This is a genomic window from Nostoc sp., from assembly GCF_036917515.1.
In the GTDB taxonomy this organism is placed as follows: Bacteria; Cyanobacteriota; Cyanobacteriia; order Cyanobacteriales; family Nostocaceae; genus Nostoc.
Window position 1 is genome coordinate 1 of sequence record NZ_JBALDE010000225.1, and the last position, 57,671, is coordinate 57,671.

Annotated in this window: 47 protein-coding genes (1 of these 47 running past the window's edge); 21 read left to right on the forward strand and 26 right to left on the reverse strand. The window is 40.8% G+C overall.

The genetic code is table 11. From position 1 onward, the window contains the following. Positions 1-535: 535 nt before the first annotated feature. The gene (locus tag V7K89_RS29395; protein ID WP_335193598.1) at positions 536-1,225 is read right to left on the reverse strand and encodes a class I SAM-dependent methyltransferase; all 690 of its coding nucleotides are present in this window, start codon (positions 1,223-1,225) and stop codon (positions 536-538) included. A 428-nt stretch (positions 1,226-1,653) separates the two neighbouring features. On the opposite strand from V7K89_RS29395, the gene V7K89_RS29400 reads away from it, so the two are divergent. Next, on the forward strand, positions 1,654-2,175 hold the full coding sequence (locus tag V7K89_RS29400) for an outer membrane beta-barrel protein (RefSeq protein ID WP_335193600.1): 522 nt from the start codon (positions 1,654-1,656) through the stop codon (positions 2,173-2,175). 225 nt (positions 2,176-2,400) lie between these two features. Here the strand turns inward: V7K89_RS29400 and V7K89_RS29405 are convergent, their stop codons facing one another. The 7 genes from V7K89_RS29405 to V7K89_RS29435 form a co-directional block, all read right to left on the reverse strand. After that, the gene (locus tag V7K89_RS29405) at positions 2,401-2,724 is read right to left on the reverse strand and encodes a hypothetical protein (protein WP_335193602.1); all 324 of its coding nucleotides are present in this window, start codon (positions 2,722-2,724) and stop codon (positions 2,401-2,403) included. A 495-nt stretch (positions 2,725-3,219) separates the two neighbouring features. Beyond that, positions 3,220-3,675: a hypothetical protein gene (locus tag V7K89_RS29410; protein ID WP_335193604.1), complete on the reverse strand. Its 456-nt coding sequence runs from the start codon at positions 3,673-3,675 to the stop codon at positions 3,220-3,222. A gap of 188 nt (positions 3,676-3,863) precedes the next feature. After that, positions 3,864-4,133, reverse strand: a complete 270-nt coding sequence (locus V7K89_RS29415; RefSeq protein WP_335193606.1) for a hypothetical protein — start codon at positions 4,131-4,133, stop codon at positions 3,864-3,866. Between the two features lie 398 nt (positions 4,134-4,531). Further along, complete coding sequence (locus tag V7K89_RS29420) at positions 4,532-7,441, reverse strand: DUF3769 domain-containing protein (RefSeq protein WP_335193607.1); 2,910 nt, start codon at positions 7,439-7,441, stop codon at positions 4,532-4,534. 197 nt (positions 7,442-7,638) lie between these two features. Beyond that, the gene (locus tag V7K89_RS29425; protein WP_041566417.1) at positions 7,639-7,755 is read right to left on the reverse strand and encodes a photosystem II reaction center protein I; all 117 of its coding nucleotides are present in this window, start codon (positions 7,753-7,755) and stop codon (positions 7,639-7,641) included. A 485-nt stretch (positions 7,756-8,240) separates the two neighbouring features. Further along, positions 8,241-8,945 (reverse strand): acyltransferase, encoded by a 705-nt coding sequence (locus tag V7K89_RS29430; RefSeq protein WP_335193609.1) that lies wholly within the window; start codon positions 8,943-8,945, stop codon positions 8,241-8,243. Positions 8,946-9,603: 658 nt separating this feature from the next. After that, entirely contained in the window at positions 9,604-9,741 is a 138-nt protein-coding gene (locus tag V7K89_RS29435; protein ID WP_174707946.1) for a hypothetical protein, read from the reverse strand. A 615-nt stretch (positions 9,742-10,356) separates the two neighbouring features. Here V7K89_RS29435 and V7K89_RS29440 point away from each other — a divergent pair. After that, complete coding sequence (locus V7K89_RS29440; protein ID WP_335193611.1) at positions 10,357-10,680, forward strand: hypothetical protein; 324 nt, start codon at positions 10,357-10,359, stop codon at positions 10,678-10,680. A gap of 132 nt (positions 10,681-10,812) precedes the next feature. Here V7K89_RS29440 and V7K89_RS29445 read toward each other — a convergent pair whose 3' ends face one another. Beyond that, positions 10,813-11,004: a hypothetical protein gene (locus tag V7K89_RS29445; protein ID WP_335193613.1), complete on the reverse strand. Its 192-nt coding sequence runs from the start codon at positions 11,002-11,004 to the stop codon at positions 10,813-10,815. 393 nt (positions 11,005-11,397) lie between these two features. Between V7K89_RS29445 and glgP the strand changes: the two genes are divergently transcribed. Then, a complete protein-coding gene (glgP, locus tag V7K89_RS29450; protein ID WP_335193615.1) occupies positions 11,398-13,968 on the forward strand; it encodes an alpha-glucan family phosphorylase in 2,571 nt (856 codons plus the stop codon). Positions 13,969-14,152: 184 nt separating this feature from the next. Continuing rightward, positions 14,153-14,680, forward strand: a complete 528-nt coding sequence (locus V7K89_RS29455; RefSeq protein WP_335193617.1) for a hypothetical protein — start codon at positions 14,153-14,155, stop codon at positions 14,678-14,680. A 121-nt stretch (positions 14,681-14,801) separates the two neighbouring features. On the opposite strand, the gene V7K89_RS29460 is transcribed toward V7K89_RS29455, so the two are convergent. Then, positions 14,802-15,527 (reverse strand): DUF429 domain-containing protein, encoded by a 726-nt coding sequence (locus V7K89_RS29460; RefSeq protein WP_335193721.1) that lies wholly within the window; start codon positions 15,525-15,527, stop codon positions 14,802-14,804. A 151-nt stretch (positions 15,528-15,678) separates the two neighbouring features. Between V7K89_RS29460 and V7K89_RS29465 the strand changes: the two genes are divergently transcribed. Together V7K89_RS29465 and V7K89_RS29470 are read left to right on the forward strand one after the other, a co-directional pair. Further along, a complete protein-coding gene (locus tag V7K89_RS29465; protein WP_335193619.1) occupies positions 15,679-16,938 on the forward strand; it encodes a glycosyltransferase family 4 protein in 1,260 nt (419 codons plus the stop codon). Positions 16,939-17,095: 157 nt separating this feature from the next. Then, positions 17,096-17,962 (forward strand): calcium-binding protein, encoded by an 867-nt coding sequence (locus tag V7K89_RS29470; protein ID WP_335193621.1) that lies wholly within the window; start codon positions 17,096-17,098, stop codon positions 17,960-17,962. Positions 17,963-18,093: 131 nt separating this feature from the next. Here V7K89_RS29470 and V7K89_RS29475 read toward each other — a convergent pair whose 3' ends face one another. From V7K89_RS29475 to V7K89_RS29500, 6 genes are all read right to left on the reverse strand, one after another. Continuing rightward, positions 18,094-18,996 carry an XDD3 family exosortase-dependent surface protein gene (locus tag V7K89_RS29475; RefSeq protein ID WP_335193623.1) on the reverse strand — a complete coding sequence of 301 codons (903 nt, stop codon included), beginning with the start codon at positions 18,994-18,996 and terminating at the stop codon, positions 18,094-18,096. Positions 18,997-19,429: 433 nt separating this feature from the next. Continuing rightward, on the reverse strand, positions 19,430-20,575 hold the full coding sequence (locus V7K89_RS29480) for a PepSY-associated TM helix domain-containing protein (RefSeq protein WP_335193625.1): 1,146 nt from the start codon (positions 20,573-20,575) through the stop codon (positions 19,430-19,432). Positions 20,576-20,629: 54 nt separating this feature from the next. Further along, positions 20,630-23,230: a TonB-dependent siderophore receptor gene (locus V7K89_RS29485; RefSeq protein ID WP_335193627.1), complete on the reverse strand. Its 2,601-nt coding sequence runs from the start codon at positions 23,228-23,230 to the stop codon at positions 20,630-20,632. A gap of 353 nt (positions 23,231-23,583) precedes the next feature. Further along, entirely contained in the window at positions 23,584-26,142 is a 2,559-nt protein-coding gene (locus V7K89_RS29490) for a TonB-dependent siderophore receptor (RefSeq protein ID WP_335193629.1), read from the reverse strand. Positions 26,143-26,334: 192 nt separating this feature from the next. Then, on the reverse strand, positions 26,335-27,360 hold the full coding sequence (locus tag V7K89_RS29495; RefSeq protein ID WP_335193631.1) for a helix-turn-helix transcriptional regulator: 1,026 nt from the start codon (positions 27,358-27,360) through the stop codon (positions 26,335-26,337). A 194-nt stretch (positions 27,361-27,554) separates the two neighbouring features. Continuing rightward, complete coding sequence (locus V7K89_RS29500; protein WP_335193632.1) at positions 27,555-28,544, reverse strand: AraC family transcriptional regulator; 990 nt, start codon at positions 28,542-28,544, stop codon at positions 27,555-27,557. A gap of 657 nt (positions 28,545-29,201) precedes the next feature. On the opposite strand from V7K89_RS29500, the gene trpS reads away from it, so the two are divergent. The 3 genes from trpS to V7K89_RS29515 all read left to right on the forward strand — a co-directional run bounded on the left by trpS (position 29,202) and on the right by V7K89_RS29515 (position 32,536). Beyond that, complete coding sequence (gene trpS / locus V7K89_RS29505) at positions 29,202-30,212, forward strand: tryptophan--tRNA ligase (protein WP_335193634.1); 1,011 nt, start codon at positions 29,202-29,204, stop codon at positions 30,210-30,212. Between the two features lie 58 nt (positions 30,213-30,270). Continuing rightward, positions 30,271-31,200 carry a methylenetetrahydrofolate reductase gene (locus V7K89_RS29510; protein WP_335193636.1) on the forward strand — a complete coding sequence of 310 codons (930 nt, stop codon included), beginning with the start codon at positions 30,271-30,273 and terminating at the stop codon, positions 31,198-31,200. Positions 31,201-31,543: 343 nt separating this feature from the next. Next, complete coding sequence (locus V7K89_RS29515; RefSeq protein ID WP_335193638.1) at positions 31,544-32,536, forward strand: cyclase family protein; 993 nt, start codon at positions 31,544-31,546, stop codon at positions 32,534-32,536. Positions 32,537-32,714: 178 nt separating this feature from the next. On the opposite strand, the gene V7K89_RS29520 is transcribed toward V7K89_RS29515, so the two are convergent. The 3 genes from V7K89_RS29520 to V7K89_RS29530 form a co-directional block, all read right to left on the reverse strand. Further along, positions 32,715-32,960 carry a hypothetical protein gene (locus tag V7K89_RS29520; protein ID WP_335193640.1) on the reverse strand — a complete coding sequence of 82 codons (246 nt, stop codon included), beginning with the start codon at positions 32,958-32,960 and terminating at the stop codon, positions 32,715-32,717. Between the two features lie 242 nt (positions 32,961-33,202). Further along, the gene (locus V7K89_RS29525; RefSeq protein ID WP_335193642.1) at positions 33,203-33,751 is read right to left on the reverse strand and encodes a phosphate-starvation-inducible PsiE family protein; all 549 of its coding nucleotides are present in this window, start codon (positions 33,749-33,751) and stop codon (positions 33,203-33,205) included. A gap of 87 nt (positions 33,752-33,838) precedes the next feature. Then, on the reverse strand, positions 33,839-34,762 hold the full coding sequence (locus tag V7K89_RS29530) for a tetratricopeptide repeat protein (RefSeq protein ID WP_335193644.1): 924 nt from the start codon (positions 34,760-34,762) through the stop codon (positions 33,839-33,841). Positions 34,763-35,029: 267 nt separating this feature from the next. On the opposite strand from V7K89_RS29530, the gene V7K89_RS29535 reads away from it, so the two are divergent. Continuing rightward, positions 35,030-37,078: an elongation factor G gene (locus tag V7K89_RS29535; RefSeq protein ID WP_335193646.1), complete on the forward strand. Its 2,049-nt coding sequence runs from the start codon at positions 35,030-35,032 to the stop codon at positions 37,076-37,078. A 54-nt stretch (positions 37,079-37,132) separates the two neighbouring features. Here V7K89_RS29535 and V7K89_RS29540 read toward each other — a convergent pair whose 3' ends face one another. The 3 genes from V7K89_RS29540 to V7K89_RS29550 all read right to left on the reverse strand — a co-directional run bounded on the left by V7K89_RS29540 (position 37,133) and on the right by V7K89_RS29550 (position 41,059). Then, a complete protein-coding gene (locus tag V7K89_RS29540) occupies positions 37,133-37,603 on the reverse strand; it encodes a hypothetical protein (RefSeq protein ID WP_335193648.1) in 471 nt (156 codons plus the stop codon). 144 nt (positions 37,604-37,747) lie between these two features. Then, positions 37,748-39,166, reverse strand: a complete 1,419-nt coding sequence (locus tag V7K89_RS29545) for an IctB family putative bicarbonate transporter (RefSeq protein WP_335193651.1) — start codon at positions 39,164-39,166, stop codon at positions 37,748-37,750. Between the two features lie 339 nt (positions 39,167-39,505). Beyond that, positions 39,506-41,059 (reverse strand): GAF domain-containing sensor histidine kinase, encoded by a 1,554-nt coding sequence (locus tag V7K89_RS29550; protein WP_335193723.1) that lies wholly within the window; start codon positions 41,057-41,059, stop codon positions 39,506-39,508. Positions 41,060-41,800: 741 nt separating this feature from the next. Here V7K89_RS29550 and V7K89_RS29555 point away from each other — a divergent pair. From V7K89_RS29555 to V7K89_RS29575, 5 genes are all read left to right on the forward strand, one after another. Beyond that, on the forward strand, positions 41,801-42,994 hold the full coding sequence (locus V7K89_RS29555) for a DegT/DnrJ/EryC1/StrS family aminotransferase (RefSeq protein ID WP_335193654.1): 1,194 nt from the start codon (positions 41,801-41,803) through the stop codon (positions 42,992-42,994). Positions 42,995-43,104: 110 nt separating this feature from the next. Then, positions 43,105-43,998 (forward strand): cyanoexosortase B, encoded by an 894-nt coding sequence (crtB, locus tag V7K89_RS29560; RefSeq protein WP_335193656.1) that lies wholly within the window; start codon positions 43,105-43,107, stop codon positions 43,996-43,998. A 256-nt stretch (positions 43,999-44,254) separates the two neighbouring features. Further along, positions 44,255-44,977, forward strand: coding sequence for a cyanoexosortase B system-associated protein (locus tag V7K89_RS29565; RefSeq protein WP_335193658.1), 723 nt, complete (start codon positions 44,255-44,257; stop codon positions 44,975-44,977). 245 nt (positions 44,978-45,222) lie between these two features. Continuing rightward, on the forward strand, positions 45,223-46,584 hold the full coding sequence (locus tag V7K89_RS29570) for a polysaccharide biosynthesis/export family protein (RefSeq protein ID WP_335193660.1): 1,362 nt from the start codon (positions 45,223-45,225) through the stop codon (positions 46,582-46,584). A gap of 216 nt (positions 46,585-46,800) precedes the next feature. Then, entirely contained in the window at positions 46,801-48,975 is a 2,175-nt protein-coding gene (locus V7K89_RS29575) for a GumC family protein (RefSeq protein WP_335193662.1), read from the forward strand. Here the strand turns inward: V7K89_RS29575 and V7K89_RS29580 are convergent. Beyond that, the gene (locus V7K89_RS29580) at positions 48,962-49,186 is read right to left on the reverse strand and encodes a hypothetical protein (RefSeq protein WP_335193664.1); all 225 of its coding nucleotides are present in this window, start codon (positions 49,184-49,186) and stop codon (positions 48,962-48,964) included. The two genes, V7K89_RS29575 and V7K89_RS29580, sit on opposite strands and share 14 nt — an antisense overlap. Positions 49,187-49,291: 105 nt before the next feature. On the opposite strand from V7K89_RS29580, the gene V7K89_RS29585 reads away from it, so the two are divergent. From V7K89_RS29585 to V7K89_RS29605, 5 genes are all read left to right on the forward strand, one after another. Beyond that, on the forward strand, positions 49,292-50,461 hold the full coding sequence (locus V7K89_RS29585) for a phosphotransferase family protein (RefSeq protein ID WP_335193666.1): 1,170 nt from the start codon (positions 49,292-49,294) through the stop codon (positions 50,459-50,461). A 22-nt stretch (positions 50,462-50,483) separates the two neighbouring features. Beyond that, a complete protein-coding gene (locus tag V7K89_RS29590) occupies positions 50,484-51,611 on the forward strand; it encodes a T3SS effector HopA1 family protein (RefSeq protein ID WP_335193668.1) in 1,128 nt (375 codons plus the stop codon). Positions 51,612-51,707: 96 nt separating this feature from the next. Beyond that, positions 51,708-51,929 (forward strand): SapB/AmfS family lanthipeptide, encoded by a 222-nt coding sequence (locus tag V7K89_RS29595; RefSeq protein ID WP_335193670.1) that lies wholly within the window; start codon positions 51,708-51,710, stop codon positions 51,927-51,929. Positions 51,930-52,051: 122 nt separating this feature from the next. After that, complete coding sequence (locus V7K89_RS29600) at positions 52,052-53,200, forward strand: hypothetical protein (RefSeq protein ID WP_335193672.1); 1,149 nt, start codon at positions 52,052-52,054, stop codon at positions 53,198-53,200. 363 nt (positions 53,201-53,563) lie between these two features. Beyond that, positions 53,564-54,658 (forward strand): T3SS effector HopA1 family protein, encoded by a 1,095-nt coding sequence (locus V7K89_RS29605; RefSeq protein WP_335193674.1) that lies wholly within the window; start codon positions 53,564-53,566, stop codon positions 54,656-54,658. Positions 54,659-54,790: 132 nt separating this feature from the next. Here the strand turns inward: V7K89_RS29605 and V7K89_RS29610 are convergent, their stop codons facing one another. From V7K89_RS29610 to V7K89_RS29620, 3 genes are all read right to left on the reverse strand, one after another. Then, positions 54,791-55,462, reverse strand: coding sequence for a rhomboid family intramembrane serine protease (locus V7K89_RS29610; protein ID WP_335193676.1), 672 nt, complete (start codon positions 55,460-55,462; stop codon positions 54,791-54,793). 125 nt (positions 55,463-55,587) lie between these two features. After that, positions 55,588-56,307, reverse strand: coding sequence for a rhomboid family intramembrane serine protease (locus V7K89_RS29615; protein ID WP_335193678.1), 720 nt, complete (start codon positions 56,305-56,307; stop codon positions 55,588-55,590). Between the two features lie 268 nt (positions 56,308-56,575). After that, a complete protein-coding gene (locus V7K89_RS29620) occupies positions 56,576-57,052 on the reverse strand; it encodes an MEKHLA domain-containing protein (RefSeq protein ID WP_335193680.1) in 477 nt (158 codons plus the stop codon). A 174-nt stretch (positions 57,053-57,226) separates the two neighbouring features. On the opposite strand from V7K89_RS29620, the gene V7K89_RS29625 reads away from it, so the two are divergent. After that, positions 57,227-57,671, forward strand: partial view of a tetratricopeptide repeat protein gene (locus tag V7K89_RS29625; RefSeq protein WP_335193682.1) — the 5' portion only. 176 nt of this gene lie beyond the right edge of the window; only the first 445 of its 621 coding nucleotides appear in the window; it begins with the start codon at positions 57,227-57,229; its stop codon lies off the right edge, out of view.

The following is a 57,671-nucleotide window of genomic DNA, read 5'->3' on the forward strand; positions in this document are numbered from 1 at the left end:
CAAATGCTCTGAATGCGGTAACTAAAAAAGACATTATTGGATGGTTCACCCACTGCTGTTACTATATTGCACCCAACTGAGAACCGCTATAGATAGCGTCGGCGCTGTCCGTCGTAGACATCACCTGTTACTACAGAGTTAGGAATAGAAATATTTTGGGTGGCTGTATAACTACTGATATCATGTCCGCCTAATTAGTTATAATTCGCGTATCTGTGCAAAAACCTGGAAATCCTCTTTCCCCCTGCTCCCTGCCCCCTGCGGTCTTAATGATAAGTCTTTAACCGGACATGATATGACAGGTGCTAGAGGCGTATTCTCTTTTGTTGGGATGAAGGTGAGATTAGTATCGCTGTAGTCGTAGAACTGGTCATCAGAAATATAAACAGAGTTATACCAACCAGATAAAGCAGAAACTGTACCTTGGTTTTTGACGAGCTATAGTCGTTAAAAAAATAAAAATGATTAAGATTTGATTCTTAACCATCGTTACCTAAGCAACCATTAGATGAGTGTTCAGCATTACAAATTAATTCTAAAACTTCGTATTATTAGCATAAATAAAATAATGGTCTGTCACTTTTACATCGGCTTGAAAACCAACTTGTATCAGATGTTTTTGCAGTTCATCTTGTTGATAAAAAACTTTCACTATTTGAAATTCTTGCCCATCATTTAACTTCCGGCTTTCATAGATACTGCCATCATTATTCAGAAGATGGTTATTAGCTGTAGATGTCGGTTCAAAGCGCGAGTCAATAATAAATACTTGTCCACCAACACGCACAGATTTATAAACTTTTAGCAAAAACGATTTCAGTAATTCTGGCGGCACATGAGATAACCAGAAAGAGAAAAATACTAAATCATATTCAGCGTGTGGTTCCCAGGCAAATAAATCAATTTGGTGATATTCTACTTTTTGTGAATTTAATTTGCTGCGATTAATTTCAATTACTTCTTTGGAGGCATCAATTGCAGTAATTTTCTGTCCAATTTTTAAAAGCTCTTGTGTCCAAATTCCGGTTCCACAGGCTAATTCTAAGATTTCCTCAACTTGGACAATTTTTTGTAAATTCTGTTTGACAATATCAACTTCTTTAAACCAACGCTGGTTTAGTTCCTCACCGCGATCGTAACGACCAAGGCGATAAAACCACTGATCGTATTCGTTGGCTCTAGCACGATAGTAGGCAATTTGTTGTTGCAGAATTTGATTGGTCATTGCCAGCTTATCATCTACTCTAGATAAATTTTACAGTTAAAAGTTCTGCTGACTCAATAGCAGCAGATGAAGTATTATCCCAAGGGCGGTGGCTCAATCAATATTAAGCGGGAAATTTATCTACAGTATCTCCAGCATCTGAGTTCAAGAGAGCGATCCTGTCAGTCAATCAGTCTAGTTCCATTCTGTTGGAGATGCTTAAGTAGGTCGGCGTAAATAATTATCCTTGGGATAAGGCAGGGGTAAAAGCGCGATCGCACTCACTACTTGATTTAAAGAATTTTGAATTTTTCAGTTGGTATACCCAAGTGGGTGAGAAATAATTCAACCACTTGGGTGAACCAGGTGTGTGAGGTTACATTTTGTAAAAAAAGAGATTCTAGTACTAGAGAATATTGATTTTACCTAACTCTAGTGAGAATAATTCTATGAAACTTACAAAATTAGCTACCTCTTTCCTTGCTGTTGCTTCCATTGTCCTCTCAGCCGGCATTGCATCTGCTCAAACAGCAGGTACTAACGGTACTAACGGTAATTACATCGGTGCTGGTATTGCTGTTGGTGCAACCAGTGGCGGACAAGGAAACGATGAAGCCCAAATTGGTGGTAATATTCAAGGACGATACGCTGTTCCCAATGCCCCTGTTTCACTGCGGGGTTCTGTGCTGTATGGTGGTGATGCTGCTGCAATTATGCCCATAGTGACTTATGATGCGCCCATCGCCAAAAATACTAACGTTTACTTCGGTGGTGGTTATTCCTTTGTAACTGACGAAGGTCAAAAAACTCCATTGGGCAATCGGAATTCACCTGTAGTCACCCTTGGTGTTGAATCAGAAGTTAGCAAAAATGTGATTGCCTACGGCGATACTAAATGGGGTATTGACGCCTACAGAAATAGTGATGCTGATGCTGTCAGCTTCCAAGCCGGATTAGGCTATCGCTTCTAGTAATTACGAGCTAGAAAACAGTATATTCACAAGCTAAAGCAATGCTGTTTACTAGCCGTAATAATAATTCATTCTTTCATACCTGAGTATTCTATTCAGGTATGAATCATTTTTATTGATGATTTTGATAAAAAATGATATTAGCTAGTATTGATACTTTCTTTTAAAGTGAAATGAGTAATTGGAAATGCACGTATAAGATATTACTCATGAAAAAGATTAATCCTATTCCAGAAATAGTTGGTGAAACCACTGACGTGGAATCTTGGCTGATGCGAGCAGGGCTAAAATTTTCCGACTTAGGTAATGATGCTGCAAGTATTGCAATCCGTAAACAATGGCGAGAATACCAAGCCGCAGTTCACAGATGTTGTGTAATGCTACACCAACCACCATCACGCGTTCAACTAAGCGGCGATTATGCCAGCTTGAGAATACCTGGTGGGGCATCAACCAATTGTGCAATCGCCTGTCGAGTTGTCCCAAATCCTTAGATAAACGCAATCCATGACCTAGTGGTAGGGGTAAAACCATGGCCGCAGAAGTCATCGTCAATGATGAGTAATTATTTAGCGATTGCTGTATGTCGTCTGTATGAAGCAGTGATAATGATTGTTCTAGGTTGATATTTTAGATAATACAAAACTTTGCACTAATGCAGAAAACTACATTAATACAACTTGAGGTGTATAAAAATTGCACTCAAAGCTCGTCTTGATATTACTACGACTTGTGAACATGGCACTGATATAAAAGCTAGAAATTGATGCAAATAATCTCTCTTCCAGATGGTTGAGGGATTTGATGGCTATTCGCAATTTGGTAATAAACGAAACAAACCAAATAAAAGTATTCATTGAATTGAATTTATTGCTGAGGAAATGGCGAATGGCAAGGATGGTATTGAGGTCAGCTTCTAAAAAGAGATGTTGAAAAGCGGCATGGCTTGGTTTCTAGTGATGACCGCCATAATTAAATCCAGCGAACTCCGAATTTTCTTTTGCAATGCCTTAGCTTGAATCCGACATCACCATTAGAAAATTACTAACATTTATAAACACTACCATTATAAATATCTCTCTCAGATTGGAAAATATTTTCAAAAACATAAGCATTGAAAGTTGTATGATGTTCTCGATACTGATGATTATCTCCACAACCTACCTGAATATTATCAATAGACCAGTCGGACAAAACCATTCCAATATTATTATTTATACCTATGCGTATTCCTGGCATTTCGGTTGTTCCTGTTCTCCAGCCTTTTGAAGAAATGTAATAGGATAAGGTGGCTTGAAATTGATTATTATTGGACTTGACTATGAGCAATTTCATATTATCCAAAATAAAATGTTCTTGTCTCCTATCAAGTATATTGCTCAAAAACCATCTCTGATTCCATTTATTAACTTTACTGGATGAGTCTGGCTTTTCTATAGGTTGAGAAGGTTCTAACCTCTCATAACAAGAAGTTGTGGCTTGTTCTTGAGTAGTAGTCATATTGATTTGATATCGATTTGCTAAAAGTGTTAATATCAACGATTGTCATTCCACCAAAATCAAGTGTTTTATTGATAATATTCTTAATCATTTTTTACAGATTTAATCCATTTTTTGAGCCATTTATTATTGGAATAAATTGCTCAAAAAATAAATACAATTGCACCTCCTACTCTCCCCCGACAAACTTAGTGTCCATCCGCTGGATCAGGGTTTGGGGTTTCAACTTTCAAGTTGTCTCCCTGCTTGCTCACTGAAAAGTCAGACTCACTTTTGGTACTTTGAGCAAGACCAGCAGCACCTGCGATTGCTGTTCCTGCAAGTCCAAGCCCCGCAGAGAATTGGGCTGGATTGGTTGCACTTGGCGAGACTATAACAGCAACAGCAATGACTGCTCCAATAGTTGCTATAAACATTGGGGTTATAGCTCGAATTACTTCTGGGGTAAGAGATTTCATAGAGGTAAGTTATGGAATTGATCTTGTTCATGGAGTAAATACACGGTATCAAATTCCAATTCCAGAATCTTTCACCAATATTTTCCTAGAAATTATGAGTATTTTTTGTGGTATATAATCTAAGACCAATCACTGAAACCGCCTTTCGCTTCTGCTCGTACTAAATAGGCAATGACATCAGGGCGGCTGCATCATATCAATAAGCAAAGTATATTCTCAATAGGGGTTAAATTAATATCATTACCTTTTGCTTATTGCGAAATTTTTAGGCGTTGGCGTAGCTCGCCGCAGGCATCGCTTTGGTGCTGAAAAAATAATCAAACGCGAAATCCTGATTTTTTCCTTGGTTCTGCCTTTAAAGAATCAAGTGTCAGATAAAGCAACTGATAACTGTTTGACTAATAATTTTGTTCCACACCGTTCACTACTGGCTTAATTTCCGAAAATGGATCGGTGCCGCCACCCCAATTAAAATCACTAATTCGGATGGTGAAGCCGCCTAACTCCAACACTGGATTGTAACGTAAGGTGATGCCATAGGTGCGACGGCTATATTCCAAAATGTAGTCGGTGCTAGTTTCTCTACCAGTATCCAAGTTAACAGATGTTTGAAAGCCTAAGCGAATAGGGCCGTAGATTTGCTGTGATATTCCAGCGGTCAGTACTGTGTTATCAACGGAGCGATCAAACAAAAAGGGTGATAATCCGTTATTAAAACCTTGAGAATAACTGATATTAAAGGCGGTATAGTCGAAAAAAGGTCGAGAAAAATGACCAATTTGCCCTTGTAAGCCAATTGTACCAATTAGAGTGCTTTGGTTATCACCATTGCTGTAAAAACTAGTAGTACCTGTGACGGCAGCGATCGCTTGCAAGTAAGGAACTACAGGGGTAGCAGTGTATCGTAATCCCTCAGTGGCAGTGGGTGGTAATGGTTTTCCCCGCCACAGCAACAGCCCTCTACTGAGGGTAGCACTGGCTTGAAAACGACCAAGTGAAATGCGATCGTTTTCCCGCACTGGTTCTAGCAAGTCTGGGCGATCGGTATTGGCATCAATATACTGAGCACTTCCCTGGTAGTTGAGGTTGATGCCACTTTTTCCTAAAGGAATCACCGGAGAAGTAATAATGCCGCCTAAACTGCTCTGGACAGTTTGAAAACCCAGAGTACCGTTGTAGAGACGATCGCGGTAGTTATATTGCACATTCAATGTGTGAGGAAGGGAAGTGCCTATTGTCTGGCGCAATCCTAAATTCACCCGCAAATTGTCTTCCACATTGTTTAAGTTAAAACTAGTTAACTCCGCAGTTCCCTGAATTATCGACCGTGGACTCAAAACAGAATTTATCCTGGTCTTCACACCAAACAGTGCGCCTAAGTCACCCACGCCTTCTTGCACACCTCTCTGTAATAATAACTGGGGCGTAATTGTCCAGCGTGTCCGCTCTGTATCGATTAATGGAAAACCACGCTCAACATACAAACCACCCCGATCTTCTCCATCGTAGCCGGGAGAAACTATTGCAGGTGTAGCGTCCCGCTCTCGGCGGTCAATAGTACGCTCATTTATCGGAATTGGTAAGGAGACTTTTTGATCGAATACTAAACGCTGTCGCTGTGTCCTGATGCGGTCTACCAAGGGTGATTCTCGCGTCAAAGTTACTTTATCTGCGCGTAATTCTAATTCAGGGGGCGAAAAAGGATCGTTGGTGATCCGGACATTACTTGCTTGCCAGCCTTGCGGATAAAAGTCAATTTGTTCAGCTTCAAACCTGAGCCGATTGACTCTACCCCCTGTTTGTGGTGGCGGGATGTTGCTAGCATCTGCTTGACCACCAAATGTCACATCAATTCCTCCAGGACTACTCACACCGGAAACAGGTTGATTGGCTCTAATGCGATCGCTAGGCGGACGTCTTGAAACTCCACTAGCATTTACATCTGTAGGTGAAAAAGCAAAATCTGTTTGTGCTGAGGGTACGTAAATTTCTCCTCCACCATTTTCCAGTTCCCCACTATCTTGCACAAAGTTATAGGTGAAGCGTTGTCCACGTAGTATCTGATCGCCCCGTGTTAAGATTACGTTGCCTTCACCCGCAGCGATCAAGTTGTCCAAATTAACTTGCAAGCGATCAGCATCCACCACCGCCCCATCAAATCGCACAACTACATTACCTACAGCTGTAATAATTCGCTGTTTCTCGTCATACTCTTGCCGATCTGAAGTGACTTCTACAATTCTTTGTCTGGCTGGCGGTGTGGTAACTGGTGTAGTTGTAACAAATGGTTGAGCTTGTGGCTGAGTGGTATTTACTTGTGGTGTAGGTGTTGGTACTTGGCTTTGTTGCTGGACTTGAGACTGAAATTCTACAGTGATGGGCGCTGAGAGTTGGTTTGTGGGCTGACGAGATTTGAATGTGATAAAATTTTGTACTGATTGAGAACTCGGTGCAAGATCCGCAGCAGATACGGAGATATTGTCTTTTTTTAGAGACTCTTGTGTAGTAATCTCGCGTTGCTGTTTTTGTTGGGTTAACTTCTCAGCTAAAATTTCTGCCTTGGACTTGACTAACTTGTTGCTGTTTGTAACAGTTGAGGCAATTTCAAGAGGGCGCAAAGATTGGGTGATAAAGGGACTTGGAGAAACTCTATAGCGAAAGCTAGAAGAGTCCAAAAAGGTTGGTTTTTCTTTGCTACTAGAGTTTGGATTTAGCGTAGACGCAAAGCGGCTTGTCGTCAGACATCGCTGACTGAGTTTTTGAGAAGGTTCACCTTTTGCGTCTTGGTCACAAGCCTCCACTCCAACTTTTCTTGGCAATGCAGCGGCTTCTCTTTGCATCTCTCGTTTACGCAACGCCGACATCAGAAGAAGTTCCGAGCGTCGAGCCCCACCATTCGGACTTGTCTTTGTGTCTTCTTTTTCTTGGCGATTAGAGATTGTAACCTTTTGTGTGGGATAACTAACGACTAATGGTTGCCCCAAAAGCCCAGCAGTCGCAGAACCGATGATTGGGGAATTTTCTGGTGGAAAGGTTTCTGGTGAATGAGGTACAGAGGAAGTTTCAGGAACTATCAAGCGATCTTGAGTTGAGTCAATCGGAGTTGACAATAAAGGATCGCTTTTGGTGTTACCCGAAATTGCCAATTGAGCCAAATTCTTGGGCTGCTTGGATTTGTCTGTTTTTTCGTGTATTCCAGTATCTACACCTGAAAGAAACTTTGTATGACTAGCAGATGAGGCGGGATTTACAGGTTGTAAAGATTTAACGATAGGAAGCGGATCGGGTGGCAGAACTGGATGAAGCATAAACGAGCAAAATCGGGCTAACAAACAGCCAAATGACAAAGGGAAGGATAAAACATACATTTTGCCTTCCGACTGTCGCCTTCTGCTACCTACAGCAAGCTACTTGGAGGAAGAAACTTACTAAATTTTCGCTTAGTAAGTTTCCGTGGCGTTTAGTATTTTCCGCCTTCCAAAGTCGCGGATGATTTATCGCCCTTTTACTCTAAGTCCCGACGGCCGGGGTTACGAGCTGGATCGTTCGACAAAAATCCGAAGATGAAGATAGTTACGAAGAAGGCAACAACAATATAAACAGCGATTTTTAAAGTCAGCATAGAAATATCTCCAACGGGTAAAACAAAGAAAGCTTTTCTTTTAGTATCTGCAATGCAGAAAAGATAGCTACTTTATATTACCCAAATCTCGTCCCTTTTTTAGAAGACTCTGGCGACTTAGAACTAGCAATGTCTATCCTACGGTTATTGATAATGTACAAGATGTTAGTTGTCTGACTTATAGATGCCCTTAAGAAAGATAACTCACAGACGTTTACCCTTGTGACGTTGACTGATGGCAAAGGTTTCCCAAAAAAGGCAATAGGTTACAGGCAATAGTTACTACTCCCCATGCCTTTCAACAGTACTGAGTTGTGTTAGCAGTAGCTGGGCGTTGAGCCAGTGCTGAGTGGGGAATGGGCAGGGGAGATAAGGGAGCAGGGGGAGATGAGGGGGACAAGGGGGAAAAGGGGAAATTATTGAACAACTCTCTTCCTTGTCTACCTTGTCTCTTCTCCATGCCCCTTTGCCCCATGCCCAATGCCCTATTTCTCAACTTGAAGCTTTGCTATTATATCTTTGCCAATTCGATTTTTAATTACTCGTGCAGGTATGCCAACAGCAACGGAAAAAGCAGGAATATCTCTATTAACAACTGCTCCCGCACCAATAACACTACCTTTGCCGATAGTAACGCCATCTAATACTGTTACTCCATGTCCTAGCCAACAATCATCCTCAATCACAATTCCCTTACGAGTAACACCTTGGTATTTAATTAGCTCCATCGGATCGGCAAAATTATGATTATTGGCATATATTCCTGAATGAGCAGCAATCAAGCAGTGTTTACCAATTTTAATGTCTCCAGGCCCCTCAATACACACGTTGGGAGCAATGAAGGTGTCTTCATCAATATGTATATAGGTATCTTCCAAAGACCCTATATCAACGTTACGCTCAATTGCAACTCTATCTCCTAGATGAATTCTATTATTTTTGTGTCCTCTTGCATTCATCCGCACACCTTTGAAAATATAGACTTCTGCGCCGATCTCAATACAAGAAGTATTGTTAAATTCAACACCATTTTGAATATACACTGGGCTGCCTATCTGGGCAAAAATACTACGGTATCCTAAATTACGCAACTTTGGGCCGAGAAGAAGTGTTGGAATATCTCCTAACACTGTAGTTACTAAAAGTTCTTGCACGCGCTGCAATTTGGAAAAATATTGCTCGTTCTGCATGGCTACATATCTCTTTAATCAATTGTTGTTGACAGTGTTTAAAGTTATTTTGGCTGTATTCTAATTTCTGCCAATACCAATAGGCTCTGTGTGTATTAATACATGAGCTAAGGTAGCATAATCATCAAAGTTTCCAAGATTTTTAGATAGTTTTCCAACATTTGAAAAACCAGAGTCTGGCTTTGACTATACGAGCAATTCTTGAGGTTGGGTGTGTAGAATTACTCAAGTGATATGCAGAATTGCGTTAAGTCACTAGCAGATTTTGTACTATATGTACGTAAAATTTTGGCTTATTTTTTACAAAATCAATTAACAAAACAATTCAGTGCATTGTGGTTTAAAACTTAGACTCTTAAATTGTCTGATGGAAAATTTGCTGGTTTAGATAAGCTACTGTTTTGGTTCTCTGGCAAATTTAAAAAGCTTGCTACCGCTAACAGCACTCTTAAAGCAAATAGGGATACTGTTATTTGTCTTGAGGCTATTTCTCTCAAGCGGTTTTAGTCTTTTGAAACCATTCAGTTTCACAAGCTATTTTGCAACAAAAAATACATTTAACTAGACTATATTCAAAGTTTAGATAAAATTTCTGCCTAGCATGACAATGTAATTATTGTTGGATTTTTCCGGGTATTTTTGCCCAAATAAAATCCAATTAGGGTGGATTATCTCCCACATCAGCCATCACATTGAAGTTAACCATCGGTGCAAACAAGTAAGCGCTTCCCCGACTGCTATGACGGCTTTCTTGCAACGAATTTCTAGAGTATGCTGCTCCAATCATGTTGCACACAGATGATTTACAGACTAGCCAATTCACGTTTGTAATGACATGAACGGTTTTTTATAACAATTGTTTTTAACGATAACACATTTTATTTTTAGTGGAACACCTCATGAAATAAGTTTATTTCCAAGTTTATTGTTGATGAGAATGGTGTAAATAAGTTAACTTTTTTACTAGAGCGATGCCTGCGGTGAGCAAAGCCTACGCTACTTGCAAATATTTTTATACACTTAGATAGAATCCAGTGAGGAGGGAGATTTAAAAAATACTATTAGCGGTTATTTGCATTTTGGCTTATCTATATTTATCTCGTTACTGGTGCAAGTAATTTTATGATTGGGTGTTCAACTTAGAATGATATCTACTATACTTGTGACACCCTCTTCGTTAAAAAGCCAAATTAGCTCAAAATATTGCTTTTGTCCACATATTTATTATCTAAAATATAGTAAATCACCCATTCGGGTGAGCCAAGAGGGTGATGTATGCTTGGTACTACTCGTTATAAATTTTATTTAAAGAAAGCGAAAACGTAGCTTAGTTTCGAGGATAAATCTACAAAAAAACATCTAATTTTCCAAATTGAGGTATCGGTTTTAACTCACACACTTGGTTCAAATTATGGCTTTAATTAAAGAAATTGTGCAACAAGCTCTAAATACTGGCTATTTGAGTGTTGTAGCCGAAGAGCAACTGCGATCGCAACTTCAAAGTAATTATGACTCAGAAGACCTAGATGCCTGGATCATTTTACAGCGAGCTATTGCAGCAGGTGATGTCAAACAAGAGTCGCGTCGAAAAAAAGCTTCCCCCTCTCCTAAAGTCAAGGACACTTCATCAAGTATCAAACTTGCTTATCAAATGGCAGCGGAGATTGCCTATGCAGCAGCTGTAGCTCTAACAATGACAAAAAATAGTAAAGATCAGCCTTCACTAGGTGCATAAAATAACACCTTTGTAAGTTACTTTCCTGATTTAGTGCAAATATTTCATACCAAGTAGTTAGCGCAGGCATAGCCCGTACTTCTCTACGAGACGCTCTTGCTAGTTTGCTTAAGAGCAGGGGTACGACAAAGCTCAGTGACCACCGCAGGCATCGCTTTTCTTGATTAATTGCTTGGTAGGGCTTTCATCTGATTCTTTATGGGATTTCCCTTCTGCCTCCTGACTTGAAAGTGCTGTTAGCGGATAGCTAAGGTTGAGCCAGTGCTGAGTAAAAATCCCAGTCTTGAGAAGATTTTCATGCAAGGCTTTTGAAACTCGTTTCATCGGGACTGCCTTCTTTGACAGCGCAATTTTATAAAAAAATAATTAAAAGTTTAACTTTCCTGGACACAGCTATGAGGAATTTTCACCCTCAGCCAAGACTCTCGATTGATCCCCGGAAGCAATACTAAAAAAAATATAAATTATTTATTCAAAACTAAATTTTTTTAAGTGATATATACCAGTCAGTGATTAAATTTTAATATACCAAGTACATGGCTCAGAGTAAGGCATAGAATTAGAAACACCTGGTGTAAACTTTAGCAAGAAAGTTAAAAATAATTCTCAATGCTTAACAAAGTCATCGCTTTTTCACAAACTACAGTATAAAGAATTGGCAACATTGGTAAAGAGAGTAAACAATAACCATAGCTAAACTTGGAGTTTTGCCAACCTATGCAGCCAATTCGCACATTTAACGTATCCCCTTCACTACCGCCGCGACTCGAACCACTACGGCGGCTGGCATATAACTTGCACTGGGATTGGAACGTTGATACTAAAGATTTATTCCGTCGCTTAGACTCTGACCTGTGGGAGTCTAGTCATCATAACCCAGTGTTAATGTTGGGTACAATCTCTCAATCGCGGCTTCTGGAAGTTGTCGAAGATGAAGGCTTCCTAGCGCAAATGGATCGAGCTGACCGTCAGTTAGACGATTATTTGCAAGAGCGCACCTGGTATCAGAAGCAACGAGAGCAGAAACCCAAAGAATGCTACGCCTATTTTTCGGCGGAATTTGGACTTGTAGATTGTTTACCCGTCTATTCTGGAGGCTTAGGTGTTCTGGCGGGGGATCACCTCAAATCTGCCAGTGACTTGGGGCTACCGCTTGTGGGTGTAGGTTTGCTGTATCAGCAGGGCTACTTTGCCCAGTATCTCAATGCCGATGGCTGGCAGCAAGAACGCTACTTGCTCAACGATTTCTATAATATGCCCTTGCATCTGGAGCGCAATGCCGATGGTTCAGAACTGCGGATTGCCGTAGATTATCCAGAACGCAAGGTATATGCCAGAGTTTGGCGCGTACAGATAGGAACAGTTCCTTTGTATCTACTGGACACCAACATTGAACCGAACAACACTTATGACCACGACATCACAGATCAGCTGTATGGTGGCGACATTGATATGCGTATCCACCAGGAAATTATGCTGGGGATCGGTGGTGTGCAAATGCTCAAAGCTTTGGGGCTGAAAGTTACTGCCTACCACATGAATGAAGGTCACGCTGCCTTCTCTGCTTTAGAACGCATCCGTTTGCTGATTCAGGAAGAGGGACTGAATTATGCTCAAGCTAAACAAGTGGTGGCTTCCAGCAATATTTTTACCACCCACACACCAGTACCAGCAGGAATTGACTTGTTCGCTCCCGAAAAAATGTTGTACTACTTGGGGTACTATGCAGAGATATTTGGGTTGCCCAAAGAGCAATTTTTAGGACTGGGGCGCGAGAATACAGGCGATTTATCAGGGCCTTTCAGTATGGCGGTGCTGGCGCTGAAAATGGCAACATTTTCTAACGGTGTCGCACAACTGCATGGTGTGGTATCGCGGCAAATGTTCCAAGGCTTGTGGAAGAATGTGCCAGTGGAAGAAGTACCGATCGCCGCAATTACTAATGGTGTCCATGCTCGGAGTTGTGTGGCGAAATCGACTCAAGAATTGTACGATCGCTACCTCGGCCCAAATTGGTCATCAGCACCACCAGATAGCCCATTGTGGGAACGGATGGACGCCATACCCGATGAAGAATTGTGGCGCAATCACGAACGCTGCCGCTTAGATATGATTTTGTATGTGCGCGAGCATTTGGTCAAGCATTTGCGCGATCGCGGTGCTTCCGCTTCCGAAATTACCCAAGCCCAAGAAGTTTTAGATCCTTACGCTTTCACCATTGGCTTTGCCCGTCGTTTTGCCACATACAAACGCGCTACCCTGTGGATGCGTGATGTGGAACGCATTAAGCAGCTTTTACTAGCTAACAAAAACCGGAAAGTGCAATTCGTGATTGCTGGTAAGGCACATCCCAAGGATATTCCTGGTAAAGAACTCATCCGCGAGATTAATCACTTTATCCGCGAACAAGATTTAGAAAAACAGGTAGTGTTTGTTCCCAATTACGATATTTACATCTCCCGGTTGATGGTTGCAGGTTGTGATATCTGGTTAAATACACCACGTCGTCCACGGGAAGCCTCTGGTACTAGTGGCATGAAAGCGGCAATGAATGGATTGCCAAATTTAAGTGTGCTAGATGGTTGGTGGGATGAAGCTGATTACGCCCGCACAGGCTGGGCCATTGGACATGGAGAGAATTATGACGATCCTAACTACCAAGATGAAGTAGAAGCAAATGCTCTCTACGAGTTGTTAGAGAAGGAAGTTGTACCGTTATTTTATGAACATCGAGATACTGATGGCTTACCTCGTCCGTGGGTTGCCAAAATGAAGGATGCAATTCGGTTGAATTGTCCCTTCTTTAATACAGCGCGGATGGTAGGAGATTATGCCCAAAGGGCTTATTTCCCAGCTAGCGATCGCTATCATACCCTGACTGTTGATAACTATGCCCCAGCCAAAGAACTAGCCGCTTGGAAGGAAAAACTGGGCGAACACTGGTTCAACATTAAAATCAAAGATGTTGACGTATCAGCAGCTTTAGACATTGAGGTTAATCAAACCGTTGCTGTCAAAGCCAAGGTTGACTTGGCAACTTTGACCAATAATGATGTGCAGGTGGAGTTATATCAAGGTGCGATCGATGCCAATGGTGAGATTGTCAACGCTGTGCCAGTAGTGATGGACTACCAAGGCGAGGATGGACAGCAATTAAGTATTTACACTGGTAATATCATCTATACCACCTCTGGTTTACAAGGCTTGTCTTTGCGTGTATTGCCGAAAAATAAAAATCTGGCTAATCCTTATGAACCAAGGTTAATTGCTTGGGCAGAATCAGAGTAGTGAGTAGTTCTTAAATACTCAATATTAGGCGTTGCTGATTTAAGTTTAGCAACGCCTTTTATTATGCTACGCAGTCACGCCCAAAAAATAACTACTGCTAGAATTATTCCAGTCTCAGCTTTTTTTTGCTCCTTTTTCAACCCCTCGAGCTCACGTCCTCTTAGGGATTTCAAAAGCTTTTTTTATGTCTCGTTCAAGTTTTCTAGTTACCCAAAACACACCACAGATTCAGCAAGGCATCCTCGACTTCTACCTGAAAAAGGCTGACAGGTTTCGGGCGTACTTTCCAGGAGGGGAGGAGTTAAGTGGCAGCAGACCAGATTTTTTAGCGCTTGAGGAAGTGTCTGTACAACCTTGGTCAGGAATGGTGGGCTGTATAGTTGTTGAAGGCACTTTAACGTCAGCAGCAACGCTCATCAGAGAACGCGGAAAATTTCAGGAAGATGGCTGCTATCATCCTTTGCAACTATGGAGCTATGAGTTAATCAATGACACTGAGGTGTTACTGCGGATCACAGACTTTTCGGTTTGGATGGTCTTCGCTACGCTAGATGAGCTACAGAGCTTGGAGAAACAAAAGATTCCCGTCAGTGAATGGCAAGAAATTTCTTTTGAACCTGAGGAAGGAGTGACGCCACTGCCGATGGATGAAACTGACCTAGAGCAAATCACCCAGGCAATTAAGGAAACGTTTTTTCCCAAACACAATTAACTACAAATCTACAATACCCCCGTTGATTAGTCTAGTTTACTAAAGATAAGATAATTGCGATCGCGTCGCAATATCTAAATCAGAAGCAAGGACTCTAAAGCAACATACGCAAAGCCTTTGCTCAAATTCTTTGAGGGATGACAATGTAGCCTGTGGTGCGATCGCCTAATACCAAATTACGTTCTTCTCCCCAATACCACCAATAAGCAGCAACATAAGCGCAAATTAAGCTATCTAGTTTATCTTCAGTTGCTTTAAGAGCTACACCTGCGATCGGAATTTCCACAAAAAACGAATCATACAGAAGCACGGGAGGAGAAAGAGAGGGGAGAATATTGAGAAGATAATTTTGGAGTTTAATTAGTTCTAGACGGCGCTCATTTAAGCGTCCTTTTTTGTATTTGAGGATGCGTTCTAAGTTGAATAGATTAACAATTGCTGGGTGGGGAAAGACTTCTATTTGATATCTGCTGAGTTTTTGCGGTTCAATAATGGGGGCGTGTGCAAAACCACGTGATTCCAATTCTAAACCAAAGTTGATGGTGCGTTCTGCGAAGGGTAGGTTTTGATTAGCTGGGTAGCATCCTGCATGATACTTACCAAAGTATTTGTGGCTGAGTTTATCGGGGAGCCGACTCCCAGTAGCGTTGGGTATGAGGGTAGGTGCATCTACGGCAATAATGGCTGGTTCGTCTGCTTGTATAGTTTGATCGATCCAGATAAGGATGTCTGCAATGGCATCTTTGCGGTCTAGATCGAGCAATTGTAGTTGTCCATCTATCCATTCTAAGCAGCACAGTCCACTTGGTTGCGATCGCCAGCCTAAATCAATGCCAATAAACTTCATGGTCATAACACGAATTTGCGAATATTTTCGCATTTTTGGACAACCATTTACCTAAATTTACTTACCAAAAATTTTGATAAATAATCTTATAATCTTAAGCAGCTTGTCTTAATTTATATTATCTGACAATAAGTTAATCAAGATTATTCCAATGAAAATTTTATTTTTACATCCCAATTTTCCCTCACAATTTCGCAATCTAGCGATAGTTTTAGGTAAAGATCCTAATTGCCAAGTCGTCTTTGGGACAAATCGTCAGGAAGGCGAAATACCTGGCGTTTTTAAAGCTATTTATACTCCTTCTCGTGAAGCAGCTCCCCAAACTCACCACTACGTTCGTAATTTAGAAAATGCGGTTCTCACCGCTCAAGCTGTCTATCGCGTTGCAGAAAAATTAAAATCCGAGGGTTTTTTTCCAGATATAGTTTATGGTCATTCTGGTTGGGGACCGACTTTATTTATGAAAGATGTTTTTCCCAAAGCAGAATTATTGTGTTATTTCGAGTGGTTTTATCACGCTCATGGTTCCGATGCAGATTTCGATCCCAATGAACCATTGAATGCTGATGATGAATGCCGCATTCGCGTGAAAAATGCGCCAATTTTAACTGATTTATATAGCTGCGATCGCGGTCTTTCTCCCACTAATTGGCAGCGGCAGCAGTTTCCCAAAGAATATCATAGCAAACTCACCGTAATTCATGATGGGGTTGATACCAAATATTTTGTTCCTAAACCAGGCGCAAAGTTAGTTTTACCAAGAATAAATCTGGATCTTTCTCATGTGGAAGAGTTGGTAACTTATGTGGGACGGGGGATGGAACCTTATAGAGGTTTTCCGCAGTTTATGGAAACAGTGGCGCTACTTCAGCAGCGACGACCTAAGTGTCACGTGGTAGTTGTTGGAGAAAATCGCGTTGCTTATGGAAAGAGTCTCCCGGATGGTCAGACTTATAAACAATTAATGCTAGAAAAATTATCTTTAGATTTATCGAGGTTGCACTTTACAGATAGGCTTCCTTACAATGAGTACCTTCAAGTTTTACAAGCTTCTTCTGCCCATATTTATTTAACCCGTCCTTTTGTATTATCCTGGTCAATGTTAGAAGTAATGGCAGCAGGATGTTTACTAATAGCTTCTAAAACTGCCCCAGTATTGGAAGTTGTACAGGATGGGGTGAATGGACTGCTAGTAGATTTCTTTTCTCCCCAGAATATTGCTAATCGGGTTGAAGAAGCGCTGAATCATCCTCAGGAGATGAATGCAATTCGTGCAAATGCGCGAGAGACAATTTTGAAGCGTTATGATTTGGCAAAACTGTTACCACAGCATTTACAATGGATGTTCGCTGGTAAAACTTCTAATAGTTTGAAAAAGCGTCCAACTTCTAAAGGATTTGGCAGAAATTAGATGACATTGATCATTAGTCATTTGTCATCAGCCTTTTTCATAAATATTTTTTCACGCTAAATTGTAAAGAAAAACTTGAAAATAACGAATTTTGCAATAACTATATTAATCATTAGTTGTTGAAAAATGACAAATAAATATAAAAGCGATATTGAAAATGCGAATTATTCTGACTATTGCTCATTTTTTTAAACCTAGTAATGAGGGTCGTCATGCTTCCCAACGCAAAGACCCACAACCACGTTTGGAGGCGTTAACTAAAAGTATTACCTCTTTACACCAATTATTTGGCAAATCTCAAAGTATTATTAATATTGCTCAACGACTCGCTTTTCCTGCTAATCAGCCGCAGTCTCATGAACTAGATATTGTTATTTGTACAACTCAACATAATCATCTTCTCAATCAGCTTCCCTTACCATCACATTTATATAAGCATCATTCTAGCAATGTAGAACCTCTACTTTTAGGGTTTGAGTGTCAAGCCGTTCTGCAAAATTGTCTCGGTCAATATGATTACTACTGCTTTCTTGAAGATGACTTAATTATTCACGATCCTTGGTTTTTTATAAAATTAAACTGGTTTACCCAACAAGCGGGTGATTTAAATTTGCTCCAGCCAAATCGTTATGAAGTCTCTTCCCACAGTTTGGTTCACAAAGCTTATATTGATGGGGATTTGGCTTTACGAGTAACTGCTCCTTTTCAAAATGTCCAGAACCAACAGGAACTTAAAGGTACAATTTTAAATACACCAATTACTTTTTGTCGTGCCCTCAATCCTCATGCAGGCTGCTACTTTTTAAATGCAAATCAGATGGCTCATTGGGCTAATACAAATTATTTTCTCGACCGGGATATTAGCTTTGTTGGACCACTAGAAAGTGCTGCTACTTTAGGAATTATGAAGACATTCAAAATTTATAAAACCTCACCTGCTCAAGCAAGCTTTTTGGAGATTCAGCACTTTGGAACTGGATTTCTGGGGCTAATTGGAGGACAGGTGGGTTTAGCAGAAAGGTAAATCAAATTTAATATTTTGACTATTTTTATAAGTAAAAATTTAAATATTTTTTTGCTTGTTGTTTGATAGTTTTATATGAAAATAATAGAGTGAGCATTGCAAGCCCATTCTACTAATAGCAACAAATTTATTTAAGTGTGTTGTTTTTTCTTACGAAGCTGTGGAAGTTGGCTGGCCATAAAACTCAAACCTGTTAAGAGTAAACCAATTGTCCCGGCAGATTCTGGTACGGACTTGAGATCGCCCTTGAGAGCTATTCCATCATTACCGCACTCCAAGTATATATTACTAACATAATTACCTTCGCCCATTAAAGCCTTATCAAAGGAAAAGCCAATGGTGTATTGCCCACTGGCAGAAAAGTTAGCAAAATTTAGTCCAGCAGTATTGAGTTGCTGATCGTTAAGCATGGAGATATTTCCAACTTTTGTACCTGATCCAATGGCGTTGAGAATCGGTGTATTATTCCAAGTAGGATTCTGAGCAACATCAGATTTGTAGTAGTAATTGTAAACGTCTTGTTGGGTCGCTAAGTCTGTACCTTGGGTATTATTCTGACCCCAGCCCCAGTCATAATACCATTTCAAGTTGCTGTAGCCTCCATGTTGTGTAGTGGTACTCTTTGCTTGGACTCCTTGGTAAACTCCTGTTGCCAAGCTATTGTTATAGTCGGCAAACCTTACACCAAATAGCTGACCATTTTGACTAGCTGTTTGGAAGTCATGACCTGAGAAGTTGAAGAATAAATCGCTCCAACCAATATCAACTGAATGACCCGGATTCCAGTAGTCATTGGAATCAATTGTGCCACCTAGAGGCATTCCACCTGTAAGAGCAACATAGATTTTGTCACCTGAGTCTTTGACCGCCATACCTTTAATATCAAAAACGGAACCTCCAGAACCATCTTGGAAGGAATCAATACTATAGTTCCAGCCATCTACAAGTTGTCTGGCATTTGCCTGTTGATTAGATAGACTAACGAGGCTGATGCTGATGGCTGTAGTGGCAAGAAGAACTTTTAAAGTTTTCATATTTATGAGAATATCTCCGATTAGGCAATGATTTTTTATCTATGAAAAGCCTAACCAAACTTATGTAAATTCTCTAGTATTCAAGATTACTTATTTTTAAAAAATCTCGTAAATTTTCTTGCTTATTTATCTATAAAAACTCAGTATTATACTTAGTTATTCCTATTGTTTGATAATTACTTATTTTCTATCTAAGATAATTTAATATGTGGTTAATAGCATGGAAACAAGTAAGTCATGGCGCAAAATATATATTTAATGAAGCATTAATTATTTTATTGTTATATTCCTGATTTAACTTTTTTAAGTACATATTACTAAATATAGTAATTTAAGTTACTACGTATAACTGATTACTGTTCCTAAGGGTAGGACGCAGGGCGATTCCTTTGACAACCCCTGCGGTGTATGTACTAGCAATCTCAGCTATCAGTTAATTGCGGTGTAAATGTGACAGTTCTATTGAGCGATCGCTTTTTTTAGTTTTAGCTTGATAACGATACCACCACATCACAAAGCCAGTAATAAACAAAATTAATGGTGCAAGCCCGACAAATACATAGACTATACGGGATGGAAGTCCCCAAAATGTACCGTAGTGCAAGGGTACAAAAGAATTAAGGACGCGATCGCCCAATGGTAACTTTAAAGCATTATCAACTCGTAAAACCTTACCGCTGTACTGGTCAAGATAAACATTACTATTACCATAATCTGAACTTTCCTGCGGCAATTTCATGCGAATTTGTAGAGCTTCTTCTAGTTTACTAGGAAAATAAATGCTTTTGGTAACAGCACTAGGTAAGGCAGCATCGGCAATTTTCAGTTGTTGGGTTAGATTTAAAATCGATTTCCCAGGAATTAGCTTAGATACTGGCTCAGATGCTTTTGGGGTGAATGTAACAGCGTAAATAATTGGCTTAGTGAAACTGCCAAAGTTCCAGCAAAAACCTGTAAAGCCAGTAAAGAATAAAAAAACTACAGCGATAATGCCAACGACTTTATGAATGTCAAAGTTCGCACGTTTAGGATGGGCATTAAGCTTGATTTTGAAGCCGGCAATTAGCTTACGCCAACCAGGCCAAAGAACTAAACCTGTGATGGTGAGCATACACATGAAAAAGGCAGTAATGCCAACAATTATAGTTCCGGTTTCGCCTGCCATCAGGCTGTAGTGCAGACTAAGGATTATACCTATTAAGGTGTTATCTGATATCCGTTCACCAATAATTTTGCCTGTATAAGGATTGAGAAAAACTTCTGTCCTTTGATTCTTAGTTGAGGATAACTGCCCTATATAGGGAGAAGCAGGAGTATTTGGTAAATAAATCCGAAAAAGATGGAGATCGCTTTGTGCAGCATACTTCGTCTTAATTGTATTCATCACAGACTCTGGGGATACCTGTACCTGTTGGGGAGTAATCTGTCCATACTGTTGAGCGATCGCAAAGCGGTCAAAATCTTGCTCAAACACTAACAAGCTACCTGTCAAGCCCACTATAATTAACACTAGTCCTACTGTTAAACCAAGGTAGCGGTGCAGAGTAAATGCTAAATCGCGTATTTTTTTAGAGTTCATGGTATAAGCTCTGTGATACTATACAGGACTTAATGAGTTAAGAAATTGCAGGAATCAAAACTCAATTGAAACTGTTCCTAGTACAGTCAAAGGCGCACCAGGACGCAGATAGTAACCTTGAGAATCGTAATATGTAGTATCAAAAAGATTCTTAAAGTTCAGCCCAACCCTCCAGTTATCGCGTTTGTAGAAAATTGAGGCATCAGCGCGCACATAAGAGGGAATTTTGAACGTGTTGGGAAGTGTGGCTTCGCGATCGCCAGTATAAAATACCCCTGCACCAAACCCTAATCCTTTCATACCACCGCTTTGAATTTCATAGCTCGTCCACAGACTACCCCCAACACTAGGAGCATTTACTAGGGAGTCGCCTACTGGTAGAGTATTATCTTTACTCACAAAAGCATCATTGTGGAATAAGGATGCAATTACATTCCAACCTGATAAAATCTGTCCAGAAATGTCAAATTCTAAACCGCGACTTTTCACTTCTCCAGCGGCAATTGAATAGTCAGAGTTATTGGGATTGGTTGTAGCGACATTTTCCTTGGTGATATCATAGGCAGCAACGGTGGCAGATAATCTGTCTTTAATCAGTTCGGCTTTGACTCCTACTTCATACTGAGTGCCGCGCTCTGGTGGCAGTTGAGTTCCATCTACCGTCCGCGAAAAGCTAGGATTAAACGAGCGGGTGTAGCTGGCGTAAACTGAAATCGGTTCAATCGGCTGATAAACAATGCCAAAGCGGGGTGAAAAAGCCTCATCATACAACCGATCAACCGTAGCATTATCAATTGGATCTCTACCCAAAGAATCCAGCAGTTGCACGGTATCTTTGCGGTGAATAAAATCATACCTACCACCCACCAATAGCTTCAGATTTGGCAGTAATGCCACTTGATCTTGTAAATAAATGGCAATGGTATTGCGGTCATAACGATCGCGTTCTGCTGCTTCATCAAACTCTGGTGGCTCTGAAGCGCCATACACAGGATTGAATAAATCAATACTGGGAGTCAGTGAAACAGAACCTCGTAGATAATCGAAGCCATAAATATATTTATTCCACTCCAACCCCACAAGAACTTGATGTTGGATGGAACCCGTACTGAAATTACCGATCAGATCGTTTTGCAGAGAGTAGTTTTGGTTATAATTAGGACCAGCACCAAACCTTCGCCGCACGGTACGACCATCTACAATGCTACTTGGTCGAAACTCTGATTCCTCAGAATCAACAAGCGTAGTAGAAAAGCCACTACGGAACTGGATGTTTTTACTGAAGCGGTGATTGACGTTAAGAAATACAGAGTGTGTCTCTTGGGAAAAACGATCACCTGGTTCTCCCAAAAAACGACTGATTGGAGCTTCAAAAACGATTGGATCGGGTAAAAAACCATCATAATAGGTGCGATCAATTTTGAGGTATTCATACTCCAGTGTCAATGTTGTCGCATCACCAATTTTATAGGTTAATGCTGGTGCGATCGCGAATACTTTCTGATTGAGAAAATCGATAAAACTACCAGAGTTTTCGTATGTAGTATTTAAACGGTACAGCAACGTTTTGTCTGAATTAAGCGGCCCAGAAATATCAATGGAGGGACGATAAGTGCTAAAACTTCCGGCTGTAAATTCAGCAGAGTAGTAAGGATAACTGAGTGGTTGTTTGGTAATGTAATTCACCACACCTCCTGGCTCAAATTGTCCATATAGCACTGAAGCTGGGCCTTTGAGAACTTCGATCCGCTCAATGTTAGTCGGATTTACAAAGTTATCCTGAGCGTAAAAACCGTTTCTCAAGTTGTCATAAGTTGTGAATCCCCGAATGTTGTAATTATCTGTAGCCCCAGCATACCCCCCTTGTAGAGTCACACCACTAACATTACGCAAAGCATCACTAATCCGCGTAATTTGCTGATCCTTAATGATTTGTTGAGGAATGACCTGAATTGACTGGGGAATATCACGTTGAGGAGTATCAGTTCTTGTCGCAGTTGTGCTATCTGGTACGCGATATCCATCTTGTTCACCCGTGACTACCAACTCAATCGGTTCATCACCTTGTGTTGATGGTTCTGGCTGTGTTTGACTTTCAGGCGGCTGTTGTTCGGGAGTTGGTTGGATTTGAGGTTGTTGTGCTGTGGATGCAGCAGTTGCCACACTAAAAATTAAACCCTCGTCTGGACTGTCAAATAATTCGACAGTTGGTATACCTACCTCACCGGTCGCTGTCACCCGGATAGTATTGGCATCAAAGTTAGTAACTGTAATCTCACTAACACCCGCTATTGGCTTTTCTGAGCGGAATGTGAATGCTTCACCCGATGGTAAGCGCAATTGAGCATTAGGAATATCAGTGATGAAATTGCTACCAGTACTGTGATTGACTGGTTGCAACTGTTGTCCTTTTGAGGTTTGTAAAATTACCTCTACACCTTTATTGGTGGGATTTGCCTTTACTGAGGTAACTTGTACAACTTCTATTTGTGACGTTTGTTGTTGTTCTATCTGAGCCAGCCATTCTTTCACTGTTCTTGCAAAGTGATTTGGCTCTTGGATAGGAGAAATTTTAGTTACTTCTTTTGCTTGCCCAGGTTTTATAACCACAGCAACCAGAAAACAGGAAATAAAAAATGATCGCGACAGTTTCATAACCCCACACACCTAACCAGATTTATAAAAACAGAGCTAGCTACTTGCAAGTTACTGTTAATTAACTCTATTCAGGAGAATACGAAAAATTGGGCGATCGCATATATCTGAAACCGGATTTTTTTTATCGGAATCCGGATCTACCTTTTGCTATCAGCCTTTGCACCGATGATAGTCTATTTATAGTGGTTCTTCTTGCCAGCGATGCAGTTGAAACGCGATCGTCCGAATGATTTTGCGGTTCATAAGCTAATCGGCATTTAAGTTGCATAAAAGCAGGGCTGAAGCCCTTACTACAAGCGAATCATTCTGGAAAAATGAATGACGATTAGCTTAGTAATGGAAGTTGCCAATTAAAACTCGATAGAGATAGACCCTAAAACGTTGAGTGGCGGCTGAGGAACGACTAGGAATCCACCGTAGCTGTTGTAGTATTGTGTATTTCCCAAGTTGTTGATGTTAACCTGCACCTTCCAGTTGTTTCGGCGGTAAAAAATAGAAGCATCTGCCCGGAGATAACTTGCTAACTCAACATCCGTGTTTGGTAGGGATGCTTTGCGATCGTCTACATAAAATAGTCCCAAACCAAACCCAAGCCCTGTTAAACTTCCGGCTTGAATTTCATAGCTTGTCCACAGTCCAAGCTGGTTGGCTGGAACCCCTGCAAGCTTGTCTCCAACAGGAATTGTGACATCTTTATTCACAAATGCGTCAGTATAGGCGTAACCCACTGCAATATTCCAACCTTTAACTGGGCTACCAGTCAGACTGAATTCAACACCTCGGCTTTTCTGCTCACCTGTTTGAATGCTAAATCGGGAATCTTCAGGATCGGTGACTAGTACATTCTGCTTTGTCAAATCATAAAATGCTAAGGTTGTAGATAGTTTGTCAGGAATCAGGTCTGCTTTTAGTCCCACTTCTAGCTGTTCGCCTTTTTCAGGTTCAAATCTAGCCCCCGTCCTGCTAGTGCCATAAATAACAGGATTAAATGATTTGGAATAGCTGAAATAGAGAGAAATGGGTTCAATTGGTTGATAAACAATGCCAACACGGGGGGTAAAAGCGGTATCGGTCTTATCTACGAACCTTTCACCCAGGAAATTTTCTTCGATACTGCGGACTAAATCAAACCGACCACCAGCTAGCAGTTTGAGGTTTCTCAGTAGGGTGATTTGGTCTTGAAAATAGAGACTTACACCATCATTACCATATTCGTCTCCGTTATCAGGGATTAGTTCACTGGGTTTTGCACCATAGACCGGATTGAAGATGTCAATGGAATCAATCGAGCCACTGAAAAACTGATATTTAAACCGCTGTCGAAAGAGTTCAGTACCAAGTAACACGCTATGCTCAACGGAACCTGTATTAAACTTGCCTAGTAACTCATTTTGAATTGTATAATTGCTTGAGAATTCTTCGCTACGGCTGGCACTACGATTGAGGGTGCGGCGATTGTCTTGCAAGCCATCTGGGTAGGTCGTTTTGGGATCGTCACTATTTAAGACAGCAGCAAAAGCATGGCGTAGTTTCCAGCGATCGCTAAATTGGTGTTCCAGAATGTAACTAGCACGTCCAGAGTTAACTGTTGCATTGTTAAAATCCGGTTCTCCTAAAAAGCGGCTAATCGGTATTTGGAAAAATTCTCGTTCAGGTAGAAACGCCCGATCAAAGCCATATTGATAGTTTTGATATTCAAAGAGAAAAGTAATATTGGTGTTCTTGCTAATCTGCCAGGAAAAAGCAGGAGCGACAAAAATACTTTCTGATTCATTAAAATCCCGGAAACTTCCAGCATTTTCGTAAGCTAGGTTCAGTCGATAAGCAGCTGTTTTCTCGGAATTGAGGGGACTCGAAAAATCCAGGGTTGAGCGATAAAAATTGTAGCTGCCAGCAGTAAAGGAAGCCTCGTAGCGCGGCTGTTGCAGCGGTCGCTTGCTGACAATATTGACAATTCCACCTGGATCGTTTTGTCCATATAAAACGGATGCAGGACCTTTGAGAACCTCAAGTCTGTCAATATTGGCAACGTCACTTATATTTTGCGCCGAGCCAAAATCCCGAAACCCATCCCGGTAAAGGGTAGAACCTGTAAAGCCCCGGATGAAGAAGTTGGCGCTGGAACTTCCTCCATAACCACCAGCAGACTGCACCCCTGCTACAGTTTCTGTTGCTTGCTCAGTGCGTGTGACTTGACGATCTTGGATAAGTTGGCGGGGGACGACATCAATAGAAACGGGAATATCGCGCAGGGGGGTATCGGTTTTGGTTGCTGTCGTAGCATCTGGCACTCGATATCCGTCCTGCTCACCCGTCACTACCAATTCAATCGGTTCGTCATCCTGGGCTGTAGATTGTTCTGGCTCGGTTTCATTCCCTGGCTGTTGTGGGGGAGTCGGTTGAGTTTGTGCTTGAGCAGATGAGGCTGGTGTAAAATCAAACACTAAACCTTCTGGGTCGTCAAATAATTCAACCTTTGGACTACTTGCTTCTCCTGTCACTGTCACTCGAATACTGTTAACATCAAGCGCTGTTACAGTTACACTAACAATACCTTTGGTAGGATTGAGAGAGCGAAACTCTTTACCATCTGGTAATTGCAAAACAGTATTCGGGATATCTGCAATCAAGCTATTACCCTCAGTTTTCGCAACAGGTTTGAGTGCTTCTCCAACAGATGTTTGTAAAATTAATTCAATGCCCGTATTTGTGCTGTTGAGCTTAACACCCGTAACTTTCACAACTTGGCTGACAGGTTGCTGTACTAGGAGTGGAGCCAGATTCTTGACAAATTGATGGTTATCTAGTTGCTTTGAGACTTCGCTTCCAGTTGCAGGTTGTATGAATACTGCAATTAAACTAAATGCAAAACTAACTGAACCTCTCACATTCAACCGTCTAGGTTTCATCTAATTTTCTTCCCACAAACCGCTGTAGACAAACTTTGCTAATTAGCTAATTAAAAGAATCTACGTAATTTACCAGGCATAAATCAACTCAGTCACGGAGACTTCGATCCATTGCGGGAGAGTCAGCTTTTAATTTTGAGTCTATAACGTCCACTGCAAAGCAGTTTTGGGTATATTGAAAAAAAGTTAAAATTACTCGAATATTTTTTTTCCTGCTTTACATTCAGAGGGGCTAACACCAAATTTACGTTTAAATGCAGCAGCAAAATGACCAGGATTGGCATATCCCACTGCATTCGCCACCCCAGCTACACGCATTTTTCCGTCTTGCAGCAATTGTCTGGCTATTTCCATGCGATGATTATGCAAGTAACTAAAGACCGTTGTACCAAATACTTCACGGAATCCAATCTTTAATTTATTGTCATTTATACCTACTTTATGTGCCAAATTTAATAGAGAAGGAGGGTTTTCTTGTTGGGAAATTAGAATATCTCGTGCGTAGTGAATCTTCTCAATATCCTTTGGTTTCAAAGTTACAGACTTAATAGATGCATTTTCAATTTTTGTGAGTTGCTCTAATTTTAAAGCAATTAATTCTAGGCATTTAGCCTCTAAATAAATCTGTTTAGTCATGCCTTGAAATGGGCAATTTATAATTTGTTGAAGCGGTAAATACATTGCCGAGGTAAGTTGATTATCTTCAACATAACTTTGTTGACTCTTACCTTCAATAAGTTTAATTAAATCTGGTGGTAGTTCTTGATTTGTAAAGTGTACGAAACTATTTAAAATCTTTGAATCTTTAAGATGTATATCAACTTTTAAAAAATGCTTGTCTCTAAATGAAGTATCGACAAAGGTATTATAACTACCACGGTAAAAATCCCATTGTATAAAATTTTCTTTATCACTTCTATTGAAAGCACGATCTAATCGATTAGAACTATAACTACCTGATAAATTAAAACCAAATTCTATCTCTTCAAATTCATCTTGACCTGCTTCAAATACTATTCCTAAATCATCGTGATATTTCTGATTAATAATCAACAGACTAATATCTCGTAATTCAATCCAGCGCTCGTATCCTATACCAAACTGCTTAGGACATGAGTAGATAATGTCAGAAGAATCTAAAGGATCTGGATACTGGGTATTATTATTACAATCGTACAACTTTTCTTGGTACTCAGCTTGTGAAATAATGTTCGCCATTGATGTTTCAGTATTGCTAGTAAATATAAACTATCATTTATGAAGAAAATTTCTTAACTAGTTATTTGACAAAGTTGATATATAGCGAATTGTAATTGAATGAAGTACATCCCTCCCCTTGACAACATTTAGGAAAAGACGGAAATTTAGGTGATCGCATATATCTGAAACCGGATTTCTTGTCAGAATCGGAATTAGCCTTTGCGCTGCCGATATTCTCTAGGAGTCATGCCAAATTGCCGTTTAAACAGATAGCCAAAATGACTTGTGCTTTCATAACCCACTTGAGAAGCAATTTCTGCAATCGTTAAATTAGTGCCGAGCAATAACTGTTGTGCTTGTTCTAGCCGTAAGGATTGCACATATCTACACACCGTAGTGCCAAAAATTTCTCGAAATCCTCGCTTGAGCTTAAAGTCATTGAGTCCGATTAGCATGGCTAAATTTAGTAGAGAAGGTGGATGCTGGAGCCTTTGATTGAGAATCGCTTTAGCATGATGTAAACGTTCAATTTCATCAGGACGAAAATATAGCGATCGCTCCAATAAAAGATTATTTTCCCCCCACTGAGCAATCTGAAGCGTCAGTAGTTCCAAAACTTTTGCTTCTAAATACATTTGTCTGAGTGTTTCTCGGAACGGACACTGCAATATTTGCCTAAGCACTAACCGCATTGCAGGCGTGATGGCTCCTAATGGTTGATGGAAACGCTCCTTTGTCGGATTTTCGATCAACTGCACCAGCATAGTTGGTAATTCATTAAAGCAACCCTGGAAACTAGAAAGTAAATCAGGATACCAATAAATACTGATACACTGCTTGTGTTGGTTGGCAGTAAAATGCTCAAACTCCCGAATATCAGGCAAATAAAATAAGTAGTTATACCCTGCAACTTCTTCATAATCGTCGCTGACTCCAGGTACATTTGGCGTAGTGGTTCTCATCCCACCAGACAGCAAAAATTTTGATGTTAGAAAAGACGAATCATCGTGTTCGCCCTCAACAATTACTGTTTCAGAAAAATCGCTTTGTTGAATTACTAACTCAAGGTTATGGCGCAGCATAGTCCAGTAACTGCTGCCTTGACCAAACCAGGTAGAAAATTTTACTTTTCCCTGATAGTGATTAAGCTGTATATCATCACATAATTCATTAAAGTTTGTCTCGGTCAAACGAATAGTCATGATAATACTCTCAACTGCTTGTTGAGAATAGTATCTATTAGGAGGTGAAGCGATGTCTAGGACATGCCCTTCTCTACGAGAGGCTGCGCCAACGGGTTCGGGAGTGACGCTCCTGCGTCGCTACCGCTAACGCATACCCTACGGGAAGGCGTTAGCGTTAGCGACGGGAACCGCCAGACGCTCGCGGACTCGCTAACGCTGCGCTATCGCTCTTAGCGTCTCCCCTTGGGAGAAGACTGCGACTCCCTCACCGCTAAGAGCGTCTACGCAACTGAAAATATTATGTAGTAGGTAAGAACGCAAAAAAATATGTTTGAGGCTAAAAATTTATTCTAGTACTAAGTAGTTAATTGCATCTAGCAATACAGATTACTGAATACGTAAGCAAAACTGGCCACAGCCATCGCCCCTTTGAGGTGGGCAGGACACTTTTCAGGAAAAAACTTTGCGATCTATCTACTAAAATTTAAATCAAATCCGCTGTCATTACTAAATCTGTAATTCTGCAACGGCAAGTTGACCTGGAAAATGTCAAAATTAAATGAGTTTTGCACTAGGCGCGTTTGGGTTGATGCAACTTCTTGTAGAGAAGAGAAACTCTTTTGTCACCAAACGCCATTTAATTAGCGCAGATTTGAGATAACTAAGTTGGAATTTATGGGCAAGCAACGTGTTCTTTCTGGAGTTCAACCAACCGGCAATTACCATCTAGGTAACTACTTGGGAGCCATTCGCAACTGGGTAGAAGGTCAGAGCGAATACGAAAATTATCTTTTTGTAGCTGATTTACACGCGATTACAGTACCACACGAGCCAAAACAGTTGGCAGCTGATACCTACACTCTTGCTGCTCTTTATTTAGCTTGCGGTCTTGATTTAAATCACTCTACTATCTTTGTACAATCTCACGTTTCAGCCCACAGTGAACTCACTTGGTTGCTCAACTGCATTACACCTTTAAACTGGCTGCAAGATATGATCCAGTTCAAAGAAAAAGCTCTCAAGCAGGGAGAAAATGTGAGTGCAGGCTTGTTGGATTACCCTGTGCTGATGGCATCTGATATTTTGCTTTACCAAGCGGATAAAGTGCCAGTGGGTGAAGACCAAAAGCAACACTTGGAATTAACACGGGATATTGCAGCTCGCTTAAATCACCAATTTGGTAAACCAGAACAGCCAGTTTTGAAGTTACCAGATCCTTTGATTCGCAAGGAAGGCGCAAGGGTGATGAGTTTGGCGGATGGTACACGCAAAATGTCTAAGTCCGATCCTTCTGAGTTAAGCCGGATCAGTTTGCTAGATTCACCGGAACAGATTCAATACAAGATTAAGCGTTGTAAAACCGATCCGATTCGTGGGCTGACTTTTGACGATCCAGCGCGTCCAGAGTGTAATAATTTGTTAACATTGTATACATTGCTTTCTGGAAAGAAAAAGGAAGATGTCGCAGTTGAGTGTCAAGATATGGGTTGGGGACAATTTAAGCCATTATTGACAGACACAATTATTGACTCCCTGAAACCAATTCAAGAAAAATATCAGGCGATAACGGGTGATAAAGGTTATTTGGAGTCTGTGTTACGGGATGGAGGGGAAAAAGCTAGAGCGATCGCAAATCAAACTTTATCACAAGTCAAAACGGCTTTGGGCTACTCTCTTCCTCTATAAGTTTTCACCTTTAGGTGTGATTTGTTATACCATTTAAGAAACTGAAACCTTAATGTTTATGCATCACACCCACAGCCCCACAGCCTTTAATGACTTTCGCAGAGCTGTACAAGCAGGTGAATTTCTAGTTACCGCCGAGGTAGCACCGCCGAAAGGGGGAGATCCAGCGCACATGATTCAAATGGCGGCGACTCTTAAGGGGAGAGTTCATGCCGTCAATGTTACTGATGGTAGCCGCGCCGTGTTACGGATGTCTTCGTTAATGGCGTCGGTGATTTTGTCACACAATGGTATAGAGCCGATTTGTCAAATTGCTTGCCGCGATCGCAACCGCATTAGTTTACAAGCTGACTTGATGGGCGCTCATGCTTTAGGCATAAATAACATTTTAGCTTTGACTGGCGACCCAGTAAAAGCAGGCGATCATCCAGATGCCAAAGCAGTGTTTGACTTGGAAGCTGTGCGATTGCTGCAACTGATTCGGAAGATGAATCAAGGCGTTGATTGCAATGAAAAACCCTTGACTGATGGAGCGTTAGATTTATTTGTTGGTGCAGCAGTAGATCCGCAATGTAAAAGTTGGTCGGGTTTGCAAAGTCGATTTGAACGCAAAATCGAAGCTGGAGCGCAGTTTTTTCAAAGTCAGTTGATTACCGATTTTGAGCGGCTAGAAAAGTTTATGGACACAATCGCCGCTGGTTATAAAAAACCGATTTTGGCAGGAATATTTTTGTTGAAATCAGCCAAAAATGCCCAGTTTATTAATAGATGTGTTCCGGGTGTAGATATTCCCCAATATATTATTGATAGATTGGCAAAAGCCAAAGACCCTTTTGAGGAAGGGATAAAAATTGCTGCCGAACAAGTGCGGATAGCGCAGCAATTGTGTCAAGGGGTTCACATGATGGCGGTGAAACGAGAAGATGCGATCGCGTCGATTTTAGATTTGGCTGGGATTGCTCCAGTTAATCAGTTGGTATCCAAGTAAAGAAGATAATTAATCTTTTATGAAAGCAGATGGCTGTTCCCATCTGCTTTTTTATGGTGAAACAGATACATCTAGACTATTTTTGATAGATTTTCAATATCCAATTTTCGCTTGACTAAATCCAGGTGCTTGGGTCGGTGGTTTTCATACTCCCGAATATACCTATTTCGGTACATTTAAGGGTTGGGTAAATCAATCAAATAGGAATAACTATTAAAACATTAGTATCCATGAGATAGCAGTCTTACTTTGAGACAAACTATCAGAAATTGCTACAGGATAAACAATATAGCAATTTGTGGTAAAACAATTAGAGCTATCAAAAGCAATAAGCTCAAATACAATGACAATACTGCCGCAATGTAACTATTCACATCTGAAGCAGGAACTAAATAGATTTTTGCGTCAATCATTTCAAAAAACTTTCTGGGGAATTGTCTGTTTAATAGTTCTGTTTGGTGTTGGTTTGGTGTCTGTAAAAGCGGTACAGCCATTACGTAAGCCTCCCCTGTGGCAAGTTTATCAGCAGTCACTCAAGTCAGCCAAATATGTTGACTTAACTCATGCGATCGCTCCGGCAATTCCTGTATGGTCAGGTTTTGGTTCATCAAAGTTTGCGCCTACCATTAACCCAAAAACGAGTGAGCCATACACTTACCAAAAGGATGGATTTGAAGCAACTGATTACGATTTATCCACCGATCAGCTAGGAACCCAACTAGATCCACCTGCTCACTGGAACCCTGACTATCCAGCTATCGATGAGTTACCAGCGACCTTTGCTGTTCGTCCTCTAGTAATAATTCCGATCCAGGATAAAGTTGCCAAAGACCCCAATTACCATTTGAGTGTCAAAGATATTCAGGATTGGGAACGCAAACATGGCAGGATTCCCCAAGGCTCAGTTGTGTTTGTTCGCTCTGACTGGTCTTCATCATGGCCAAACCCCGAACTAGCTAGAAGAACTAAGTTTCCTGGGGTGAAACTAGAAGCTTTGCAGTTTCTGCACCTTGAGCGCAAAATTCTTTTCCACGGACATGAACCCCTTGATACAGACAGCACCCCAACACTGGAAGGAGAAGCTTGGTTGTTGAAAAATGGATATACCCAAGCGGAGGGTGTTGCAAATCTAAATCGTGTACCAGAAACAGGCGCATTGATCTCTATTGGATATCCTAAATTCAAAGGAGGTTTAGGAGGTTATGCACGTTACATTGCTATCTGTCCGCCAGACTGGAAATACGGCGTTTCAGTAGGTCAAATGCCAGAGTCTCCCCTGCAAAAAGCAGATAAACCCCTGCACTGGGATACAAAATTAGGTGTACGGGTACGGTAAAAGGAAGCAATAACTCAATTGCTTCCTCTCTACGAGACGCTGAACCTGAACGCGAACGTTTGAATAAAAAACGTACTAGAAAACAAATAGTAAATGTGCGTAGGCGTAGCCTGTCGTAGATATCGCCTCTTTTACATTTAGTTTCACTAAACCAGAAGCATCGCACTTAAAACCTGGGTTACATCTTACCGTGTTGCAGCACTTGTTGTAGATGTTGACGAATCTCTTGTGCGTGTTCAATATCAGATTGCCGCAATTTTTGGAACAATTCTACACAAGGCTGAGAACCTGCTTGTTCTGCATCTTTGATGTAGGTATCGTAAGCTTTAACAGCTTCAGCTTTATTGTGCAAAACGGTGACAAAATCATACTCCAAGTCGCTAATCGCTGTTTGAGATTGTCCATTACCTGTATTTGTAGCCATTGCTTGAACCTCTTTTAGAATTTCTAATTAACCTTATACTCACCCTTAAAGAGCGATTCATCTTCCAAAAAGAGTATATTTCAATACGTCGTAAGTACCTTGCGAAAATAGGTTATATAAATAAATTTGTAATTCATAATTAATAGTCGTTACTCTGTAGAAAGAGATTGGACAGACAAGGGAGAAAAATCCCCCTCATCTCCCTTACCTCCTAACTCCCCACTCCGTATTTTCATAAGAATTTATCCAAGAGGTTGATTTTCTTCACATTGACGTGAATACTGAAATTCCAACTCGTTTTGCCGTTCCATACCTCCTTTATAGACAATCGGACAAAGCTTAGTGTTAGCGCTCATACAATCCATGTGCGGCGTTTTAGCACAGACTACGAGTAGTCCACCCAGAACAAACAACAAACCACAAATTGCAAGCGTATTAATCCAAGAAATTTCTAGCGCTCCATGAACTACTATCTCACGCAATAGAGATACAATTGTTACCTCAACTGCTACTCCTACTGAGATACTATGTTCTTGCAAATAGACCATTAATAGTCGGAATAACTCGACTAAAATCAACACAAATAGTATTTTGGCAGTCACATGTTTATAATCCAGTTGCTGCATAATGGCGATAAATAATCCCCACAATTGGATCAGCATGACGGCGAACAATCCCAAACACAAGACAATCACTATTAGGTCTTGAAAGGCTTCCATGTTGCGAACAATTGAGTGCCGATCGAGCCAGCGATCGCTAAATAAAAATCGACTTTTCTGGCGCTTTTGCATGTATATTTTTCCAATCGAGACAAGTTCAGACAACACCAGCGAGTCAACCCAATAGTTTTATCTTAAGCAATATTAAGTTTTTCTGCCTCAGCGAGGTTGGTAATTTAAATTTTGTGCTTGTTGCAACAATTGCTCAGCGTTTTTCGCCCACTGAGGATTTTTTTGAGTATTGTATAAATCTCTGGCAAATTGCAATACTTGTACTGCATCGCCATATTGCTGTAACTGGATAAAAACTAACCCAGCACCATAATAAGCATTGGGATAGTTAGAGTTAGCTACGGCTGATTTTCTAAAAGCCTCTAATGCCTCTTGTAATTTACGTTGTTGAAAAAAAATCGAGCCGAGATTGTAGTAAGCTTCTGGATACTTGGAATTAATTTTTAATGCCTGATAAAATGCACTTCTTGCTTGCTCAAGTTTACCTTGTTGGAGATAACACATCCCTATATGGTAAGGAGGTTCTGGTGCATTTTTACTATATTCTACGGCTTTTTTAAAAGATGCGATCGCTTGTTCGCAATTTCGTTGCTGTTCTCGTACCAACCCCAAGTTATAGTGAGCAAATCCTAGCTTGGGATCGAGTTCTAAGGCGTGTTGCAAATAATCGTTAGCTAACTTTAAATTATTCCCTTCTAATAACGCTCCGCCTAAATTAGCAAAAGCTGGAGCAAATTTCGGATCGGCTTGTGTCGCTCGATAAAATGCATCGGCAGAGGGTTGTAATTGTCCGGTTTGTCGGAGTGCTAGCCCTAGATTATAGTGTGCTGGTGCTAATGTCGGATTTAGTTTAGCTGCTTGTTTAAAAGCGGCGATCGCATTTTGTACCTTTCCCGCCTGAATTGCTTGTAAGCCTTGGTTTAACCAGTCTACAGCAGTTTTAGGATTAGATTGTGCCAACTTGGAGGCGACAGAAGGAGATAGAGCAAGAGAGGGGGAAGAAATACTCATAATCAGCAAAGTCAAACTTACTAACCCTGCTATGCGATATTTAAAGAATGATAATCTCATTGATTTTCTGACTCGCAACACTTTCAGTTAAATTTACTTCAGAAAAAGTTTTTTACAAAAGTTTTTGATTCGGAATAAAAATTTGTGAAACTTAACTTTTCTTAAGTTAAATCTTACGACAGGCTACAATTTTTTTAACTTTGGATTAAAGGGAGGATAATAACGAATTAAAGAAGGGGTAATTTTGACTCCAGAGAACCATTTTTTTATCCCTTGATATATACAGAATCATGCGGTTATGAATTAATTACCGCAAGGGAGGTTTTTATGAACGAAAAAGTAAAATCGGGTTCGCGGAACGTTGCAATTGTTGGGCCTTATTTAAGTGGAAAAACCACTTTACTAGAAAGCTTGTTATTTGTCACAGGGGCAATTTCCCGCAAAGGCAATGTTAAGGACAGCAATACAGTGGGAGATAGTGCAGCCGAGTCGCGCGATCGCCAGATGAGTGTAGAAGTCAGCGCCGCTAGCACTGAGTACAACGGCATTCACTTCACTTTTATTGACTGTCCGGGAAGTATAGAATTTGCCCAAGAAACATACAATGCTTTGATCGGAGTGGATGCAGCAATTGTAGTTTGCGAACCCATCCGCGAGCGAGTCCTCACCCTTGCCCCTCTATTTAAATTCCTAGACGATTGGGAAATTCCTCACCTCGTCTTCGTCAACAAAATGGATCGGGCAAATATTCACGTCCTAGAAACGTTACACGCCCTGAAAGCAGTATCTAGCCGTCCCCTGGTAGCGCATCAATATCCCATTATGAACGGGGAACAACTCATCGGCTTTATCGATATGGTGAGCGAACAGGCATATAAATATCATCCAGGCGCACCTGCTGACCCCATTCCCTTCCCCGAAAGTTTAAAAGAAGAAGAACATACAGCGCGCGCAGAAATGCTCGAAGCCTTAGCAAATTTTGACGATCATTTACTCGAAGAACTTTTAGAAGACATCGAACCATCCCAAGAAGAAATCCTTAAAGATTTAAAAATGGAATTAGGGGCAGATTTGGTAGTGCCCGTTTTCTTTGGTGTGGCAGAACAAGATTATGGTGTTAGACCTTTATTAGAAGCTTTGTTACGAGAAGCCCCCGAACCAGAAACCACAGCAGAACGTCGTTTAAAAAATTTAAAAGGTGATAAACCTCTAGCGCAGGTATTAAAAACTTTCTACACTCCCCAAGGTGGCAAACTCTCTTTGGTGCGTATTTGGCGGGGCAAATTAACTGATGGCATTGTCCTTAATGGCATTCGCACTGGTGGGATTTACCGCCTGATGGGACAACACCAGCAGTTCGTTAATGAAGTTGGTGCTGGTGAAATTGTCGCATTGAGCCGTTTAGAAGGCATTAAGACAGGGGATACAATCTCTACAGAACAGCAAACGGCAATGGAATTACCCAAAGCCGTACAGTTAGAACCTGTATATGCCCTCGCCATTACACCAGAAAAGCGCAACGATGAAGTTAAACTCAGCAGTGCTATTACTAAGTTGTTAGAAGAAGATTCTTCACTTGCTTGGGAACAACACGGCGACACCCACGAAGTAATTCTTTGGGGTCAAGGCGAGATTCATTTGCAAGTTACCTTAGACAGATTGCGCCGCAAATATAACTTGCCGATGACAACCCACTTACCGCAAGTACCTTACAAAGAAACCATCCGCAAAACAGTGGCTTCAGTTCATGGACGCTACAAACATCAAAGCGGTGGTCACGGACAGTTTGGTGATGTTTTTCTCGAAATCAAGCCCCTACCACGCGGTACAGGTTTTAACTTTAATGAAACTATTGTCGGCGGCGTGGTTCCTAAACAGTACATTCCTGGCGTGGAAATGGGCGTGCGAGAATTTTTGACACACGGGCCTTTGGGCTTCCCAATAGTTGATGTGGCGGTAACTCTGACTAATGGTTCGTATCACAACGTTGACAGTTCTGAACAAGCTTTTAAGCAAGCTGCCCGATTGGCAATGCAAACGGGAATACCCCAAGCAGAACCTACCCTGTTAGAACCGATTTTGCGGGTAGATATTACCACACCGAGTGAATTTACCTCCAAAGTGCTGCAACTGTTGAGTGGTAGACGGGGGCAAATTTTAGGCTATGAGGGGAGAAACGATTGGCAAGGCTGGGATAATGTCTCTGCATACTTGCCACAAGCAGAGATGCAGAATTTTATTGTAGAGCTGCGATCGCTCACTCTTGGCGTTGGTTCCTTCCACTGGGAATATGACCATCTCCAGGAAGTGCCAGAAAAGCTTGCCGAACGTGTCATTCACAGCAATGGTAATGGTAGTAATGGCAACGGCAAGTAATTTTAGATTTATTCTGAAATCAAAGCCCTGCACTTTTAAATGTAGGGCTTTTTGTTAATGAATATTTAATACGCTTTGAACGTGCTGTTGAAACGCTAATCCTTCTTTACCCCAACGCTTTTGTAATTTTTGTATATTTTCCAATTTTATTGCTTTCCCAAATCGAGGAAAATGAATGGAACAATCAAATACTTTGTCGTTTTCTGGGGGATGCTCCCAATTATCGGTCATCCAAACCACCTGCACAATACGATAAATATTAAATTCATCTTCAGCATTTGTGTCGCGATAAAGTTGATCGTTTAGCATTTGAACAATATGCGTTACTTTTCTATGTTGTCTTAAAATCATCAATTCTGCTTCTAGTGGGTATCTGGCATTGTTTTCGTCTTTACCTTTTAAATTTCTCCAATGTAAAGCAAAAATCTTTAAATCTGGATATATAGTATCTATATTTTTATAAGCCCAAATTTCACCATCTATAGGTGTTATATTTTTAGTCCAAATTAATCTATCTAAATTCATAAATATTTCTCAATTTTGTTTTAATAGAGAAGCTTCAGTTATAGTTTTCCCTAAAAACTTGCTAAAGTAACAAAACTTCGTTATTCAAAATTTAAAAGTTGTCAGTTGTTCAGTAAGACAACAACTGACAACTTATTATTGATATTAGTTTATTGCTGGTTCTGAGTTAATCAAACTTGTCTGATTTTGAGCTAAAGGTGTCCAATAGCTGGCAATTAAGGCAACGATGAGCCACCAGAGGGTATTGACTTCAGGACGATACCAAACAGTATCTACGGTGCCGTGAGCTAGCATACCCAACAAAATAGCGATCGCTCCTATTAACCAAAATCCCTCTAAACTTCTAATTTGTCGCAATCGTCGTACTTGCAAAAGTGCCGTATTAAATGTGACAATTAGTAGCCAGAGAAAGCAGGCTAAACCAACAAAGCCTGTTTCTACAGTCACTTCAAACAATATCGAATAGGCGCTCAAAGCAGTGTAACGAGGGCGTTGGTAGAGGGGATAAACTTTATTAAAAGAGTTGTGACCAGGCCCAATGCCGAAAATCGGGCGATCGCGAATCATCTCAAAAACAGCATCCCACACATTTCGGCGAAAATTATTACTGCTATCTTTACGGTCGGCAAAAATACTAAACACTCGCAGCCGCACTGGCTCTACAAATATCACTGCTAGCAGCAATATACCAATCAAACCTCCCAAGACAATCGGTAGTGACCAAGTACGCCAAAAACGAGGCATTTCCACGCTTTTCCAATAAACTAGCAATGCCATCACAGCCAAAACTGACACCACTAGTCCAATCCAACCGCCACGACTAAAAGTTAGAATTAGGCAAGAACTATTGACAATTAGCATCGTTAATGCGAGAGCTTTCTTAGGCCAGCTTTGCCATGCAAAAATTGCCACTAAGCTAAAAATTACTGCTGGTAACAGGTATCCAGCCAATAAGTTGGGATTGCCTAAATAACTGTAGACTCTTGTAGTCTTAGACATAGGAGATTCTGGATCAACCCAAGTTGCCAGTGCTGTGGCTCCAAAAAACCATTGCCGCAACCCATATACACTAACAATTAACGATACGTGCAGATAAAGGATGATAATCCAAGAACGGAGGCGAGGCGACCTTAATACCCTGGCACAAAGGACAAATAATAGCAAATACAAGGTCAAGGTTCCCAAGTCGTTAAGTGCCGCCTTTTTCACTGGTGATAATGCTGTTGCGACTGCGGCAACTCCCCAGTAAAGCAATACCAGCAAATGAATGGGAGTGACTGACGAGACATTTGCTGGTGTTACTTCATCAGATAAAGTCAACAACAGCCAAAATCCGACACAAGCCACCAGTAAAAAACCCACCAATGTACTCGAAGCAAAAGGTGCTAAAGCATATATTAAGCTGAGTAAAGCCGCTGCAATCGCATCTCCCCACTGGAGTAAGACGCTAGTTTGCCGCCAAGAACTTAGTAGTCCCACCAGAGAGCGGTGTACATAGCTGGTAGCAAGATATTCTTTGAGCGGTAAAGTTGATAGAGTAAATCGTTGCCAGACTAAATTCATAAAAAACATTGCGATCGATTAGCCTGCCGACGCAGAACTTGGAATCGATCATAATGCCTATAGCTATAAAAAGGTAATAACAGAGATTGCAGATCGCGTGATGGCGCTCTTATTCTTAGCCATCAGCCAATACGAAGTTAAGATAATTCTTCATATACTTAGTACAGCTTGATGTAAAATGGTGGCGAATTGAGGGTTGAAATTTAAAGGTATAGGTAAGCGCAGAAGCACATAGAGAATTCGCTATGAATTAATGAAATATAGATAGAAAATACGTCTTTCCCAATCTCCATTACCCCTTATCCCCAGAGGGGACCCCACCTTCCCCAATCCCCACAATCAGACATCGCTAATTGCTGGTGAGGAAGTCGCCAGTTGGAGCGGCAAAGAAAGCACATAACGATATCCTGACTCTGGTGAACCTTGAATCAAAATATGTCCGCCATGCAATTCTGCCAGCTGACAACTTAATAATAAACCCAAGCTTTCACGAGAAAGATTTCCATGTGATTTAGCTAAATTTATACCTGAACTAGTAGCAAAGAAATTTGAGTGGGAATCACTCAGGTTTTTGGAATTCTCTACTGCTACTGATGAAGTATCTAGTTGCTCTTGTCTGTCTGTATAAGTATTGTAAGTTGCTATCTCACCTGTAAGCTCCAGTAACGACAAAGAATTGAGACGGAAGTAAGGATCAACCTCAGTTATGCCGTCTCCTAACCAGGGATGGGAAACCCAAATGGTAATATTGAGCGTATCTTCTTTGTAAGAAACATGAATGCGAACAATGCTACCTGTAGCCGAAAGTTGAATCACACTGAAAACCAAGTGATAGAGAATTTGCCGCACTTTGTCTTTATCTAAAGGGCAAATGCGACTGCGTCCCGGTTCTATAGACAGGCGAACATCTTGCTCGCGGCGATTAGCTACTTCTTCAAGGGTATTGATAGCTTGTTGGCATAGCATTTCAATATCCACGGGAGCTAGATTTAGCACAGTTGAGTTTTCATCCATAGCTCCAAGTTCGGTAATTTCGTTTACTAGGGAAAGTAAGTACCGACCACTATGTTGGATAATTTCCAAATATTCTCTCTGCTTAGTTGTCAAAGGCCCATAAATCTCACGTCCTAAAACACTAGCCATACCGAGTACAGATGTTAAGGGCGTGCGTAACTCCTGAGTTAACTGACTCAAAAGTTCTAGCTTCAGTTGCTTAGTAGAAACAGAGTCGCTATCTTTGGTAGATGCAGTGATTTTAATCTCAGTGTTACGTTCTTCATTTAGTGAGAATATCGGAACGTTCTTGGAAGCGCTTGATTCGAGTTTCCCTTGCAGGAGTCGGTTACGTTCAAATTCACTCATGCTCCAACGAGCGATGATTTGTAAAAACTCAATGTCTTGGGGTGTAAAATTGCGTGGCACTAAATCCATTACCGCCAATGCACCCAAATAATGTCCCTCAGCATCAATCAGTGGCGCTCCTAAATAAGCACGAATACCATAATCTTGCACTAACTTGCTGCTAGCAAGTACTGGATCTGTAAGTTTATGCGTATCATTAATTACAACTACTTGAAAGCTATCTACTACCTGAGTGCAAAATGACTCTCGGCGTAGTAGTTGGCGGCTTTGTGCCAAATGATTCATTAATCCCAGCCTAGATAAGCCCACCGCCGACTTGAACCAGTGGCGTTCTTGATCCACAAATCCCAATATGGAAATTGGTGCTTCCAAAAAGCGGGCGGCAGTCTGTGTGGCTTCTTCAAAAACCGGAATTGTTTCTGCTTGCCGCAAACCTAAATCTGACAAAGCTTTGAGGCGTTGCTGTTCTCTTGATTCATGAGAATCCCAACCATCCTTTAGGGCAAATAATTTATTTTCAGGCTCTATCATTGCCACTGCTACCTTAATAATTTCTCGATTCTGTAATTGATCCAAGTCCTATTTCTAGGTTATCAATTGCTATTTTTAAGCATTCCCTAATTTTGCCTCTGATAAACAAATTTAAGGCAAAAATTTTTTCTCCCTTCCATTAAGCCAAGATGTGGTGTCTGCTAGTTACTAGCTACTGATGCTGAATCTTGTTTATTCAGCACTGGTGTAGTCTTTATTGCTTAAAATTTTGCAATCAGACTACGTTAGATTTAGATTCAGCCAGGGTAAGCTAATGCTAAGGATACAATACAAAGGGGCTGTCATTCTTTATGTATATAAGGGAAAATTTTTACTGTGACATTCAAAGTAAATTTACTTAAAAAACTCTATATTAGTATAATTAAATGTAGCCATTTTACTGATAACAGCTAGCACTTAGAGATGATAATGCTAGTGCAGGATGACGTAAATAATCCAACCATATCGCTACGGGTTAACAAGCTACCAAATTAGTGAAAAGCTCAGCTTATAAGCTTTTTGAATTTTGATAGAAGTTGGAGTGGCGGCTTCAGAGAAGTCTGATGGCAACTTTGGGCACTCAAATTAAGAGGGCATGATTTTGAATTATCCATAACCGACTAAATAGTTAATCTAAGCCTTTATCCAATAGATTAAATCTATTACAATTTTATGCCGAAAAATTGTACAAGGGTTTCTATTTTTTCTATGCAATAAAACATTTTTTGAGGACGACTGGTAATGAATAAAATGACTCTTAGAGTTCCTTTTGTAGACTTAAAGTTACAACATGAACCAATTCAAACGCAATTACAAGATGCAATCCAATCTGTATTGGAACGGGGAGATTTTATTTTAGGGCAAGCACTTTCAGATTTTGAAGCAGCATTTGCGGCAGTATCTGGTACAGCTTATGGAGTTGGTGTGGCCTCAGGAACAGATGCGATCGCTCTGGGATTACAAGCGTGTAATATTGGTGCTGGCGATGAAGTGATTTTACCCGCAAATACTTTTGTTGCAACCTTAATTGGGGTGCTACGTACTGGCGCCAAGCCAATTTTGGTAGATTGCGATTGCCAAACAGCTTTAATTGACTTAGAAGCCGCAGCAAAGGCAATTACACCTCATACTAAAGCAATTATCCCTGTGCATCTCTATGGTCAGATGGTATCACCGCGCGAACTAGTAAACTTTGCCGATACCTACAAACTCCTAATTTTTGAAGATGCCGCCCAAGCACATCTGGCCCAAAGAGACGGATATTACGCTGGTTCAATAGGAATAGCAGCAGCTTTTAGTTTCTATCCCAGCAAAAATTTGGGAGCATTTGGGGATGGAGGAATGCTGCTGACACGAGATTCAGATGTAGCCCAGAAGATGGTGCGCTTGCGAAATTATGGTGCATCGCAAAAGTATTTTCATACAGAACCAGGTACAAATAGCCGCTTGGATACTTTACAAGCAGCAATTTTGCACAAAAAACTTCCATATTTGCCCCAGTGGAATCGCGATCGCCTAACTATTGCCCAGCAGTATGATAGTGAACTAGCACCCTTGGCAACTGCTGGGATTATCCCTATAGAAAACCAAAGTGATACAGGACACGTCTATCATCTTTATGTAATTAAAGTAGATGATTCTTGCCCCATAAAACGCCAGCAACTCCAGGAAAAACTCGCAGCGGCAGGAATTCAAACTGGTATTCACTACCCAATTCCTTGCCATCTCCAGCCAGCATTCACCAATTTAGGCTATCAACCGGGAGATTTTCCCCAAGCAGAAAAGTTGTCAAAGCAAATATTATCATTACCGATGTATCCTGGTTTAAGTAGTAGCCAAGTTAAAGAAGTTGTAGCAGCGATCGCCAATGCAGTCTCAACAAGTTATCAGGCAGACAATTTATCTCCTGCTGACCTTAACAGCGTGGTAGCCTGAAGTTAATTCATACTAAATGTGCATCTAACAATTAGACATTAGTCATTTGTCCTTTGCAAATGACCAATGACCAATAACTAATAACCAAAGTTTTTGAATTACTTAAAATCATGGCACTCCAGCAACAGGTTAAAAATATAAACGCATCAGGCTTGTTAAATTTAGCTATTTTAGGCGTTTTGCTGCTGCTTTATGCTCCAATATTGCTACATTGGTTAGATGGTTGGCTGCACAAAAATATCAGTACAGAACACGAATATTTCAGCCACGGGATTATTGGTCTACCATTTGCGGCTTATCTGGGCTGGATGAACCGGAAAAAGTGGAGACGTTTGCCAGATACCATCAATCCTTTGGGTGCTGTTTTATTGTTACTAGGGGTAGTTTTTTATCTTAGTGGTGTTACAGAGTGGGTTAACCTTTCCTTGCCCGTGATATTAGTCGGATTATGTTTGTGGTTTAAGGGAATAGCAGGTTTGCGATTACAAGGATTCCCCTTACTACTAGTATTTTTAGCTACCCCAACAGCATTGCCTTATCTCATTGCTCCCTATACCATGCCTCTGCAAAGCTTCATCGCTGGCACAGCAGGCTTCATACTGAATCAATTTGGTATGGAAGTAACCGTAGATGAGATCAATCTTTACGTGGGAGGACGGATTGTAGAAGTTGCTCCCTATTGTGCAGGGCTAAAAATGTTGTTTACGACTCTCTACGTTGGTTTGATGCTGCTTTATTGGACAGATGCTTTGTCTTCACGGCGGACAACTATATCGTTTTTATCTCTTGCTGCGATCGTTAGTATTAGTGCCAATATCATTCGTAATACTTTACTAACTTTCTTTCACGGCACAGGTCAAGAAGCGGCTTTTAAATGGCTGCATGAGGGTTGGGGTGGTGATCTCTACTCTGCTTGTATGCTGGTGTCACTAGTGCCTTTACTGAATTGGATTAATAGCTATTTTTCAGCATCTCTAGAAACTGAGCAAGAGGCAGAAAGTTAGAGATTGGGCATTAGGCATTGGGCATTGAGAAGAGACAAGGTAGACAAGGAAGAAACTTGTTCAATAATTTCCCCTTGTCCCCCTTGTCCCCTCGTCCCCTTGTCCCCTCCCCCTCTGCCCTCCTCCCTCATCTCCTCTACTCTCCACTTCTAACTCCCTTTATCTTTCATCAATTATACGTAAGTCCTAAATATTACTGAACTCACAATGTGATTTTATAAAGTAAAATTTTGCCTAAGTATTGCAAATTTTACTGATGATTTCCTTATCTAAATTTTTCAAGGAAAACCAATTGACTCAGGTAGCAGCACTTTTGTTATTGCTAGTGCTGCTAGCAATGGCAGGGGTTCCCGGATATCTTACAGGACACTGGCAATGGAAACAGCCGCCTGCTGTTCCTACCCTCCACGAATTAAAACAGATCCGCAAGACTGGGTTAACCCTTTCTGGTTGGCAAACCATTGAACAATCTGAACAGCAAATTGGTGAACATAATTGGTCTTTACAGGTAATTAAAAAAGAAGGTTCCGAATCCCAAGCAATCCTGCTTTTGTTGCCGCAAAATGGGCCTATGGATCAACCAGAGGTAGAGTGGACAGACGTTAATGGCTGGGGAAGGTCACGCTGGGGAAGGTGGGATATAGCTCAATCTCGTTCTGCGGAATTTACTGTCAAACCATCTGCAAAGTTGGCTTCTAATGTTGAAACTAAAGTAGAAGCTAGGTTCTTTCGCGCCTCCACACCACAGCAAACCTTTGCTGTTTTGCAATGGTATGCTATGCCAGACGGCGGAAATCCATCACCTTTTCACTGGTTCTTGGAAGATCAACTGGCACAGTGGCGCAAGCAACGTATTCCTTGGGTTGGTGTGAGCATTCTGATTCCAATGGAACCTTTGGGGCAGGTAGAAACATCTTGGTCTTTAGCCCAGTCTATTGGGGAAACAGTGCAAGCTGCATTAATGACAGGCCCTTTGTAGAGTCTGTTATAGATGCACTTGTGCAGAGATTCATCAGAAGTATCTCTATAAATTGTGTTCAAGCTGAAACTCACTTAAAATGATGTTAATAACATGAAGTTAGAAATTAAATTTAGCAAAGTTATTCTCTTTCTCTTAGTAAATACTTGTAGATAAAAGAGACATTGAAGGCATTTTTAGAGTAAAATAACCACTCGGCGCTACTACTTTCTATATAAATATTTTCTGCACCATTTTCTGCACCGATGTTCGTAAATCCCAGTTATTATATGCGTGGATTCAGCGCCTTGTGTTTTGTCAGTCTTCAAGTAGGAGTTTTCTTAACAACACCTATCCAACTTGTTGTCGCCCAGCCTTTTCCATCTCAAGGACAATCACCAAACCTATTTCCCTCACCTTTGCCAGGTAGTGAAGTTGTACCTCCAGGTACGAATGAAGAAATTTCTCCGCAACTCAGTCGCTACCTCTTGGGACCAGGAGATGCAATTGGTGTTGTGCTTCAGCGTCCTCCCGGCCCATATCGCTTAGGCATAGGAGATGGAATTAGCGTTTCGGTTCAGCGCTTTCCAGATTTGAGCTTTCAGGCTTTAATCAACCCAGAAGGTAATATTGCGGTGCCGTTATTGGGAACAGTTTCTTTACAAGGTTTAACTTTGGAAGAAGCTCAAGAAAAAATTCGCTTGGGTTTAAATCGTTATGTCGTCGATCCAATAATAGTTTTAGCCTTAGTAACGCAGCGTCAAGACCTCAGTTTTCAAGCTGTAATTAGTCCAGAAGGCAACATCATCGTGCCGCAAGTAGGAACAGTGTCATTAAAAGGTTTAACCTTGGAAGAAGCTCAAGAAAAAATTCGCTTAGGCTTGAGTCGCTTTTTCCCAGATCCAATCGTGGTAGTATCCTTAGCAGGAACGCGACCAGTTCAAGTTACTATTAGCGGGGAAATATTTCGACCAGGAATTTATCCAATTAATTCACCAACACCCCGCGTTGCTGATGCTTTGCTAATATCTGGTGGTTCAACGTTGAATGCAGACCTGCGACAGGTGCAAGTACGCCGAAAGTTAATCGATGGTTCTGTAATTTCACAAACTATTGACTTATATGCAACACTGCAAAATGGCGGTTCAATCCCGAATTTACGTTTACAAGATGGAGATGCGATACTCGTGCCCCGTCGCGAAGTCGGTAATGAGGACGGTTATGACCGCAATTTGGTAGCACGTTCATCCTTGGCTACACCACAGATTAGAGTCCGAGTTTTAAACTACTCTGCAGGTGGTCTTTCCATTCAAGCACTGCCTAACGGCAGTACATTTGTAGATGCTTTGGGAGGAATAAATTTAGACACTGCTAATTTGAGAGATATCGCTCTGGTTCGTTTTGATTCGGAACGAGGCAAAGCTGTTACCCAAAAACTTGATGCTAAAAAAGCTTTAGGTGGTGATGCGTCTCAAAATGTGGCACTTCAAGATAACGATGTTATTGTTGTTGGTCGGAACCTCATTGGTAGAATTACTAATTTCCTGACCACTATTACCCAGCCTTTCTTCAATGTTCAATCCTTTCTCCGGTTTTTTGACAACGTCGGTGGTGGACGAAATTATTAATATTAAAAGAAGGATGTAAGCTGAAAATAGTTTGGAGCGTAGGAAGCCACATTTTTAACTTATCTTTGAATTCATTAATGGAAAAATCTTAAAGATATCAACCGATATATACAGTAGGAAGTTGATAGCGTCCTTGTATCAAAGCCACTATCTTTGTTTGGTGCTTCCTAAATTTTGAATTTTGTATTTTAAATTTTGAATTGGAGTGAAGCGACCATGACCCCACCAATTATTAAACGCTATCTTATTGCTTTTGATAAATATAAATGGATTGGACTAGCTAGTTTTGCTTTAGTTATTGCAGGGTCAACTGTGGTGGCTATGCAACCAGATCCACCTACTAGCTATATTGCATCTGGTGCACTTAGTTATAGTGGTCCACCAGTTTCTTTCTCTACAACTGGTAATGAAATCCAACAGCAAGGAAAGGAACTGAATGAGGATGTTTTACTATCAAACCAGATAATTGCAGGCGTCGCAGATAAAGTCGGTGTCAAACCGAAACAACTCGGCGCAAGTCTTGCCCTTACTCTACCTAAAAAAAATGCTAAAAGTGGAGAATTAGAATCTCCTTTCTTTGAACTGAAATATGTAGATACTGACGCCAAACGAGCTATACAGGTCTTGACGGAATTGATGCAAGCAATGATCAAGGTGAGTAGTGACATCAATACTGGGCGATTACAAGCAATTATTCAAAAGATTAACGATCGCACCCCACAAAGTAAACGGGAATTGCAAATTGCTGAAAAGAAACTGGAACAGTACGATCGCATAGAGCGAACCGCAATATTAGCAGCAGAGAATGGCAGCTTATTAAGCGCCATTACTGCCAGCCAAAATCTACAACGGCAAATTCAATTAACTATTTCTGGGGTTGATGGTCAAGTTCGCAGTTTACAAAATAAGTTAGGCTTAACAGTCGGACAAGCTTATGTTTCTTCTGCTTTGAGTGCCGATCCAATTATTGGTAACTTACGATCGCAAATTTATCAAAGTGAATCGCAAATCGCTGTACTCAGAAAAGATTTGCGGCCGGAACATCCAACGATGGTGCAGTTAATGCGTCAGAAACAAGCTGCTGAAGAATTACTACAACAACGTGCTGCAGAGGTGTTAGGTGGTGGTGGAACGGCGGCTCCGCTTCAAGGTAGCGTTGCAGGTATTCGTACTCAAAGCAGCTTAGATCCAACACGCCAGCAATTGGCAAACCAAATGGTGGCTTTACAAACTCAACGGGAGACACTGCAACAACAACTAACTCAAGAAATCCAACAAGAAGCGCGACTACGGCGAGAGTATTCTCTGATACCCAATAAGCAATTAGAGCGATCGCGTTTAGAACAGGAGGTTGGACTCAAAAAAGGCATCTATGACCAAATGCAGGCGAAGCTAACCGATGCGAAAACCGCAGAGGCAGAAACTACTAGCAGCCTCAGCGTTGCCAGACGTCCCGCAGTCACTGTCGATCCCAAGCCTCCGAAGAGTGTGCCTATTACCCTTGCTGTGGGTGGTTTCTTAGGTGTGTTGGTTGGTGGCGGGGTGATATTTTTGTTAGGAGCGCTAGAAGGGACTTTCAAAACCAGGGAGGATATCCGCGAGAGCCTCAAGCAACGAGAAGTGGCATTGTTGGGAGAATTACCTTTAATGCCAGTTGATGATTTGGAGCCAGATGCTGTGCCGGTGGTATTTTCACAAGATTCTCCTTATTTAGAATTTTATGAGAAATTCCGTAGTAATATGCGCCGGATTGGTGGTAGAAACTTAAAGGTAGTATTGATTACTAGTACTGGTAGCCTAGAGGGTAAAACGGCAAGTGCTTATAATTTGGGTGTCGCTTCCGCCCGTGCTGGTAAAAGAACTTTAATTATCGAAACAGATTTGCGATCGCCTTCCCGTTGTACATCCTTGAGAGTAATTCCTGATCCTGAAGCGACTATTGAACCCCTACGTTATTACGCTAATTTGAGTGAATGTATTCGTTTAGTTCCTGATGTAGCAAATTTATACATTCTTCCCAGTCCTGGCCCAGTACGGCAATCCGCTGCTATTCTTGAATCTAGCGAAATGCGGCGGCTCTTAGAAGATGTCCGCGAACGATTTGATTTAGTAATTTTAGATACTAGTCCTCTCAGCACATCAAATGATCCTTTGTTAATTCAACCCTACAGCGATGGGATCGTACTAGTGGCGCGACCAAACTATACGCAAGAGAATATGCTAGCTGAAGCTATCGATCAATTGGTTGAATCTGAACTGGGGTTGTTGGGAGCAATTATTAATGGTGCTGATATCATCGTTTCTCTACCTGAAGAAGTTGCAAAATCATCAACATTTACATCCTCAGTAGAAGGATCTGAAGAAGTTTCAGCGAGTGCTAACAAAAACTAATAGTTTCCAAATAGTGAATTGCTTGTACAGCTTTGGGTAAAACCTTGGCGAATTGAGGGTGGAAATTTAAACCTAAAGGAAAGGCAGTGCGGTGAGGCAGGCACAAAGGGCGGGTTCCCAACTTGAAGCGATTGGCGAACCCGTAAGGATCTTGAGGGTTTCCAAAACTTTGTGATTTACTGACTTTAGCTTCTAATAGGGCTAGATACATCAGTAAAAATGATACGCTGTAAGACAGCCCATAAATCCAGTTGTGTAATAAGAGAAGTTGGGCAATTCCTCAAAGCCAGTAGGATGCATATAAAGACGATAATTTATGACATTCGTATTAAGTTATCAGAATATTTTTAACTATTTAGTTGAGCATAGACTCTGCACTCAGTTGGAGGAAGCTCTGTATGAGGTTGAGCCGATAAAAGCAAAAAACTTTAACTTGTTACTGACTTTCCCAGACAGTCGGAAACTACTGATTAAGCAAGAACGACACAATAAAGAAGGCAAAACACTGGGCGAGTTTTTGAGTGAATGGCGAATTCAAGAGTTTTTACAAACATTTCCAGAACTTAGCTACCTTCGAGCTTCGATGCCGGAGGTGCTTCATTTTGAGGCGGAACATTCCATTATTGTTTTCAGCTACTTGGATGACTATCGGGATTTAGAAGATTTCTACGGAAAAGAAAAGATTTTTCCAACTCAAATCGTCGAGGCGATCGCTACCATTCTCGCCACCATCCATCGAGCTACTTTCAACCGCCAAGAGTATCAGGAATTCTTCTCGGCAAAACCTACTAATAATCTCAGCCTTGCTCATGTGCCTAACTGGATTCGTAGTATAGAACGGATAGGTCCAGAAATTTTTGGTATAGTTCCTGTAGATGGGCTGAAATTCTTTAAGCTGTATCAGCGATACGAAAGCTTAGGGCAAGCAATGAAAGAACTTGCCGATGTTTTCCAACCCTGTTGCCTGACTCACAATGATCTCAAACTCAACAACATTCTCCTACACAATAATTGGCAGCAAGAAAGTCCCAACATTGTACGGCTGATTGATTGGGAGACTTCCACTTGGGGAGATCCTGCCTTTGATTTGGGAACACTGATTGCCAGCTACCTGCAAATCTGGCTGAGTAGCTTAGTCATTAGTAAGTCTCTGACTATCGAAGAATCTCTGCGTCTGGCTATGACACCCCTAGAACAGCTTCAACCTTCCATTGCTGCTCTGACTAAAGCTTATTTCGATAACTTCCCGGAGATTTTAGAGCATCGTCCCAATTGCTTAATGCAAGTTGTGCAATTTGCCGGTTTCGCCTTAATTCAACAGATTCAGCCGATGATTCAGTACCAAAAATACTTTGGCAATAAAGGGATTTGTATGCTTCAGGTTGCCAAGAGTTTGTTATGTCGTCCAGAACAATCTTTGGCGACTGTTTTCGGAACCGCAGCGACAGAACTCACTCAGTTGAGACCTTCTGTAGCAAAAGATTGATTTTTAATCGCGACGAAACAATATGCAACCAGGAAATTCTTCTCAAACTCAACAGCCGGATTCTGCTTCACAACAGCTGCTCGATACTTTGCAGGATATCGTCAGCAATGTGCAAATCCACTCCAACTTCTCTATTAGCCATCCAAATTACAAACCTTTGAAATTACCAGATGAGGTAGTCGCCCGCTTCCAAAGAATGCCTGCGGATATTCAAAATAAGTATTTTAGCTTGCAACTGCGCTCGTTTCTCTACGGTATCTACTACAATGCCTCTATGCGAGCAACTCTGGCACCAGACGGCGATTCAGCTGATTTGGCACTCCAGCAGGATTTAGAAAATAACACCCGCCTTGGAGTAGATATCGCATTTTACGAACGGTTGCACTCGTCCAATCAAGGCAGGGGCTATTTTGAGCCAGGTTGGTCTGTGGTGAGGCAAGAAAGTGATGGCACTCTTGCTGTAACCAAAAATGGTTTAACTTTACACATTGAACGAGACAAACATTTCCAATTCCCTGAACAATCTGCTGGTGTAGGTGAGTTGGTAGCTATCCGAATGCCTCGTAATTTTGTGCAAAGCGGGTTCTACATGGCAGTGAGCAATGCAGGACCACGCAGTTATACTCATCCAAACCGCCAGCCAGAAATCGTGCGAATTTACTTCAATTTCAGCCCAGAAGGTGCAGTAGCGGTTATGGGCAGTCTGACGCGCGAGTTGAACGATATTTTAATTCCCTTTACCTTTAAAACGCTATATAACCCAGGTGATTACAAGCGCTATGACTCAGGAGTCCTGTATTTCGAGAAGAGTAACTATGAAGCCGTCCGGCAGGTGCTTGAGAGTGTCTATGCACAAACAAAAGCGCATTTTCACACAGATGTCCCCCTATTTACCAAGTTCCTAGCACCAGGGCTTGGTCTAGCAGAGGAACCAAACCGTAAATTTGCAGACCAAGAAAGCTTTGGAATGAACCGCTGCCAAATTGTTGCCAATGGTTTGCTGGAAGCTTGGCACTCACTGGATGACTCCCTAGAGGGGCGGATGACGGCTATCCTCCAGCAATTCTCACTTTTGGGAGTTGAATTGCTGCGTTCCTACCTCAATGCTAACTCTTTTGATATATATACGCAGTTGAATATACGCAGTTGAATTTGTGATCACAGTTACTTCTTATGGCAGAAGAACTTCTCACGGGAGAATCGTAATGTTTAATACAATTAAAACAGACATTGAAAGGAAACTCAAATGATTAATCCCAAAAATAATGATAAAAATAATGGCAAAAATAATGATATCACAGTCGCCGGAACTGACTTTTTTGCCGATTCCGAAAACTTCTTGAATGAACTGACCGATAGTGAATCGGTTCAAATAACAGGCGGTTTTGAGGTCGGTACTGCTGGAGGTAGCAGGGCGAGCTTATTGCTTTGTGGTGATAGCAGCCTTAGCATAACTACTTGTAATTAAAACTTTATTGGTCTACTTTAATTAGAGAGTGAATTACTGCCCACTCTCTGATTAAATTAAAACTTGGAACTAAATTAAATATTTACTACAAAAACTCACTCGTCTGATAAAAAAAGGTTTTTGTGATAATTAATCTCAACTCGGAAAACTTATTTCCTTACTTAATAAATGCTGGTGTATGCAAAAAAGATGACTTAGACTCTCTTAAATTTGACTTTAACCACAGCAAAACTTTTTATTGGGCAATTGATATACCCCAAAAGCAGGAAAAGCTATTTGTTAAGCAGACACCTCATTATAGAAATCTCTATAATGATATTAGAATTTATAAAGAGTGGAAGCTTTATAATTTTTTGCAGCCTCACAAAGATTTAAATTACGTTTCATCATTAACTCCAGAAGTACTGCATTTTAATGAAAGTAATTCGATACTAATATACAAATGCTCAAAAGATGATATTGCCTTACAAAGTTATTATGAAAATCAGGAAACTTTCCCAATTGCGCTTGCAGAATTGGTGGGAACGACTTTAGCAAAACTACATTCACAGACGATGAGTTCTCAGGAATGCTACACTTTTCTGAGTGAGTTGGAAGAGTCTAAACTTAATTACCAACTTGCTTATCCTGATTATCTTTCTGACTATCTTTTCAGTAGAATTGAACCTGAGAGTTTAAAGAAGAGTCAAGCTGTTTCTTGGAGAATTCTTGGTATTTTTCAAAAAACTGACGCTGTGAGGGAAGTCATTATAGATCTCGTGTTAAATCATTGCCACTGCTGTTTAACACACAATAATATTCAATTTCATAAGATTTTCATACCTATGCATTGGGAGAGGTTAATATCGGAAATTCAGGATACTGATAAAAGCCTAATTAAGATTATTGATTGGGAAGCATGTAGTTGGGGCGATCCAGCTTGCGATTTAGGAAAAGCAATTCTTGGCTATTTTCTCTTCTGGCTCAACAGTATGATTGTACATCCTGCTATTGAAGTCAAAAAATCTATACAGCTAGCTACAATCCCTTTAGAAGTTGTTCGTCCTTCAATTGTAGCCATGACAAAAGCTTATATCAATACTTATCCAAAGATTTTAGAAGATTATTCGGATTTTCTCAAGCGGGTTATTCAGTTTACTGGACTTGGTTTGATTTATCAACTTCTCACAGAATTTCAACTTCAGCCAGAGATGGCTTTAAGTCATCAGGAGCTATATTCTTTCATTGCGACACAATTTCTGTGCAAGCCAGAGAAGTTTTTGTCAATTTAACGAGAGCATCTCAATTTTATAAATGTACCAAGATGATAGATTGTCATTGCGAATGAAACGTAGACGCCGAAGGCGGTGAGGGTCTCGCAGTCTTCTCCCAAGGGGAGACGCTAAGAACGATAGCGGTTCGCGTCGATTGCCAGCCCCCGAATCTGAAGGGTAGCAAAATGAAGCAATCGCAACATCTAGACTTAGCGATTGCTGAGTCCCAAGGGGACACGCTGCGCGTTCGCTCTTAACGTACGCTTTGCGCTTACGCTCCATTTCATTACGCTTGCAATGACAAGCAGAGGTATTTTTTGCAAAATGGAAAAACTCACTGATTCAATACTCTGTCAATAACAAAATGTAAGAGAATCTATCATGCAATTACCATCTACTTTACAGGAGACTTTACACGATATTGCTGACAACATTCAAATAAAATTTTCCGAATTACGCATCAGTCATTCTCACTATCCTCCTATAGAAACTCCTGCTGCTACTGTGGTACAACTGCAAAAGATGCCTCAGAAAATCCAGTATAAATATTTAAATTCTCAGTTATTAAAATTTATACAAAGTATTTACTTTGAAGGTTCGCGTGTAAAAGAAGTCAGCCCAGGAATTAAGACGAACGAACAAATTCTACAAGAAATAGATTCCAGAGAAATAGACTGGGAATTTTATGAACAATTGGACATGAACAATCAAGGGAGAGGTTTTTTTCACCCAGGGTACCACATCATTAGACAGGAAGCTGATGGTAGTCTTGCCGCAGATTTCGATGCTATGATTCTACACATTCAGCGAGAACGTCATCTTCCTTTATCTTTGCAATCAGCTACTGTAAACGATCCAGTAGCAGTATTGTTACCTTCTAGCTTTATTAATGGAAATAGGTATAGAGCAAATGGCGATAGCATAGGTGGTTTACCGCCTCTAAAGTTTCACAGTGACGGAATAAATGTTTACTTCAACTTCAGTCCAGAAGCTGCTGTTTGGGCTATGAAATATTTAACGACAAAATTGAATGAAGTGAAAGTTCCCTTCGCTTTTGAGGTATTACATAACCCTTTGAACTACAGGTTGTATAACTCAGGATTTCTCAAGTTTCCTTTTAACCCAGATGAGTCTTACCGATACAAAAAAATTCTTTTGCCAGTCTTACAGACGATTTATGCAGAAAATAAGTCCCACTTTCGAAAGCAGGTTCCCATATTTACCAAGGTACTCGCACCTGGTATTGGGTTAGCCGAACATCCTGCTTCTGAACTCAAGTTTGTAGGTCAACAACAGTTTGGAGAAAACCGCTGCGAAATTGTTGCTAATGCAATGCTTGAAGCTCATCAAAACAGTGACGAATCAAAACAAGCTCGGATGAAATATATTATCCAACACTTTGAGCGCTTGGGGCTTGACATAGAGCGTCCCTATCTCAATCCTAACTCAGAAGATATTTACATACCATTGGACTGAGCCAAGGGTGTGAGTTCATTCGTAATGGGTTAAAAAATTGCGCTTTAGGATATCAATGAAGCCATCACTCAACAAAAAATAAGATAAAAACAGTTAGCAATTTTTTGGCTATGAATTTAGGAAATGCTGTATTTAGTCGCGCCGAAACAAGCCAAAAAGGGGAGCGAGAATTACCCCAAAAACAAAACCACCGATATGTGCCCAGTAGGCAACTCCACCAGCTTCTACAGTCATGTTAGCGGCTGTTTGTAGGCTAGCAAGACCGGATATCACATTTTGCACAATGAAAAGTCCAATTATTATTAGTGCTGGAACTCTGATTGTAGTGATAAAAATCCCCAAAAATATTAAAGTCATGACTTGAGCGTGAGGAAAGCGGATAATGTATGCACCCAAAACCCCGGAAATTGCACCACTTGCCCCTAATGAAGGAATCTCAGAATTCATTCCAATAAACCATTGACACAAGGCAGCTAAAGCACCACACGCCAAATAAAAAATCAGATATTTGGCATGACCCAATCGATCTTCAATATTGTTGCCAAAAACCCAGAGAAACACCATATTCGAGATTAAGTGCCACCAACCGCCATGTAAGAATTGTGACGTAAATAATGTTATCCACTCTCCACTCAAATTGGTGGTTAACTGTTGAGGTACTACCGCATACTCACCTAAAAACTGACTCAATTGTGCATGTGACAGGCTCACCTCATGAATAAAAACTAAAATATTCATGCCAATTAACCCGTAGGTGAAATACGGGGTAATTCGCGTCGGATTTTCATCGTATAGGGGAAACACAGATGTTTTTCCTAAATTATTGACTAACTGCAATATAGCTTGTAAGTCTAGCAGTTGCGAAGATTAAGCAACTTCACTTATTAAATCAATTAGCATAATTGAGGGTAAGACAATATTATAAAAAACTACTTGTACCAAGATTCTTCCTGAGATTTATCGCTAAATAAACCCAACAGTGGGCCGAGAATTGCCCCAAAGATAAACCCGCCTGCATGGGCCCAGTAGGCAATACCGCCACTTTCCATACCGATATTGGTAGGTGTTTCAAGGCTGGCAAGTCCGTAGAAAGCTTGTTCGAGAAACCAGAATCCTAAAAAGAAATATGCCGGGACACGGAAAGTTGGGAAGAAAAACCCTAAAGGTACGACGCCAAGAACTTCAGCGTTGGGAAAGCGGAGAATGTATGCACCCATGACACCTGCGATCGCACCACTTGCACCCAAAGAAGGAATGCTAGAATCTTGAGCGAAGAACCACTGAGTCAAGGATGCCAAAACACCGCAAGATAAATAAAACAGTAAATATTTGGCATGACCTAACTTATCTTCAACGTTGTTACCAAAAATCCAGAGAAACAGCATATTGCCAGCTAAGTGCAAGAAACCACCGTGCAAAAATTGTGAAGTAATCAAAGTTGCCCACTCTGGCACTGGTTGATGTAGAGAAGTACCTCCAAAGCTTAAAGTCAGTTCTCGTGGAACTACAGCAGCAAGGTGTAAAAACCCATTTAATGCTTGTGGAGGAAGATTTGCTTCATAAAGAAAAGCGAGGACATTGACAGCAATCAGTCCATAAGTTACATAAGGGGTGATTTTTGTCGGATTATTATCTCTAATAGGAACCACAAGCGTTTTTTCCTGATTTGAAGACACAAACTTTACAATACTGAATTCTATAAGTAGTTTCTTCTACCTCATGGATGGATCTCGCTTTAACTAAGTAAATAATTAGTACTTATATTTTATGAGGCAGCGATCATGCAATACGGTTTGGATAAGCATTTTTCACAATCGAGTGTGGTCTGGGGAATGGGTTTGCGGGTAAAGGGGAAAGGATGTATTTAAAACCTCAGTCCCTTTTGGCTTTCCCCTTTAATCGAACCGTATTGAGTGATCATGTAATAAACGTACACTTAGAGTAAACTGCTGCTTGACCGCACAATTTATTCTGCTCATCTAAAAGATTCCAGAGGATGCCATCTTGAATCTCAAAGCGTTTACCAGTGCTGGTGATCCGCACACCAGAAAAATAGCTAAACCCTTTAGTTGCTGCTTCTGTTAAGAGGCGATCGCGTTCTTCCTGCACTACTTCTTCAGCCGATTTTCGGGAAGGCATTCTGGTAAATTCTTCCCAAGAAAGTTCCCATAGTTCTAACGCTTTGCGATTACCATAATTGAAAATTGGGTCTGACTCAGTGTCGTGAGAAACTAAAACAAAAGGTGCTTCAAATAATACCTGTGCTATTTCCTGGGGTACAGCATTTACATCCAACAAAGCATTTCCCGTCCAATGCTGAAAACTGTTTACTAGGCGTTGACTGTGGCGAATAATTGCCTCTTGCTGCCAAGGAAATTCGATAATGCTGGTCATGAGAAAATGAATACATAGCACCAAAATTTAGTATGCCATGAAACAGTTTTTTTATTAATACTTTAGGAAATCAGCAACACCTAATATATGGAAGATTTGAAAAAAGATTGACATACTCTTCCCAAAGCTGAAAAGATTTTTTTAGTTAATCTATCTATATAGGCTTGGCAACTCATGTTTTTTTCAAATTCTTTGGAAAATAAACTCCAGCGCTGGAACGAAACCATCCATAATCAACCAAAAAATCCTAATGCTTACATTCGCCGAGGCATGGTTCACTTTCAACTAGCCAAGATTGATGAATCTATTCAAGATTTCGACATCGCAGAGCAATTGGATGTCCGTATTAAACCTTATCTCTGGCAACGTGGATTATCATACTATTATGCAGAAAGATTTACTGAGGGCGCTGAACAATTTGAAATAGATTTGACAGTAAATGCTCAAGATGTAGAAGAAACAGTATGGCGATATCTCTGCATAGCTCGTTCGTTAGGTGTTGAAGAGGCGCGTAATTCTTTACTAACTGTAAAAAATGACCCTCGACGTATTATGCAGCGCGTATATGATTTGTATGCTGGAGATTGTACACCAGATGATGTTTTAACTATTGGTCAGT

Bases quoted from the DNA above. Each gene is read 5' to 3' on its own strand.
- V7K89_RS29395 (WP_335193598.1), bottom strand. From the start codon at position 1,225: ATGACCAATCAAATTCTGCAACAACAAATTGCCTACTATCGTGCTAGA.
- V7K89_RS29400 (WP_335193600.1), top strand. From the start codon at position 1,654: ATGAAACTTACAAAATTAGCTACCTCTTTCCTTGCTGTTGCTTCCATT.
- V7K89_RS29405 (WP_335193602.1), bottom strand. From the start codon at position 2,724: ATGACTTCTGCGGCCATGGTTTTACCCCTACCACTAGGTCATGGATTG.
- V7K89_RS29410 (WP_335193604.1), bottom strand. From the start codon at position 3,675: ATGACTACTACTCAAGAACAAGCCACAACTTCTTGTTATGAGAGGTTA.
- V7K89_RS29415 (WP_335193606.1), bottom strand. From the start codon at position 4,133: ATGAAATCTCTTACCCCAGAAGTAATTCGAGCTATAACCCCAATGTTT.
- V7K89_RS29420 (WP_335193607.1), bottom strand. From the start codon at position 7,441: ATGCTTCATCCAGTTCTGCCACCCGATCCGCTTCCTATCGTTAAATCT.
- V7K89_RS29425 (WP_041566417.1), bottom strand. From the start codon at position 7,755: ATGCTGACTTTAAAAATCGCTGTTTATATTGTTGTTGCCTTCTTCGTA.
- V7K89_RS29430 (WP_335193609.1), bottom strand. From the start codon at position 8,945: ATGCAGAACGAGCAATATTTTTCCAAATTGCAGCGCGTGCAAGAACTT.
- V7K89_RS29440 (WP_335193611.1), top strand. From the start codon at position 10,357: ATGGCTTTAATTAAAGAAATTGTGCAACAAGCTCTAAATACTGGCTAT.
- V7K89_RS29445 (WP_335193613.1), bottom strand. From the start codon at position 11,004: ATGAAACGAGTTTCAAAAGCCTTGCATGAAAATCTTCTCAAGACTGGG.
- glgP (WP_335193615.1), top strand. From the start codon at position 11,398: ATGCAGCCAATTCGCACATTTAACGTATCCCCTTCACTACCGCCGCGA.
- V7K89_RS29455 (WP_335193617.1), top strand. From the start codon at position 14,153: ATGTCTCGTTCAAGTTTTCTAGTTACCCAAAACACACCACAGATTCAG.
- V7K89_RS29460 (WP_335193721.1), bottom strand. From the start codon at position 15,527: ATGAAGTTTATTGGCATTGATTTAGGCTGGCGATCGCAACCAAGTGGA.
- V7K89_RS29465 (WP_335193619.1), top strand. From the start codon at position 15,679: ATGAAAATTTTATTTTTACATCCCAATTTTCCCTCACAATTTCGCAAT.
- V7K89_RS29470 (WP_335193621.1), top strand. From the start codon at position 17,096: ATGCGAATTATTCTGACTATTGCTCATTTTTTTAAACCTAGTAATGAG.
- V7K89_RS29475 (WP_335193623.1), bottom strand. From the start codon at position 18,996: ATGAAAACTTTAAAAGTTCTTCTTGCCACTACAGCCATCAGCATCAGC.
- V7K89_RS29480 (WP_335193625.1), bottom strand. From the start codon at position 20,575: ATGAACTCTAAAAAAATACGCGATTTAGCATTTACTCTGCACCGCTAC.
- V7K89_RS29485 (WP_335193627.1), bottom strand. From the start codon at position 23,230: ATGAAACTGTCGCGATCATTTTTTATTTCCTGTTTTCTGGTTGCTGTG.
- V7K89_RS29490 (WP_335193629.1), bottom strand. From the start codon at position 26,142: ATGAAACCTAGACGGTTGAATGTGAGAGGTTCAGTTAGTTTTGCATTT.
- V7K89_RS29495 (WP_335193631.1), bottom strand. From the start codon at position 27,360: ATGGCGAACATTATTTCACAAGCTGAGTACCAAGAAAAGTTGTACGAT.
- V7K89_RS29500 (WP_335193632.1), bottom strand. From the start codon at position 28,544: ATGACTATTCGTTTGACCGAGACAAACTTTAATGAATTATGTGATGAT.
- trpS (WP_335193634.1), top strand. From the start codon at position 29,202: ATGGGCAAGCAACGTGTTCTTTCTGGAGTTCAACCAACCGGCAATTAC.
- V7K89_RS29510 (WP_335193636.1), top strand. From the start codon at position 30,271: ATGCATCACACCCACAGCCCCACAGCCTTTAATGACTTTCGCAGAGCT.
- V7K89_RS29515 (WP_335193638.1), top strand. From the start codon at position 31,544: ATGACAATACTGCCGCAATGTAACTATTCACATCTGAAGCAGGAACTA.
- V7K89_RS29520 (WP_335193640.1), bottom strand. From the start codon at position 32,960: ATGGCTACAAATACAGGTAATGGACAATCTCAAACAGCGATTAGCGAC.
- V7K89_RS29525 (WP_335193642.1), bottom strand. From the start codon at position 33,751: ATGCAAAAGCGCCAGAAAAGTCGATTTTTATTTAGCGATCGCTGGCTC.
- V7K89_RS29530 (WP_335193644.1), bottom strand. From the start codon at position 34,762: ATGAGATTATCATTCTTTAAATATCGCATAGCAGGGTTAGTAAGTTTG.
- V7K89_RS29535 (WP_335193646.1), top strand. From the start codon at position 35,030: ATGAACGAAAAAGTAAAATCGGGTTCGCGGAACGTTGCAATTGTTGGG.
- V7K89_RS29540 (WP_335193648.1), bottom strand. From the start codon at position 37,603: ATGAATTTAGATAGATTAATTTGGACTAAAAATATAACACCTATAGAT.
- V7K89_RS29545 (WP_335193651.1), bottom strand. From the start codon at position 39,166: ATGAATTTAGTCTGGCAACGATTTACTCTATCAACTTTACCGCTCAAA.
- V7K89_RS29550 (WP_335193723.1), bottom strand. From the start codon at position 41,059: ATGATAGAGCCTGAAAATAAATTATTTGCCCTAAAGGATGGTTGGGAT.
- V7K89_RS29555 (WP_335193654.1), top strand. From the start codon at position 41,801: ATGAATAAAATGACTCTTAGAGTTCCTTTTGTAGACTTAAAGTTACAA.
- crtB (WP_335193656.1), top strand. From the start codon at position 43,105: ATGGCACTCCAGCAACAGGTTAAAAATATAAACGCATCAGGCTTGTTA.
- V7K89_RS29565 (WP_335193658.1), top strand. From the start codon at position 44,255: ATGATTTCCTTATCTAAATTTTTCAAGGAAAACCAATTGACTCAGGTA.
- V7K89_RS29570 (WP_335193660.1), top strand. From the start codon at position 45,223: ATGTTCGTAAATCCCAGTTATTATATGCGTGGATTCAGCGCCTTGTGT.
- V7K89_RS29575 (WP_335193662.1), top strand. From the start codon at position 46,801: ATGACCCCACCAATTATTAAACGCTATCTTATTGCTTTTGATAAATAT.
- V7K89_RS29580 (WP_335193664.1), bottom strand. From the start codon at position 49,186: ATGTATCTAGCCCTATTAGAAGCTAAAGTCAGTAAATCACAAAGTTTT.
- V7K89_RS29585 (WP_335193666.1), top strand. From the start codon at position 49,292: ATGACATTCGTATTAAGTTATCAGAATATTTTTAACTATTTAGTTGAG.
- V7K89_RS29590 (WP_335193668.1), top strand. From the start codon at position 50,484: ATGCAACCAGGAAATTCTTCTCAAACTCAACAGCCGGATTCTGCTTCA.
- V7K89_RS29595 (WP_335193670.1), top strand. From the start codon at position 51,708: ATGATTAATCCCAAAAATAATGATAAAAATAATGGCAAAAATAATGAT.
- V7K89_RS29605 (WP_335193674.1), top strand. From the start codon at position 53,564: ATGCAATTACCATCTACTTTACAGGAGACTTTACACGATATTGCTGAC.
- V7K89_RS29620 (WP_335193680.1), bottom strand. From the start codon at position 57,052: ATGACCAGCATTATCGAATTTCCTTGGCAGCAAGAGGCAATTATTCGC.